This is a genomic window from Flavobacterium sinopsychrotolerans, assembly GCF_900110375.1.
In the GTDB taxonomy this organism is placed as follows: Bacteria; Bacteroidota; Bacteroidia; order Flavobacteriales; family Flavobacteriaceae; genus Flavobacterium; species Flavobacterium sinopsychrotolerans.
This window is the reverse complement of the sequence record NZ_FODN01000008.1, coordinates 115,344-173,014: the sequence shown is the minus strand read 5'-3', so window position 1 is coordinate 173,014 and position 57,671 is coordinate 115,344. Positions and strand designations below refer to the sequence as shown.

Sequence of the window (57,671 nt, the reverse complement as noted above, 5' to 3'; positions counted from 1 at the left end):
GCATTAAACGAAAAAGGAATTCCGACACCACTTGCGGCAACGATGATGCGTGCCCCGATGAGCAGAATGGATATTCTAACCGAGAGTGAAATTCAGGAAATTAATAACAAATCAAAACTGGTGAAAAAATACAGCGAACTGATTGATCGCGAAAGTGCTTATGAGATGTTAAACAAAAAAATTGCCGTTGTCGAAGAGGAAATTAACAAACAAGAGCAAAAACAGGAATCTCAAAAGCAGCAAAACCAAGGACCAAGTACAGCGAGCGTTGTAGGCAAATCCGTTTTGAAAGTGCTAACAAATGCTACATTTATTAGAGGCGCGTTTGGTGTATTAACAAAAATGTTTAAAAAATAAATTAAGATACCCAGTTTTAGAGGATAATTCTAAAAAAAGCAAATCCATCATGAAAAAATATTTTGTTCAAAACGCTCCGTTCATTGTTCCCACTACCGATGGAAAACTAATCGAAGAACATCACGGAAAAGCATCAACAGATAATAATGACATCTCCATAGCTCACATGGTTGCACCGCCTAACTGGAGCGAACCTTTTCAAACCCCTGATTTTGAAGAATACACCTATATTATTAAAGGTAAAAAGCAATTTATAATTGAAGATGAAATTATCATTCTAGTGGCTGGACAATCGATAAAAATAGAAAAGAATACTCGCGTGCAATATTCCAATCCTTTTGAAGAACCTTGTGAATATCTTGCGATTTGCAAACCCGCATTTTCTATAGGAAACGTTAATAGAGAGGACTAACCCCATCATAATTTGTATCTTTATACTTTCAAAAGAAATTAGATATGGGAATTCAAAAGAAAATTGTAATTATTGGAGCTGGTTTTGCCGGTTTGCGTTTGGCTCAAGATTTAGAAAATACGGATTTTGATGTTTTATTAATCGACAAAAATAATTACCATCAATTCCAACCATTAATGTATCAGGTAGCAACTGCAAGGCTAGAACCTGCCAGTATCTCATTCCCTTTACGAAAAGTCTTTCAACACTCAAAAAATGTCCGAATTCGAATAGCAGATGTCCTGAGTGTTGACACACAAAATAAAAAACTACGAACTTCTATTGCTGATTTTGACTATGATCATCTTATAGTCGCATTTGGATGTACAACGAATTATTTTGGAAATGCCGAAATAGAAAAATTTGCATTCCCTATGAAATCCGTTCCAGAGGCAATTCAACTTCGCAACCAAATTCTTCAAACTTTCGAAGATGCTTTAATTGCCCCACCGGAAGAACTACAGGCTATAATGAATTTTGTAATTGTGGGAGGTGGACCTACCGGCGTTGAACTTGCGGGTGCTTTGGCAGAAATGAAAAAAAACATTCTTCCAAAAGATTACCCGGATAAAGATTTTTCAAAATTGACAATCTACTTACTAGAAGGATCTCCAAACGTTTTGAACCCCATGAGTGTCGATTCGCAAAAAATGTCTCGTAAATACTTAGAAGAATTAGGCGTAATTGTAAAAACAAACACTCTTGTAAACCATTACGACGGTAAAACTGTCAGCTTGCAAAGTGGTGAAATTATCGAGTCAACTAATGTTATCTGGGCAGCAGGAATTATTGGAAATACTCTTGAAGGAATCCCCAAAGAAAGCGTCACCAGAGGAAATCGATTCCTCGTCAATCGGTTTAATAACATCGTAAATCTAGAAAATGTTTATGCACTTGGCGACATTGCTTTCATGGCTACCCCAAAATACCCTAACGGACATCCACAGGTTGCCAGTGTAGCTATTGAACAAGCAAAAGTATTGGCTAATAATTTCAAAATTAGCCTTAAAAACAAACCGAAAGTTGAATACGAATACCACGACAAAGGTTCAATGGCAACTGTAGGAAAGCGAAAAGCAGTAGTAGATTTGCCAAAATTTAGTTTTCAAGGAAGATTGGCATGGTTTACATGGATGTTCATTCACTTGATGTTAATTTTAAGCGTAAAGAACAAACTCTCCATTTTTATTAATTGGATGTTCAGCTATTTCAATAACGATAGTACATTACGAGTCTTATTAAAACCAGCATCAAAAAATAAATAACACTAAAAAGGACTCCTATGTAGAGTCCTTTTTTATTTTAACAGTTCCAAAATTTTATTTTCAACAGCTTCTGAATCCCATATTTCAGTAATGTTTTCCATTTTCAAGACTTCTTCCATAATTGCATTTTGATAATCTCCTATCGCTAAAGCTTCTGCATACGGACGGTCACTAAAAGTAACGCGACTGTATAATGGAATCCATTTTTCAGGATGTTTGTCTGAGAAAGACTTTTCAATTTTCTTTTGTAAAAGAAAATTTTCATCAGCTGTCTTGGAACTCATTTCTAAAAAATTACGATACGAAAGTTCCGCAATCGCATCCGCATTTGGTTTGCGTGATTTTTGATATTCCGAGAAAATCCATTTCCAGTTGTCACCGTATTTCTCCATCATTTCATAAAGTACAGAGATGTCTTCAAAGCCAGCATTCATTCCTTGACCATAAAAAGGAACAATTGCATGACTGGCATCACCAATAAGTGCAATTTTATCCTCATAAGTCCATGGATAACATTTCATCGTTACTAGCGTACTAGTAGGATTCTTGAAAAAATCTTCTGCTAATTTTGGAATTACATCAATAGTATCCGGTAAGTTCTTTTCGAAAAAAGCCTCCACTAATTTTATGTCATTTAATGATGCAAAAGAATTTTCTCCTTCAAACGGCATAAACAAAGTACAGGTAAAACTTCCGTCTAAATTAGGCAATGCAATCAACATATACTCGCCACGAGGCCAAATATGAAATGAATTCTTATCTAATTTATGAGTCCCATCAAGATTTGCAGGAATATTTAACTCCTTATAACCGATGGGCAAGAATTCTTGCGAATAATCAAACATACTTTGGCGTTGCATACGGTGACGGATTCTCGAAAAAGCACCGTCAGCACCAAAAACCATATCGTATTTCTTATCTTCCCAAGCGCCACGTTCTGTTTCACCAATATGAAGGGTTGCATGATCAAGTGAAACATCCCATATTTTTTGTTCAAAAAAGAATTCTGCTCCTGCGGCTTCCGCCAAATCAATCATTTTCCTATTCAAAAGTCCTCTCGAAATGGAATAAATCGATTCCCCTTCCTGACCGTAATTTTGAAAATTGAGTTTATCAACCAAATGGATCGCACGTTTTTCCATAGGAATGGCAATTTTACGAACCTCGTTTCCTATTCCTACTCCATCCAAAGCTTTCCATCCGCGATTAGACATCGCTAAATTAATGGAACGACCAGAAAATTGTATTTTTCGAATATCAGGACTTCTATCGTAAACATGAACCGTATGACCCGCTTTACGAAGATAAATAGCCAATAAAGATCCAACTAATCCTGAACCTACAACCGCTATTTTTATGGGAGTTTGCATTATTTTTTTATAAAAAGTTAAGCAAAATTACTGATTTATTATTTTAGGCTCTTTAAAAAGAATCATTTTTTACGGGGAATAAAAACCAATTTTGTTGAAGTTCTAACAATCTCCTCTTTATTAAGCATCATTCTTCTGAATTTACCGGCATTATATAACTCTGCCTGATCGCTATAATGTTCACTCAATGGATTCCCTGATTGTCCCGTAGGCAATATACTCCAGCTGTTTTCTATATCCGAAAAATCAATAATTCTTCTAGTTGATGGACCTCCTTTTACGATGTAATTCCCATCATCAGTAAAATCAAAAAACAGATTATTAATTACTTCCGTAGAACCAGAAACTTCAAAAGGCCCTACATTAAAGATACTTCTTAAAGCCGCTACTTTCCCCAATGGATGCTGGTGTTCTACCGTGTGTACTTTATTCCAAGTCCAATCCGAAACGGTTTTTCCAAGTTGGTTTTCTAAAGCTACAACAGATTCTTTGAATGATTTTGAGACTATCTGACTTCTCGTTTCTTTCTCATTTTTGGTATTGATGTTATCCCACCAAAGCGATTTTTCATTCGTGATTTGTCTTGCAATAATTTGCTTCATGATGTGCGTTCCTAAAAACATTTTGAAATTTTCAGCACCAAGTTCATCTTCAAAAGTATTTCTGAGATAGTTAAAAATCCATTTATTATAAATTGTAGGAGCCACATCGCTCAAATTATTAGAACCTTTCCAAACTTTTAAAACACTAAGAGCTTGTTTTTCGTTTTCAGAAAGAGAAGCTTGATCTACATTTGAGATTAAATCCTTCACGACTTTTGGAGCCACAGAAGAAGTATTATCAAAAATCATCTTCCCAACCGAAACCATATCCCAATCTGATTTTGGATTCAATAATTGCGTAATTCTTTTGGCTCGATCTTCTGGAAGATAATATCCCGGATACGAAAATCCGTCAATTGCTTCTGGTTGATTATTAGCAGAATAAACATAATTCCATCTAGGATTCACCGCCGAAGGATTTTTGGAGAAATCCAGATATTGTTCAATATCATCCTTCCCACTGGAACCATCGAGAATAAAATTCGGATTCACTCCTTCCTTATGCTTGTATAATTTTCCAGTTGCCCACCAAGCTACATTTCCCTTGGCATCGCCATACATCACATTCAATCCTGGTGCTGCAATTAGTGAAACTCCTTTCTGAAAATCTGCCTTGCTTTTAGCGTGTGAAAGTGCATAAACCGCATCAAGAATTTGAATGGGTTGTTGCGTATAAATCCAAGACATCGCAACAGGTTTGTCTTGCTGTAAACCATCTATCAAATCGTTCATTACAGGTCCATGTCGAGTAGTTTTCACTTTCAAAACCACGTTAGATGAGTCTTTTACTTTGATTGTTTTCTCCTGAATTTCATACGCACTGAAACCAGTTGGAGTCTTATATTCATTGGTATTAGCCGGATTATTCTGTTCTTGGTACAAATCAATATCATCGTTTTCAAACATGGTCAAACCATACGCATAATCTCTGTTGTGTCCCAATAAAGGATACGGAGTTCCCGCTAAATAACAGCCGTACAATTCGAAATCTGGAGTAACAATATGCGCTTCGTACCAAGTTCCCGGTTGCGAAAACCCAATATGAGGATCATTAGCAAAAATGACTTTTCCGTTTTTAGTTTTCTTTGGAGCAATAACCCAACTGTTACTTCCTATAAAAGGCGAAATTGGAGACTGATCCAAAAGCGACGCTACTGATTTTGAAATAGCAGCGTATTCTTGCGGCCTATCTTTGGCATTTTTAATTTTTGTAGTATTGAAAGAACCATCAATTCCAAAATCCTTCAAATATTCCATTCCATATTTGTTTCGAATATCGGTTAACAACGGATCTGATTTTTGAGCCATCGCAAAACTAAAAGACATGTATCCAAAAATATTATAAACGTCTTTAATGGTAAACTTCTCTTTTTTGACGCCAACTAAACTGAACTCTATTGGTGTAGTTCCTTCATCCATGTATTGATTGATTCCATCTAAGTAAGCCATAGTCAATTGATAACTTGGACTGTTTTTATCCAAACCTGCGATTGCTTTGGCGGAAGCTTCTTCGATTCCCAATCCAGCAAAGAACTTATCGTTTTTCAATGCCACTGAACCAAAAATTTCTGATAATCGCCCTGGAGCAATACGACGCATCAATTCCATTTGCCACAATCTATCTTGCGCATGAACATAACCCAAGGCTACCATAGCATCTTTTGAAGTAGTCGCATAAATATGAGGAACACCAAATTCATCGAAATAAACTGTAGTTTCTTTTTGAATGTTTTTCAAGCGCAACTTGCCTTCGTATTTTGGTTTTAAGTAATAACCATAAACAAGCATTGCTACCGCTAAAACGATTACTAACGAAAGTAAAACGAGAAGGACTTTTCTAAGTATTTTCATCATTGGATAAATTGAAAAACAAATATATAGGATTTGGAAGTTATTTAAAAACTATTTGTTCCAATGTGTTTATTTGAAATCCAATCTAATAAATGATTGATGAATTTAAAATATTTTGTTTAATTAATTTTATATTTAATTAAACAAAAGTATATTTGTTTCAAATATGACTAAATATGAAACAAATATCAAGAGACGATATTTCTCAAATGGAAAAAATTGAAAGATTAAATTTAATCAATTCCTGCACTGGTTATAAATCAGCTAATTTGCTTGCTACAAAATCCCTCGAGGGAAAGTCTAATGTTGCCATTTTTAGTAGCGTAACGCATCTGGGAAGTAATCCTGCCATGATTGGATTCATAATGCGCCCAACAACTGTTCCCAGAGACACGTATAAAAACATCAAAGACACTGGATATTTTACAGTAAATCACATTACTGTTGATATGATTGAAGATGCGCACCATACCTCTGCAAATTATGAACTGGGGATTTCCGAATTTAACAAAACCAATCTGGAAGAAGAGTATAAAAATGACATAGAAATTCCATTTGTAAAAGGAAGTCCGGTGCAGTTGTATTGCAAATACGTAAACGAATATTACATCAAGGAAAATGATACGATTCATGTAATTGCGTCAATCGAAAATTTATTTTTTGAGGAAGAATTAGAACATAAAGATGGCTGGTTACAAATTGACAGAGGCAATGTTGTGGCATTAAATGGTCTTGATGGGTATTGTTTACCCAAATTAGTGGATCGTTTTCAATATGCTCGAAAGCAAATTCCAACCACTTCCCTTTTTAAAAAATAATAAATGAAAAAACTGCGCTTAATCCTTGGTGATCAGCTCAATTCAAAGCACTCTTGGCTTCAGGAATGTGATGACAACACAATATATGTTTTGGCAGAAATGCGTCAGGAAACGGATTATGTCAAACATCACATCCAAAAAGTAGTAGCCTTTTTCGTGTCGATGAGGAATCTTTACACAGCAATAAAAGAAAATGGACATCAAGCAGTCTATTTTCAAATTACCGATATTGAGAATCCACAAGATTTAGAAAAAATCATTGCCATTTGTATCGAAAAATATAACATAGAAAAATTTGAATATCAATTACCCGACGAATACCGACTGGACCAACAACTAAAAATGATTTGTTCCAATCTAAAAATCGAATCTGAAGCTTTTGACTCCGAACATTTTTACACCACACGTCACGAGCTTTCTGATTTTTTTGAAGGAAAGAAGTTGTTGCTTATGGAGAATTTTTACAGGAACATGCGCAAAAAACATCATGTTTTGATGGATGGAAGCACTCCGTTGGGCAACCAATGGAATTTTGATGCTGATAATCGCAAAAAATATAAAGGTGAAGTTCCGGTTCCGTCAGAAAAGAATTTTCATACCAATGTTTCAGAAGTTGTTGCACAAATAGTAGAAGCAGGAATCGTGACTTTTGGGAACATCGATCCAGATAATTTCAGTTGGCCATCTTCGCGTGAGCAATCGTTGGAGGTTTTAGATTATTTCTGTAAAAATCTGTTGAACCATTTTGGAGATTATGAAGATGCAATGCATACCGATGAAAAATTTCTTTTTCATTCTCGTTTGTCTTTTGCCATGAATAGTAAAATGCTTTCGCCAAAAGAAGTAATCGAGACCGTTATTTCTTTTTATCATGCCAATGAAATGGATATAACTATCTCACAAGTCGAAGGATTCGTAAGACAGATTTTAGGTTGGCGCGAATACATTCGGGGAATATATTGGAAAGAGATGCCCACTTATGCCCAAATGAATGTCTTGGATAATACGAACAAATTACCAGATTTTTTCTGGACCGGTAAAACCAAAATGAATTGTATGAGCCACGCAATTAATCAAAGTTTAGACAAAGCTTACGCACATCATATTCAGCGGCTGATGGTAATTGGAAATTTTACACTACTGACACAAATTCATCCTGACGAAGTAGACGCTTGGTATTTGGGCGTGTACATAGATGCTATTGAATGGGTCGAAATGCCCAACACACGAGGCATGTCACAATATGCAGATGGCGGAATAATTGCCACCAAACCGTATGTTTCCTCTGGAAGCTACATCAATAAAATGAGTAATAATTGTGCCAAATGCCATTACAATGTAAAAGAAAAATTTGGAGAAAAAGCGTGTCCCTTCAATACGCTGTACTGGAATTTCCTCGATGAGAAAAAAGAATATTTCAAAGGAAAACAACGCATGGGAATAATGCTGAATTTACTAAAAAAAATAAATCCCGAAGAATTGTATAAAATCAAAGTAAAGGCGAACGAAATTATCTCGAATATGGATTCGTATTAAACAAAAAATCAACTAAAAAAAAGAGTGTTTAAATTCTATATGAACTTAAACACTCTTTACTATCTACAAAAAAATAAATTTATTCCTTTTTGCTTCCGTCTATAATAGCACCTGTTCCTGCACCAACTCCAGCACCTGCAATACCACCGATTATAGCTCCTTGCACTTTTTTCTTACTGATAATTGCTCCTGTGGCAGCTCCTACTCCGGCGCCAATTACAGCTCCTTTAGCCGTACTGCTCCATCCTTTCTTTTGAGTAGTTGTGCTTGTAGTCGTTGTAGTTGACCCAGGCGCTTGTTGATTAACAACAACAACTTCCTTTTGAGTTTCAATTTTGGCTTCCTCAATTTTAACCATTTCAACTTGCATAGAATCGATAACCCTTTGTTTCTCAATTTCAACTTTCATGGAATCTACTGTAGCTAGTTTCGCTTTTTCAATTTCCATTTTTCCTTGATTTTGACAAGAAACAACGATTGCAGCTACTAGTATAAAATATAATGCTTTCATAATTTGAATATTTTCAATTTCTAATGTTACAAAGAAACGCTTAAACTTGTAAATTGCACTTATGTAATTCAATTAATAATTTATATAATTTAAAGATTCGCTTTGTCCAAAATTCCTGCCTTCAGAATCTGACCAAACATGTACATATCCTCATAAGATGTATATAAAGGAACTGGCGCTAAACGGATAACATTGGGTTCACGCCAATCCGTTATAACGCCATTTTTCATCAAATAATCAAACAAACTGCGTCCTTCCCCATGAAGAAGCACTGATAATTGTGACGCTCTTTCCGATTGATTTGACGGCGTAATAATTTCGAAACTACTGTCAACTTCTTTATCTATTTCGTGCAGAATGAATTCTAAATAGGAAGTAATTGCATTTCTTTTTTGGATTAAAGCGTCCATCCCTATTTCATCAAACATGTCGACTGATGCCAAATAAGGTGCCAATGAAAGTACTGGCAGGTTACTGATTTGCCAACCATCGGCTCCATGAACGGGATCAAAGGTCTGTTCCATCTTGAAACGACGTTCTTTATTATGTCCCCACCAACCCGCGAATCTCGGCAACTCCGAATTATTGTGGTGTTTTTCGTGAATAAAACACCCTGAAGCATTTCCTGGTCCTGAATTCATGTATTTATAACTGCACCAAGCTGCAAAATCAATATCCCAATCGTGCAATTCCAGCTTCACATTTCCTGCAGCATGCGCTAAATCCCAACCAACATATGCACCCACTTTATGGCCTGCTGCGGTTATGGTTTTCATATCAAAAACTTGTCCGGTGTAATAATTGACACCGCCAATTAAAACTAAAGCCAACTCGTCACCAACTTCTTCAATTTTTGCCAAAACATCTTCTAAGCGAATGTTGTGTTCGCCTTCGCGACGCTTGATTTCGACAATCACATCTTCTGGTTTGTATCCATGAAAATGAACCTGACTTTGAAACATATATTGATCCGACGGAAATGCTTTTTCTTCGCAAATAATTTTATATCTGGTCTTTGTAGGTCGGTAAAAAGAAACCATCAATAAATGAAGATTCACTGTCAAGGTATTCATTACCGTGACTTCACTTGAAAGTGCACCAACAATTTTACTCAACGGATTTGCAAATCGTTCGTGATAATCCCACCAAGGTTTTTCACTGTAAAAATGTCCTTCAACGGCGAGATTTGCCCAATCATTCATCACCTCATCTACATATGCTTTAGTACGTTTAGGTTGTAATCCTAGTGAATTTCCTGTGAAATAAATCACCTTTTTTCCATTTACCTGCGGAAAAATAAATTCATCTTGGTATTTATGTAATTGATCTTGTGAATCCAATTTTTTTGCAAATTCAAGGGTATTTTCGAATATCATGATTTGTATTTTGTTTTGTAAAAGTAGTAAAAATGGACGAATGATAATATAGTTAACATTGATTGGAAAGCTATACAATAGTTAAATTTTCGAATACAAAAAAATAGTTCCCAATTCCTATACGGAATTAAGAAACTACTCGTTATTTACTTATATTTGATTGAATTTAAAATTCTTAGCTATGCTTAAAAACAGTTTAAACGTTATTATTATTGCCATCGCTGTGGTAATTTCCTCGTATTTATTTTCGAATGCTTTTCAGAATCGAAATAAAAGTAACGATACCATAAGTGTGACCGGTTCCGGAAAGAAGGATTTTGTATCGGATTTGATTGTTTGGAGCGGTTCGTTTTCTAAAAAAAGCATGACTTTGAAAGATGCTTATGCCGCATTAGATGCTGATAGAGAAAAAATAAAAAGCTATTTATCCGGCAAAGGAATTGCGCCGAATGAAATGGTTTTCTCAGCGGTGAATTTCAATAAAGATTTTGAAACTACCTTCAATGAAAACGGAACTACAAGGCAGCAAATTTTTACTGGATTTACTTTAACCCAAAGTGTAAGTATCCAATCTAAGGAAGTAAATAAAATTGAGGAATTATCCAGACAATCCAGTGAATTGATCAACTCAGGCGTAGAATTTTATTCGTCTCCACCGGAATACTATTACACCAAACTAGCTGAGTTAAAAATAAAAATGATTGCCGAAGCCACAAAAGACGCGAGTATCAGAGCGAAAAGTATTGCTGAAAATGCTGATGCGAGTTTAGGGAATTTAAAGAAATCAGATATGGGCGTTTTTCAAATTACAGGTCAAAACTCATCGGAAGATTTTTCTTATGGCGGTTCCTTTAATACGCAATCCAAAAACAAAACGGCTAATATCACGGTACGATTGGTGTATCAAGTGAATTAGGAATACAAACCACTTTTATACATACAACGTCGTGTGAGGGATGGAAGCGGCATCCTTTATTTTCTTTCTTTAAGAAAATAAAGATACAGCGTAGAGCCCGACCCGCTTTTCAGCGGGACACACACTATTATAAAACAAAAAATCTCGCCATTACTGACGAGATTTTTTTATTTAGAATCTAATTTTAGATTAGATAATCATCATTGCATCACCGTAAGAATAGAATTTATATTCTTTTTCGATAGCTTCTGCGTATGCTTTTTTCATTAAATCATGACCACAAAATGCAGATACCATCATTAATAAAGTTGATTTTGGCGTATGAAAATTAGTAATCATACACGTTGGAATCGTGAAATCATGAGGAGGAAAAACAAATTTGTTTGTCCATCCGTCAAACGGATTCAAGGTATTTTGCGAAGAAACTGAGCTTTCAACGGCACGCATAGAAGTAGTTCCTACGGTACAAATACGTTTCTTTTTAGCTTTGGCTTCATTCACAATATCACATGCTTCCTGAGTAATTTTTAATTCCTCAGAATCCATTTTGTGTTTTGATAAATCTTCAACCTCAACTGGATTGAAAGTCCCCAAACCTACGTGAAGCGTAACTTCGGCAAATTTAATTCCTTTGATTTCCAGTTTTTTCAATAAATGTTTCGAGAAGTGCAATCCTGCAGTTGGCGCTGCAACAGCTCCTTCTTCTTTAGCATAAATAGTTTGGTAACGTTCCGCATCTTCCGGAGTTACATCTCTAGAAATATATTTTGGGATTGGAGTTTCTCCAAGTTCTGTCAATTTATTTCTGAATTCTTCATACGAACCATCGTAAAGGAAACGCAATGTTCTTCCGCGAGAAGTTGTATTGTCGATAACCTCAGCCACTAATGAATCGTCATCTCCAAAATATAGTTTGTTACCAATTCTAATTTTACGTGCCGGATCAACTAAAACATCCCAAAGTCTTTGCTCAGAGTTTAATTCTCTAAGTAAAAAAACTTCGATTCTAGCTCCCGTTTTTTCTTTATTTCCGTACAAACGAGCTGGAAAAACTTTCGTGTTATTCAGAATTAAAACATCACCTTCGTCAAAATAATCGATAACATCTTTGAACATTTTGTGCTCTATAGTTCCTTTCTTGCGATCAATAACCATTAGACGAGATTCGTCTCTGTTTTCAGCTGGATATTCGGCAAGAAGTTCTTTTGGCAAATCGAATTGAAAATGTGATAATTTCATTTGATAAATTTATGAGTTATGAATTATAAGTTACGAGTTAAGCCTCAATAAATTATAATAGTTTGCAAATATACGATTGTGAGATAGGCGTTGTCAAGTGTTTTGCTGTTTATTTTCAAAAGTCCACTGCCACAAAGGCGCGAAGGCACTACATAAAATTTAATTTATAAAATTTCAGACACGTTAAATCCTAACTTCTTCATGTCTTCCCAAAAATCAGGGTATGATTTTGAAACGACTTCCGCGTTTTCGATGATAATTGGCACTTTTATAGCTAATGGTGCAAATGCCATCGCCATACGGTGATCATTATAAGTACCGATTTTAATATCAGGATTGATTTGGTTTGAAGCCAGAAGCGTCAAACTATCATTGGTCACCGATATATTCGCTCCCAATTTTGTTAACTCAATTCTAAGTGCTTCGAGTCGGTCCGTTTCTTTAATTTTCAAGGTATGCAAACCTGTCAGATGGCAACCAATTCCTAATCCAAGACAAGTAACAACTATGGTTTGGGCGATATCTGGTGTATTATTCAATTCTAAGGTTAAATTTTCAGGTTTAAAATCAGACTGTTTTACCAGAGTCATTTTGTTTCCTTCAAAATGCGTTTCAACACCCATTTGTTTGTAGATTTCAACCAAAGCTGAATCACCTTGCAAACTAGTTTTTTTATAACTGTTTAATGAAATCGTAGCATTTTCAGCCAAGGCAGCCAGACTAAAAAAGTACGATGCAGAACTCCAATCGGATTCAACGGTCATTACTTTCGACGCTACTTCTTGTTTTGGATATACCGTAATTACATTTCCTTCGAAACTGGTTTTGATGTCTAAATCATTCAACAAAGCCAATGTCATTTTGATGTAAGGAACAGAAGTGATTTCACCGACTAAAGTGATTTCGATTCCGTTTTCCAGTTTTGGCGCCACTAATAACAACGCCGATATGTATTGACTGCTTACATTGGCAGGAATATTCACTTTTGAAGCAGTAATTTTTTGTCCTTTGATTCGAATTGGCGGATATCCTACTTCTTTCTCGTAGGAGATTTTAGCCCCTAATTGCTCCAAGGCTTCCACCAAAACTTTTATGGGACGCTCCGTCATTCGTTGAGAGCCGGTCAACACAACTTCGCGACCTTCGTTTACAGCAAAATACGCCGTTAAGAAACGCATTGCCGTTCCCGCATGATGAATATCTACAATTTCCTCGTTTCCTTTCAACGCTTTTTGCATGACTTCGCTATCATCAGAATTGGAAGTATTGGCCAAAGTAATATTTGGAAATAAGGCTTGTAATAATAGTAGTCGGTTGGTTTCGCTTTTTGAACCAGTAATATTTAATTGTGAATTATCAATTGTGAATTGTGAATTCGTACTTAATTTTAAATTCATGTAGCTAATTATGAGTTGTGAATTATGAATTATCAGTGATATAATTCAAGTTCGCAATTTACCACTCCACATTTATAATTCATAATTTATACTTCACAAATTATTTGAGTTTTTCGTTGTTTTTGTGACGGTCTTTGTCTCTAAAGGATTTCAAATCCATTTTTTTATCGAAAGCGGCTTGTAAATCGATTCCGGTTTGGTTTGCCAAACACAATACCACAAAGACTACATCGGCTAATTCTTCGCCAAGGTCTTTATTTTTATCGCTTTCTTTTTCGGATTGCTCTCCATAACGTCGTGCAATGATTCGCGCCACTTCACCTACTTCTTCGGTAAGTTGCGCCATATTGGTTAGTTCGTTAAAATAACGAACGCCGTGTTCTTTAATCCAAGTATCTACGTCTAATTGGGAATTTTTTAGGTTCATTTTATTCTCTATTTTTACTGTTAATTACTATCGTTACCGGTCCATCATTTAATAAAAGTACTTTCATATCCGCACCAAAAACACCAGTTTGCACTTTTTTTCCTAAATCTATTTCTATTTTTTTTACAAAACTCTCATACAATGGAATGGAAACTTGTGGTTTTGAAGCCTTGATATAGGAAGGACGGTTGCCTTTTTTAGTAGAAGCATGCAATGTAAATTGACTTACTACAATGATATCACCGTCAATATCTTTGACGGATAAATTCATCACGTCATTTTCGTCGCCAAAAATGCGAATGTTAGTAATCTTATTAACCAACCAATCTATATCTTCCTGGGTATCGGCATCTTCAACACCAACTAAAACCAATAATCCTTTTTGGATATCGGCTACAATCTCAGTATCGATGGTTACGGAGGCGGAAGAAACTCTTTGGAGAACTACTTTCATTCAGATTTAGGAATTAGGGCTTTTTAATCAACATTCACAATTCAGAACTATTCCCTTGTTTTATCGCTTATTATCCGGTCTTCATTATGAATATCAGTACGGTAATTTTCATCATCTCCTTCCAGAATTTTCAGGTAACTTCTATAACGGGACCAAGCAATTTCATCTTTTTCTAAAGCAGCTTTGATGGCGCAATGCGGTTCGTCTTTGTGCAGACAATTATTGAATTTACATTGCTCTTTCAATTTGAAAAACTCTGGGAAATAACCACTGATTTCTTCTTTTTCCATGTCTACAATTCCAAAACCTTTGATACCAGGCGTATCAATAATTTTAGCATCAAAAGACAAATCGTACATTTCGGCAAAAGTAGTCGTATGTTGTCCTTGTTTACTTGCTTCTGAAATTGTTTTTGTTTTTAAATGCAAAGAAGGCTCCATTGCATTTACCAATGTTGATTTCCCCACACCGGAATGCCCGGAAAACATGCTCACTTTGCCAATCATCATTGCTTTCAACTCCTCGATCCCTTTCATTTCAGTCGAAGAAACGCGAAGACATTTGTACCCTATTTCTTGATACACATGCTGCATATACAATTGCTCGTCTAGCGTGGCATCATCAAAAGTATCTATTTTATTAAAAACCAGTATCGTTTCAATTCCGTATGCTTCGGCAGTAACCAGAAAACGGTCAATAAAATTAAAAGTCGTTGGAGGATTATTAATGGTGACTAACAAGAAAACCCTATCAATATTAGACGCAATAATATGCATTTGATGCGATAAATTGACAGATTTCCGAACAATATAATTCTTCCTGTCATGAATTTTATGAATGGTTCCAGTAACGGTATCAGATGATTCTTCTAGTTCATAATCAACAATGTCACCCACAGCAATAGGATTGGTACTTTTGATTCCTTTAATTCGGAATTTCCCTTTCATACGGCATTCTATAAAATCACCTTGTTCAGATTTTACGGTGTACCAACTTCCTGTAGATTTATATACGAGTCCTGTCATTTAGGATTATTTGATTGAATATTAACGATTTTAGATTGCTGATTTAAAATCTAAGACTTTGCAAAGATAATTCTTTGTTTTAGGTTTAAAGTTTAAAGTTTGAAGTTTTTATCAATCTGTAAAAACAAAAAATCCCGACGGCTTAAAAAAAGCTGTAGGGATTTTTTGTTGAAAAAAATACGGACTAAGCATTCAACACTTTGTCTTGATGACTGATACTTTCTTGGTGAATTGCTTTGAACATTCTTAGTACAAACTCTTCGGAAAGGCCTTTTTTCTCACCATCCAAAATCATTTTTCCTAAAATTTCGTTCCAACGATTGTTCTGCAATACAGCAACATTCGCTTCTTTTTTCACCTGTCCTATTTCATCGGCTACTTTCATTCTCTTCCCGAGCAACTCTAACAATGTCGCATCTAAAACATCTATATTTGCTCTTAATTTTTTCATTTTAAGCGTAAACTCATCCGAAACATCATCTAATTTTCTAACTTTTAAATCAATAAAAATTTGTTTCAAAGCATCAGGAGTTACTTGTTGCGCAGCATCACTCCAAGCATTATCAGGATCAGTATGTGTTTCGATAATCATACCATCATAATTTAAATCTAAAGCTTCCTGCGTTACTTCAAGAATCATTTTACGATCTCCAGTAATATGAGACGGGTCAATGATTAAAGGCAAATCAGGGAATTTATTTTGTAATTCAATAGCAATTTGCCATTCTGGAATGTTTCTGTATTTTGTTTTCTCGTAAGTAGAAAAACCTCTGTGAATAACACCCAATTTTTCAATTCCAGCATTATACAAACGCTCTACACCGCCTAACCACAAAGACAAATCTGGATTTACCGGGTTTTTAACCAATACAATTTTCTTAGTTCCTGCTAAAGCATCTGCAATTTCCTGCACTGCAAAAGGGTTTACGGTCGTTCTGGCTCCTATCCACAATACATCAATATCATATTCCAAAGCTAATTTTACGTGAGCCGCATTTGCCACTTCCGTTCCCATTAGCAATCCGGTTTGTTCTTTAGCTTTTTTTAACCATTTCAATCCAATTTCTCCAACACCTTCAAATCCTCCCGGACGCGTTCTTGGTTTCCAGATTCCTGCTCTAAAAATACTTACATCTGAATCTTTCAATTCATGTGCAATTTTTAATACTTGCTCTTCTGTTTCAGCACTACAAGGCCCTGCTATTACTAATGGATGAGTCAAATTGAATTCATTCAACCAATTTCTCATTTCTTTCTTGTTTTCCATCTTTTCTAATTTTATTTTTTTAGTTTTTGTGTTGTTCATTTTACTGTAAAATGTGACTAATCACTTTTTCACGTTCATTCCGTTTAATATTTCTTTTATTTTGTTGACACTTTGCATTTCATTGTAAATCGCATCGTAATCTTCTTTTTCTAATAATTCTCTAAATTTTGATAAATTCGAAATGTATTCATCCAATGTTTTTACAACCTGTTTCCTGTTTTGTTTAAAAATTGGCGTCCACATCGCTGGTGAACTTTTGGCCAAACGAACCGTACTTTCAAAACCGGAACCTGCCATATCAAAAATATCCTGCTCGTCTTTCTCTTTATTAATTACCGTTTTTCCCAGCATAAAGGCACTTATATGCGACAAATGCGACACGTAAGCAATATGTTTGTCATGTGATTTCGGATCCATATAACGAATTCTCATTCCCATTGCTTTAAACAAATCCAACGCTTTCTCCTGCAACTTGAATGTTGTTTTTTCGACCTCACAAATGATATTCGTTTTTCCCTGAAACAATCCTTTTATCGCTGCCGAAGGTCCAGAAAACTCCGTTCCTGCAATGGGGTGTGTTGCTATAAAATTTCTCCTTTTAGGATGGTTGGCAATCGCTTCACAAATAGGTATTTTGGTAGAACCCACTTCAAAAACGATACTATTATCGCCTATAACATCTAATACTTTTGGCAAAACAACCAGCGCTACATCAACAGGAACCGAAACGATTACAAAATCAGCATCGGCTAAATCTTCAAATGTTGCAGCTGCATTCACAACTCCTAAAGCTATGGCTTCCGCCAAATGACTTTCGTTGTTATCAATTCCATAAATTTTAGCTTCCGGATGCAACGTCTTAATGTCCAATGCCATCGAACCGCCTATCAATCCTATTCCTATTACGTATATTTTCATTTGTTAAAATCTATCAATTGCTTCTTGTACTTTTTCTTCTTTTACACAAAGTGCAAATCGGATATAACCTTCTCCATTAGAACCAAAAATTGTTCCCGGTGTAATAAAAATAGATTTGTCATATAAAATTTCATCAATGAATTTCTCTGCTGATGTAATTCCATCCGGCAATTTTGCCCAAACAAATAATCCAACACCTTCTTTATACACTTTACAGCCTAATTTTTCTGCCAGTTGTTCGGTAAGAATTCTGCGTTTTTTATAAATCGCATTCATCGATTCAAACCAAGTTTTATCACTTTTTAAAGCTTCAATTGCTCCTTTTTGAATCCCGTAAAACATTCCGCTATCCATGTTGCTTTTCACTTTTAGAACTGCATCTATACAAGCTGCATTTCCCAGAAGCATTCCAACTCTCCAGCCTGCCATATTGAAAGTTTTACTCAAAGAATTCAATTCTAAAACCACATCTTTTGCGCCTTCCACTTGCAATAAACTCATCGGATTGTCATTCAAAACAAAACTGTACGGATTATCATTAACCAACAAAATATTATGTTTCTTGGCGAAAGCCACTAATCTTGAAAACAACTCCAAACTTCCTCTTGCTCCTGTTGGCATGTGCGGATAACCAATCCACATTATCTTCACTTTCGATAAATCCAGTTTTTCCAAAGCTTCAAAATCCGGTTCCCAATTATTTACTTCTTTTAAGTCATAATAAACTGGAACTGCTCCTACTAAATTCGTCACCGAAGTGTATGTTGGATATCCTGGATTTGGAATCAGTACCTGATCGCCTTCATTCAAAAAAGCCAGCGAAATATGCATAATTCCCTCTTTGGAACCCATCAAAGGCAAGATTTCGTTAACCGGATTCAACGCAACTCCGTAATTATTTTTGTAAAAATCAGCCATGCCTTGACGCAATTCCGGTAATCCTTGATAACTTTGGTATTGATGCGCATTTTCATCTTGCATTGCCAAAACTACTGCGTCAATTACTGCTTGTGACGGCTGTAAATCCGGACTTCCAATTCCCATATTAATAATTGGTTTCCCTTCAGAAGCCAGTTGTCTTACTTCTCTCAATTTTGATGAGAAATAGTATTCTTCAATTATATCGAGACGTTTCGCTGTGGTAATCATGTTTAAATTTTAAAATTCTTTTTACTTTGTAACTTTCGGCTACTTATAATTTTGTGTTTTTATATTCGCCTAACACTTTGAAATACTCCGCCATGATGATCAATAGCGACTTTGCTTTAGCATAATCTTCGTATTTTTCGAAAGTAACATCCACAAAAAACGAATATTTCCAAGGTGTTTCTATTTTTGGTAACGACTGAATTTTGGTTAAATTCAATTTACAATCACTCATTACATTTAGTACTGCAGCCAAACTACCGCGTTTGTGATCCAATTCGAATTTAATGGACGCCCTGTTTATTTCGTTTTCCGGGACAAAAGAATTGTCCTTTTTGATAATCACAAAACGAGTCATATTGTTTTTAATCGTTTGAATTTCCGGAGCCAAAATTTCTAAATCATACATTTCCGAAGCGGTTTTACTGGCGATTGCAGCAATTCCTTTCAACTGTTTTTCCTGAATTCTACGTGCCGTTTCAGCAGTATCTTTGTCTTCGACTAATTTTATGTTTGGGTATTTTTTCAGGAATTCCATACATTGTAAAATAGCCATAGGATGCGAATGTACTTCTTGAATATCCTCCATTTTTTGGCCTTTTAAAGCCATTAAATTTTGATGAATTCTCAAATAATGTTCTCCTATTATGTGCAAATTATTTTTGTCAATCAAGGCGTAATTTGGAATAATAGGACCCGCAATAGAATTTTCTATCGCCATAACTGCCTGATCTGATTTCCCAGAAAGCAGGTTATCTACTAATTCTTCAAAGGACAAACATTCATCAACAATAACTGCCTGATTGAAATATTCCTGTGCCACCTGATGGTGAAAAGAACCCGTTATCCCTTGTATTCCAATTATTTCATTCATTTTACACATTTTTAAGCAAAAAAAAATCCCGATTTTCATCGAGATTGTATATTTATAGTATCAATTTAATTTTATAATCAAATAACCATACAACAATCCCTTTCTACTTTCCAGAAGAAATAATAAGAATTGCTAAAATAAAATCGGTTACTCAACATCTTGTTGCTTTTTTGTATTAATTACTTTGCGAATGTATACATAATTTCCAGCTAACCCAAAAAAAAAGCTGCTTTTATTGAACAAAAAAGAGATTCGCTAAAAAACTGGTTATTAATTATGTAATAATTAAAAAAAGGCTTTTAAAATATTTTTTAATCAGCGTGTCTTTATGATTTTCGGCAATTGAAATATTCTTTTTCCTGAATTTTACCTTTAAAAACAAACCTAAATTACGCCACTAATTTTTCAGTAAGCCATTTTTTCCCTTCCGAAATTCGAGTTACCATCATTGCCGATACTAAATCACCATTTGCATTCAGCAGCGTCGCCATTGGATCAACCAAGGTTCCCACAATCATTGCGGCTGGCAAAGCCTGCTCCATAGGAAATCCATAAACGGTTATCGCCAGAATTTCTCCTATATAACCTCCATTTGGAATTCCGCCTTCAACTACTGAAACAATTACTGTAATTCCCAAAGCCATTAATATAGTATTAGGATCCGTTAAATCTTTTCCAAACATGGCGAAAATTACTGCAATTTTTATAATTGACGACATACTAGAGCCGTCTTTATGCAAAGGCGCGCCAAGTGGAATAACTACGTTTCTAATATGACTCGGAATATTCATTTGTTCCGCACCTTCCAGATTGGCAGGAATTGTTGCAATGCTGCTACAAGTTCCCAACGCCGTTAATGAAGGTGTAATATTATTTTTCCAAAACACTTTAAATCCTAATTTTCCTCCGGCGATAAATGCGTACAAACTAAAAAACACGACAAAGTAAAAAGCACAAACTGCATAATAAAGTCCCAAAGGTTTTGCATAAGCGCCAAATAATTGCGGTCCAAATATCCCAACCTGATACGCAAAATAAGCACCCAAACCTATTGGAGCCGCTTTCATGATGATGTGTAACAATTGCTTTATCACTTCATTGCCTGAATTCAAAAACCTACTGAAATCTTTCCCTTTTTCACCCGATTGCAAACTGGCAAATCCTATTAAAAACGAAAATATGATGAGCGCTAACATGCTTTTTCGAGAAAGTAGCTCATAAAAATCCCCCGCTGTGAGCAATTGAGTAATTTGTGAACCTGTATTTGCACTTTGTACACTTTCCAAAGGTATTTTTGAAAGAATAATATCTTGCTGAATGGGAAATAACAAAACAGCAACGAGCATCAAAATAGCCGAAATCAATACTGTACTTAAAAATACGCCAATGACAATTACAAACAATTTACCGAGTTTCTCTGTTTTTTCTAAATTGGCAATCGAAGACGCAATCGTAAAAAACACTAATGGAATAATTGCTGTAAACAATAAATTCAGAAATATATCACCCAAAGGTTTAATCACTTCTACTCCTTTTCCAAAAACTAAACCCAATATACTTCCTGCCAAAATCCCGCCAAGAAGCAATAAAATACTTTTGTAGTTTTTCAAGAAACTACCCGATTGTGTATTTTTCAAATTCATATTTATATAGTTTATGGTAAATATATAAATCTAAAATAGAATATCATCTCGCTTTGTAAAACTTTGACAAAGGTCTTTTTAGCTATTGGGCTACAAAAAACAATAAATCAATACTTTTTCTGTTTACTTTTGCAACAAATAAAATTCCATGTCAATAGAAGTTACTAATATATCAAAAAGTTACGGTGCCCAAAAAGCATTGGATAACATTTCATTTTCCATTAAAAAAGGAGAAATCGTTGGTTTTTTAGGTCCAAATGGAGCCGGAAAATCAACTTTAATGAAAATATTGACCACGTATATCAATGCCGATGAAGGGACAGCAATCGTAAATGGAAACGATGTGAACACCCAACAAAAAGCAGTTCAGCTTTCTATTGGTTATCTTCCAGAACACAATCCGTTGTATTTGGATTTGTATGTGAGAGAATATTTGGCTTTTAACGCAGATGTTTACAAAGTAGCCAAATCCCGAATCGAAGAAGTAATTCAACTGACCGGTTTAAGTACCGAAAGTCATAAAAAAATAGGACAATTATCCAAAGGATATCGCCAACGTGTAGGTCTTGCCAATGCTTTATTACACAATCCTGATGTTTTGATTCTTGATGAACCAACAACCGGTTTAGACCCAAATCAATTGATGGAAATTCGTAATGTGATTAAAAATGTAGGGAAAGACAAAACCGTTTTCCTTTCCACGCACATTATGCAGGAAGTCGAAGCGATTTGTGACCGCGTGATTATCATCAATAACGGCAAAATTGTTACCGATAAAAAACTGGACCACTTAATTTCCGAAGATAAAGAACAAGTTATTGAAGTAGAATTTGATTATAAAGTGGAAGAACAACTGATTGCCAAAATCGAAAATCTTGTTTCTTATAAAAATACGCACGATATGATTTGGGAATTGACTTTCAAAGCGGATAAAGATATGCGTCCGGCAGTTTTTGATTTTGCTAATGCTAATGGATTGAAAACACTTCAACTGAATCAGAAAAATAAAAACTTGGAGGCAGTATTTAGGGAAATTACGAAGTAGTTTACAACTAAAAAAAGCTCGTTTAAATCCAATTTTAAACAAGCTTTTTTTATGAAATACGATTGAAAATTAAAAAACCTTACTCGCAATTTGTCTAATATTTTCTGATTTTCCCATAGAATAATAGTGCAAAACGGGAACGCCGGCTGCTTTCAATTCTAAAGATTGTTGAATCGCCCATTCTATTCCTACTTGTCTGATATCCGTATTATTTTTACATTGATCCACAGCATGAATTAAATCTTCCGGCAAATCAATTCGAAAAATTTGAGGCAATACCTGTAAGTGTCTTTGCACTGCGATTGGTTTAATTCCTGGAATAATTGGAACGGTAATTCCCATTTCTCTGGCTTTGGCAACAAACTCAAAGTATTTCGCATTGTCAAAAAACATTTGTGTCACCACATAATCAGCTCCTGCATCCACTTTTTCTTTCAGTCTTTTCAAATCTGAAATTAAAGACGGAGATTCTAAATGTTTCTCCGGATATCCCGCAACTCCAATACAAAAATTAGCTTTGTTATCAACATCCATCACGTCATGCAAGTATTTTCCGCAATTCAATTGGTTAATTTGTTTGACCAAATCAACTGCGAAATCATTTCCTCCCTGTTTAGGAACAAAAGACTGTTCGTCTTTCATCGCATCGCCACGCAAAGCCATCACATTATCAATTCCCAGATAATGACAATCGACCAATAAATATTCGGTTTCTTCTTTGGTAAAACCACCACAAAGCACATGAGGAACGGTGTCTACATTATATTTATGCTTGATCGAAGCACAAATTCCAAGCGTTCCAGGACGCATTCTGGTTAGTTTTTTCTCCAATAAACCATTGCCCTTATCGACATAAATAAATTCCTCGCGAGATGTGGTTACGTCTATAAATGGCGGTTTGAACTCCATCAACGGATCAATATTATCGTATAATTCCTGAATGCTTTTTCCTTTTTGAGGCGGAATAATTTCGAAGGAGAACAACGTTTCTCCTTTTGCAGCTTCTAAATGTTGTGTTACTTTCATTTTAAGTCTTAAAGTTTGAATGTCAAAAGTCGAAAGTCACGTCCTTTGGACTTTATGACTTTTGACTTTACGACTATGTTTTAATCCGCAATATTTGGGTTCAGCCATTTCATAGCTACTTCAGTCGAAACGCTTCTACGTTTGGCGTAATCAATAACTTGGTCTTCTTTTATTTTTCCAAGTCCAAAATACCTACTTTCCAGATTTCCAAAATAATATCCAGAAACCGATGAAGCTGGCCACATCGCCATACTTTCCGTTAAAGTCACTCCAATTTCTTGTTCTACATTCAATAATTTCCAAATGGTTGGTTTTTCTAAATGGTCGGGACAAGCCGGATAACCCGGTGCTGGACGAATTCCTTTATAAACCTCATCAATCATAGCTTCGGTTGTTAAATTTTCATCAGCAGCGTAACCCCAAATTTCTTTACGGATTTTTTCGTGCAAATATTCTGCGAAAGCTTCCGCAAAACGGTCTGCCAATGCTTTGACCATAATCGAATTGTAATCATCTAAATCTCTTTCGAATTCAGCTGCCCATTCATCCACACCAAAACCAGTCGTTACACAAAACGCTCCCATATAATCCGTTTTACCGCTGTCTTTCGGTGCAATAAAATCTGACAATGCGATATTTGGAGCACCTTTTGTTTTTTGTGATTGTTGGCGAAGTGTCAAGAACGTTTGTAATGGTTTTCCGTTTTCGTCCGTTAATTCAATATCATCATCATTGACTTGATTCGCAGGAAAAATTCCGTAGATTCCTTTGGCGGTCAATTTCTTTTCTTTCAAAATAACGTCTAACATTTCCTGTGCATCGGCAAAAACAGAAGTCGCTTGCTCTCCAACCACTTCGTCAGTCAATATCGCAGGATATTTTCCGAACAATTCCCATGTTCTAAAAAATGGTGTCCAGTCAATGTACGGAACCAAAACATCCAAATCAACTTCGATAATTTGTTCTCCAATTACATTTGGTTTTACTGGAGTAAAATTATCCCAATCCAACTGCAATTTATTTTTACGAGCTTGCTCAATTGTCAAGAAATTTTTATCACGCGAACGATTCAAAAATGTCTCTCTAAAAGCATCATACTCTGCCCTGATGTCACTTGCATATATTTTCTTCTCACTGTTCAATAAATTTCCGGCAACCGTTACGGCTCTCGAAGCATCATTTACATGAATAACAGTTGATTTGTATTGTGGTGCAATTTTCACGGCAGTATGCGCTCGTGAAGTCGTTGCTCCACCAATCATCACCGGAATTTTTATATTTCTTTTATCTAATTCTTTAGCCAAATACACCATTTCATCCAATGATGGCGTTATTAATCCGCTCAAACCAATAATATCAACGTTGTGCTCTATTGCGGCAGCGATGATTTTCTCGGGAGCGACCATGACACCTAAATCGATGATTTCATAATTGTTACAAGCCAAAACAACTGAAACAATATTTTTTCCAATATCGTGTACGTCGCCTTTTACCGTTGCCATTAAGATACGACCTGCAAAACTCGAAACACCATCTTTTTCGGCTTCAATGAACGGCAATAAATAAGCAACTGCTTTCTTCATTACACGAGCAGATTTTACCACTTGTGGCAAAAACATTTTACCCGAACCAAATAAATCCCCAACAACATTCATTCCCGCCATTAGGTTGATTTCGATTACTTCGATAGGTTTTGTTGCTGCAAGTCTGGCTTCTTCAACATCTATTTCTATAAATTCATCGACTCCTTTTACAAGTGAATGCGTTAATCGTTCCTGAATGGTTCCTGAACGCCATTCTTGGACCGCTTTTTCATTGTTTTTGACATCTCCTTTTACATTTTCGGCAAAGTCCAACAACCTTTCGGTAGCATCGTCTCTTCTATTTAGAATTACATCCTCAACACGTTCTAATAAATCTTTTGGAATTTCGTCGTAGATAGAAAGCATTTCCGGATTCACGATTCCCATTGTCATGCCATGCTGAATCGCATGGTACAAAAACACAGAGTGCATCGCTTCCCGAACTGTGTCATTTCCTCTAAACGAAAACGAAACATTACTTACTCCACCGCTAATGTGCGCATGAGGAAGATTTTCTCTAACCCATTTAGTTCCTCTAAAGAAATCCAATGCGTTCAATCGGTGTTCTTCCATTCCTGTCGCAACAGGAAAAATATTCAAATCGAAAATAATATCCTGTGGAGGGAAACCAACTTTGTTTACCAAAATATCATACGAACGTTGGCAAATTTCAATTCTGCGGTCGTAATTATCAGCTTGTCCAGTTTCATCAAAAGCCATAATAATTGCCGCAGCTCCGTAGCGCTTAATCAATTTAGCATGATGAATAAATTGCTCTTCTCCTTCTTTTAAAGAAATAGAATTTACGACACTCTTTCCTTGTACTACTTTTAATCCCGCTTCAATAATATCCCATTTAGAGCTATCAATCATGATTGGCACTCTTGAAATATCTGGTTCGGCTGCAATTAAATTCAGGAATTTTGTCATGGCATATTCACCATCAAGCATTCCTTCATCCATATTAATATCGATAATTTGTGCGCCACCTTCCACTTGCTCTTTAGCAATACTGAGTGCTTCTTCGTATTTTTCTTCCTTGATTAATCGAAGGAATTTTCTAGAACCTGTTACATTCGTACGTTCCCCAATATTCACAAATACGCTTTCCGGCGTAATGATTAAAGGCTCTAATCCCGATAAAACAAGGTTTCTTCTAGTTTCTGCTTGTGCCATTTTTATTTTGTTTGATCCTTCACGATTTCAGCAAACGTTCAGGTTTCGTATATCTTATTATTATTTTGGGCGTGACCCAAAAAGGGTCGGGCTATTCGTTGCAAGTCCTCGCTCTTCCTTCGTCAGGCTGTGGGCTTTTCACTGCTATCCCTCACGCGGGCTTCTTGGTTACATCGTCGCTGTCGAAACTCTCGGCTTGTAATCTTTTGCGATATCAGCAATCAACTTAATATGTTCCGGGGTTGTTCCGCAACAACCGCCTATAATATTCACTAAATTATCGTCCAAATATTCTTTGATGAAAGCTTGCATTTGCTCTGGTGTTTCATCATACTCTCCAAAAGCGTTTGGCAATCCTGCATTAGGATGCGCCGATACATTGAATGAAGTATTTTGCGACAAAGTTTGCAAATAGGGTTTCAATAAATCAGCTCCCAAAGCACAATTGAAACCTACGCTCAATAATGGAATGTGCGAAACCGAAACCAAAAAAGCTTCCACGGTTTGACCTGAAAGTGTTCTTCCTGATGCATCCGTAATGGTTCCAGAAACCATGATTGGAATATCGATATTGCGTTCATCTTTAACTTCTTCAATGGCAAAAAGTGCCGCTTTGGCATTTAGAGTATCAAAAATAGTTTCTACTAAAAGCAAATCACTTCCTCCGTCAATTAAGGCTTCGACTTGTTGTTTATAAGCAATACGTAAATCATCGAAAGTTACAGCTCTGTAACCCGGATCATTTACATCTGGTGACATACTGGCTGTACGGTTTGTTGGTCCTATGGAACCGGCTACAAAACGAGGTTTATCTGGATTCTTGGCTGTGAATTCATCGGCTACTTCACGGGCAATACGTGCCGATTCGTAGTTGAGTTCATACACCAAATCTTCGAGATGGTAATCGGCCATTCCGATGGTGGTTCCAGAAAAAGTATTGGTTTCAACGATATCCGCTCCTGCTTCAAAATAAGCGGCATGAACAGCACGAATCGCTTGGGGTTGTGTCAGTGACAATAAATCGTTGTTCCCTTTTAAGGAATGTGGAAAATCTTTGAAACGTTCCCCGCGAAAGTCTTCTTCGGAAAAATTGTAGCGTTGCAACATGGTTCCCATAGCTCCATCGAGTACGAGTATGTTTTTTTTAATGGCTTCTTGAATTGTTGACATAACTTTTTATTTCTTGTAAATCTCGATAGGTATCGGGATTCTCACTTTTGATTAATAATTACAAAAGTTCACTATTTTAGCTCTTTAGCCCCGATTGCAGTGAAAATCCTTTCTCGTCCTGAACTTGTTCAAGGATCCTGAAACAAGTTCAGGACGAGAAAGATTGCAACGGAAAGTGGGAACAGTATTGGCAAAAAAACGCCAATTATTCGCTCCTGATACTGAAATTAATTCAGCAGGCTAAAAATATATGTTGTCAAGAAAAGGTTTGAGAAATACTAAGTGAGTATTCGTATGTTATCTATCTTAGATACTGAAATAAATTCAGCATAAAGTAGAATGTAGCACCTTCTTTAAAGATAAAGGGTTGCTAAGGTTTCATTGGGTCTTTCCCTCCGCCTTTCGTGATAACTTTCAATAAATATAGGAACAGTACAAAGTAAAGACAAAGCGCTAATACTTGCAAGTATTAGCGCTTAATTTTTTAACTAGTTTGGACTAAGTTGTTAAACTATTGCTTTCACCACGGCTTTTGGAGCTTCTTTACGAGTTCCGTCAAATCCATCAACACCGGAAACTGTAGTGTATTTCAATACATATCTCTTACCCGGATTGATGATTTGGTAAGCTGCCTGACACATTAATGTTGCTTCGTGGAATCCACAAAGAATTAATTTCAGTTTCCCAGGATAAGTATTTACGTCACCAATGGCAAAAATTCCCGGAATGTTCGTTTGATAATCCAAAGCATTGTTTACTTTGATAGCATTTTTTTCAATGTCTAATCCCCAGTCTCCGATAGGACCTAATTTTGGTGTTAATCCAAAAAGCGGAATAAAATAATCCGTTTCAATTGTTCGGTGTGCGCCATTTTCCTCGATTACAACTCCTTCTAAATGTTCAGCACCTTTCAAGCCAACAACTTCTCCAGGCGTAATCATTTTTATTTTACCGGAATTTTTCAATTCCTGTACTTTTTCTACAGAATCTAAAGCACCTCTAAATTCGTTTCTACGGTGAATCAAAGTCACTTCAGAAGCTACATTCGACAAGAAAATACTCCAGTCCAAAGCTGAATCTCCTCCTCCAGCGATTACAACTTTTTTATCTCTAAATTTCTCTGGATTTTTGATAAAGTATTTAATTCCTTTATCCTCGTAAAATTCGATGTCTTCAATCAATGGTTTTCTTGGTTCAAAACTTCCTAATCCACCTGCGATTGCTACAACAGGAGCATGGAATTTTTTTCCTTTATTAGAAGTTACAATAAAAGTTCCGTCTTCTTGTTTTTCAATGGTTTCAGCACGTTCACCAAGGGTAAAACCTGGTTCGAACTGCTTGATTTGTTCCATTAGATTATCAACCAAATCTCCTGCTAATACTTCAGGGAATCCTGGAATATCATAAATAGGTTTTTTAGGATATAATTCAGATAATTGTCCGCCCGCTTGTGGCAAAGCATCCAGAATATGACATTTTAATTTTAACAATCCTGCTTCAAAAACTGCAAATAAACCCGTAGGTCCGGCTCCTATTATAAGTATGTCTGTTTTAATCATTTTTTTATTCTTTTATTCCTCCCCCAACCCCCTCCAAAGGAGGGGGAGACTGGGTAGAGTTTCTTTTGTTATACTTGTTCTTACTTATTATTATTTTCACAAATGAACGAATGATTCTTTCAAAAATAAATGATAAATATCATTCGTTATTTTGTGATTCTTTTATTCTTTATTTTTTAATGCTTCGGTAATTTCGTTCATCTTTTGTACTTTTTCTTCGAAATTCCCTTTTAGTGTTTTGCGATATTCATTTAAATTTTCGACCATTTTATTAATATCGTCCGGAATGATTTCTTCAAAAAACTCCCGTAATCTTTTGGCAGTTGTTGGTGATTTTCCGTTGGTTGAAATGGCGATTTTTACATTTCCTTTGGTTACAATTCCGCCCAAATAATAATCACATAATGGCGGTGTATCCGCAATATTGCAAATCAAATATCTTTTTCGGGACAAATCATAAATCCTTTTATTGACTTTCAAATCATCCGTACAAGCAATAACCATGTGGCGTTTGCGAAGCATCCATCGATTGAATTTTCTATACGTCAATTGTACCGAAGGATGTTTTGCAGCCAGGCTTTCCAGTTCTGGTAAAAACTTTGGTGCCACCACCTCAACATTGGCGTTTGGACTTGATTTCAACATAAAAGATAACTTTTCTAAACCCACATTTCCGCCGCCCACAATAAGTACGTTGAGGTTGTGTAATTTTAAAAATATTGGATATAATTCGTTCCTTTCCAATGCTACTTTATTTCTTTTGATATGAATTCTTCGTAAAATCCTTTCAATTTATTACTTTCTTTTACTACTTCTCCAATGACAATTATGGCAGGCGAACTTAATTTATTCTCGGTTACAACCTGTTGAATTGTATTAATTGTTCCAACACCAATTTTCTCCTGAGCAGTAGTTCCGTTTTGAATAATCGCAACGGGAGTTTCGCCTTTAGATTCTTTTTGGAACAAATCAATAATCTGAGACAGTTTGCTCATCCCCATCAAAATCACAACAGTTGCCGATGATTGCGCTGCTAAAGCCACATCATTTGATAATTTTCTATCAGACGTTGTACCCGTAATTACCCAAAAACTTTCCGAAACACCTCTTTTGGTCAATGAAATCCCTTGATAAGCAGGAACGGCAATCGACGATGAAATTCCAGGCACTACAAATGTAGGTATCCCAAAACTTTCTACAAAGTCTATTTCCTCACCGCCACGACCAAAGATAAATGGATCACCGCCTTTTAACCGAACCACATGTCCGTAGGTAAGCGCGTTATCTACAATTAATTGGTTGATTTGGTCTTGCGTATAGGCATGACATCCTTTTCTTTTTCCAACGAATATTTTAATTGCTTTTTTAGGAGCATAACTTAAAATTTCTTCGTTTGCCAAAGCGTCATACAAAACGACATTGGCCTCAGCCAGTGCCTTTGCACCTTTGATTGTCAGTAAATCCGGATCACCTGGACCCGCACCCACTAGCGTTACTATTGGTTGTATCTTTTTAAGCATCGGCTAAGTCTTTTTCTCTGTATGATTCAATTGCTTCAAAAAAGACACTTGCATCTTGAATGTAATTTTGTGCAAATTCAGCAGAAGGTTCATTCTGATTGATTTGGTATACTAAATCTCTTAATGTTGACTTCAATTGAATGATATTCGTTGCTACGAAAACCGTATCAAACAAATCGATAATTCCAGCTTGGTGATTTGTTTTTTGGTTTTCAGCCAATAATAATGCTTTGGCTCCATTTACAAATCCTGCGTATGCCAAATAAATTGCATCAGCCCATTTTGCATCATCAAATGCTTCTTGTGCGAAAGTTAGTTTGTCTTTGGCTTCCAATATTAAAGTAGCTACTAAATCAATTACTACACCAGCGCATTCTCCAACTCCAACTGCTTTCACGTAATTATCAGCATTTCCCCAATCTACAAAATCAGCTTCGGTAAGATTTGTTATGTCAGCTAATGGTTTTAAAAATTCGTAGAAGTATTTCTCACCTTTGGCATCATAATAATTCAAAAATGATTGTCCGTTTCCGTTTGCTTCAAAATCATTTAAGATGAAACGCAACGCATCAGGTCCTCTTCGGCTTGGAATTTTGATCACTTTATCAGAAAATCTTCCGTTTCCGTTTCCTAAATTTCCTCCGCCTAGCAACACTTGTAATGCTGGTGCCACTAATTTCCCTGAATTAATAGACATTCCTTGAAAACCAATTTCGGCCATATTGTGTTGTCCACAAGCATTCATACAACCACTGATTTTAATCGTGATTTCCTGATTGTTGCTGTATTGTGGATATTCAGTTTCTAAAACCCTTTCCAATTCTACTGCGATTCCGGTACTGCTTGCAATTCCTAAATTACACGTATCTGTTCCCGGACAAGCCGTAATATCTGAAATGGTATTATAACCCAAAGCCACAAAATCTAATTTGGCTAATTCTTGGTAGAAAAACGGCAAATTTTCTTCTTTTACGTTTCGAATTAAAATGTCTTGTCTCAATGTAAAACGCAATTCATTAGCCGCATAATTTTTAACTAATTCTGCTAATGCTCTTGCTTTATCCGTATAAAAATCTCCTAATAAAACTTTGATTCCAATCGCTACATAACCCACTTGTTTTTGTGCAATTACATTTGATTTTTTCCAAGCTTCGAAAGCAGCTGTATCTTCAACAACTACTTTTGGAACTTCCAATAAAGAAGCAGGTATTTCACCATCAAAAGCAGTCGTGTCGATTTCAACTGTTTGATGAGACAACGCTTTTTTCTCTTCTTCCACCAATCTTAAAAACTCGTCTCTTCCCAAATCTTTGATTAAGAATTTCATACGTGCTTTCAAACGTTTCGCTCTTTCGCCATAGCGATCAAAAATTCTCAAAACGCCTTCGGTTGTTGGTATAATTTGGTTTACCGGAATAAACTCAGACAATAATTCCGCATGACTTGGTTGAGAACCTAATCCTCCGCCTAGCATTACTTTAAATCCTCTTTCGCCATTTACAATTCTTGGAATAAATCCTAAATCGTGTAAATAACTCAATGCCGTATCTTTATCAGAAGAAGAAAATGAAATTTTGAATTTACGTCCCATTTCCTGACAAACCGGATTTCTCAAGAAAAACTGAAACATAGCATGCGCGTAAGGCGACACGTCAAAAGGTTCTTCTGAATCAATTCCTGCTGTTTCGCTGGCCGTAATATTTCTTACGGTGTTTCCACAAGCTTCACGAAGTGTAACATCATCTTTTTCTAATTCAGCCCAAAGTTGTGGTGTTCTGTCCAAACTTACATAGTGAATTTGGATATCCTGACGCGTTGTAATGTGCAAACGTCCGGTAGAATATTCATCAGAAACTTTAGTTATACGCAACAATTGTTCGCTGGTCACTTTACCAAAAGGCAATTTGATACGAATCATTTGTACGCCTTCCTGACGCTGACCATAAACTCCTCTCGCCAAACGAAGGCTGCGGAAACGTTCATCATCTATTTTTCCGTCACGGAATAAAGCAATTTTTCTTTCTAAATCGATAATGTCTTTTTGGACAATCGGGTTTTCTATTTCGGTTCTAAAACTTTCCATCTGTGTGTTGTTTTTGGCAAAAGTTAGATTTAGTTTATAAATCCAACTCCAGCAGTTGTGTTGGTTGCAGCATCAATTAATATAAAAGCGCCGTTTGATTTGTTGTCATTATAGGCATCAAAATACAAAGCTTTGCTTAATTTAATATTTACTTCGCCTATTTCATTTATAGCCAATTGAGTCGCTGGTGTAACTCCAGAATAATCTGTAGCAATAACGTTTTTCACGCTTTCTATTTTTGCCAAAACTCTGTTTGTATTGTGTTGTACCAAATATTTAGCACCTGGAACTAACTTTTTGCTGTCCATCCAGCAAATCGTTGTATTGATATCTTTTTCGATTTTAGGCAACTCATCCGATTTTACAATCATGTCGCCTCTTGTTACATTGATATCATTTTCCAGTTCCAAAGTAATCGAAGAACCTGCAGTCGCTTCATCAAATTGCTGATCAAAAAAGTGAATATTAGTCACTTTAGATTCCGTCAAAGAAGGAAGAACCGTTACCGCATCACCCACTTTGATATTGTTCCCGTATAATTTTCCGGCATATCCTCTGAAATCATGATACTCTTCCGTTTTTGGTCGGATAACTGTTTGAACCGGGAAACGTGCTTTTCCTGTTTCAAAAACATCTTCTGGCTCTAACGCTTCTAAATGTTCCAAAACTGTTTGTCCAGTGTACCAAGGCATATTTTCCGATTTATCAGCAACGTTTCCTCCGTTAATCGCACTCAACGGAATGTAACTTACGTTTTGCTCTTTGAATGAACTTTTGCTGTTCAATGCCTGAAAATCAGCTTTGATTTTGTTGTATACTTCTTCGGAATAATCAACCAAATCCATTTTATTTACCGCAACAATCACTTCTTTTACTCTCAATAAATTATTAATAAAAAAGTGTCTGTACGTTTGCTCAATAACTCCTTTACGAGCATCAATCAAAATGATAGAAACCTGCGAAGTTGAAGCTCCCGTAACCATGTTTCGTGTATATTCTACGTGACCCGGAGTATCGGCAATGATATAACTTTTCTTGGCTGTCGAAAAATAAATATGCGCCACATCAATCGTGATTCCTTGTTCTCTCTCAGCAACCAATCCATCGGTAGCCAAAGAAAAATCTAAATAATCGTATCCTTTTTGCTTGCTGCTTTTTTCTATTGCTTCAATCTTATCTGTAGTCAACGATTTTGTATCGTATAATAATCTCCCGATTAAGGTACTCTTTCCGTCATCTACACTTCCTGCTGTTGCTATTTTTAAAACTTCCATTCCTTGTTTTTTGTTTGACGTTTAAAAGTTTAAGGTTTTCAAAACACCTCATATAAACTTCTAAATTTGATTTTTTTATTTTAAATGTTGAATTTTAAATTTTAAATGTTTTTGGAACAATTCATAATTTACAATTCATAACTTATAATTATTTTCTAAAAGTACCCTTGTTGTTTTCTTTTCTCCATGGCGGCTTCAGAACGTTTGTCATCAATTCTGGCTCCTCTTTCAGAAATAGTGGAAGATCTGATTTCGCCTACAACTTCCTGAATGGTTGCTGCGTAAGAATCAACAGCTGCAGTACAACTCATATCGCCAACGGTTCTAAAACGAACAATTCTTTCTTCAATTTCTTCATCTTCTTCTTGGTACACAAATGGAGAATGAGACCAAATCATACCGTCTCTCAAGAATACTTTACGTTTGTGTGAAAAGTAAATCGATGGAATTTCGATGTGCTCTTGCTCAATATAACTCCACACATCCAGTTCTGTCCAGTTCGAAATTGGGAAAACACGAACGTTTTGACCATTTTCAATTTTTCCGTTCAAAATATCAAACAATTCCGGACGTTGGTTTTTTTCATCCCATTGACCAAAATCATCACGAACAGAAAAAATACGTTCTTTAGCTCTTGCTTTTTCTTCATCACGACGGGCACCACCAATACAAGCATCAAATTTAAATTCTTCGATTGCATCCAAAAGTGTGGTCGTTTGCAGACTATTTCTGCTGGAATATTTCCCTGATTCTTCTACGACTTTCCCTTCGTCAATAGCATCCTGAACATTACGAACGATTAATTCTAATCCTAATTCAGCAACCAATTTATCTCTGAAAGCAATGGTTTCCGGAAAGTTATGTCCCGTGTCTACATGCAACAATGGAAAAGGAATTTTTGCAGGGAAAAATGCTTTTTGTGCTAAACGCACCAATGTAATCGAATCTTTTCCACCAGAGAAAAGTAAAACCGGCTTGTCAAATTGAGAAATTACTTCTCTAAAAATGTATATCGCTTCGCTTTCTAAAGCATTTGTTTTTAATATGGTACTCATTATTATTGTTTTAAAAGTTTAAAGTTTAAGACTGTTGAACCTCATCTAAAATCTCTTAACTATTATTATTTTTTCTTTTCTCTTTATTCTAACCTCTGTTTTCTATTTCTGGTGCAAACCACATTCTTTATGACTGGATTCCCACCACCATCTTCCCGCTCGGATATCTTCATCCGCAGTAATGGCTCTGGTACATGGCGCACAACCGATACTCACGAAACCTTGTTTGTGCAAGGCATTTTGTGGCACATTGTTATCGTCTATATATTTCTGAACCTCTTCTAAAGTCCATTTTAACAATGGATTGAATTTTATAATATCGAATTTTTCATCATATTCAAAAAGATCTAAATCATTTCTGTTTTCGGATTGCTCTGCTCTCAAACCCGTAATCCAAATTTCATTTCCTTTCAAAGCTTTAGTCAAAGGCGCCACTTTTCGGATAAAACAACATTCTTTTCTATTCTCCACTGATTCATAAAAGCTATTTGGGCCTTTTTGATTTAATAACTCTTCAACCGCACTTGTTTCCGGAAAATAAGTTTTAATATCTATTTGATACTTTTTTAAAGTTTTATGAAAAACATCATAAGTCTCTTGAAATAATCTTCCCGTATCTAAAGTAAAAATGGTAATAGGTAAATTATTTTTTCCAATTAAAGCCGTAATCACTTGGTCTTCCTGTCCAAAAGAAGTAGAAAAAACTACTTTGCCTTTAAATTCATTAGCCAAAAAAGCCAAAGTTTCATCAATTGAAAAATCCTTTGTTTTATCTAATAAAGTATTGGTTATTGCTATGCTCATAATTTCGTTTCTCTTTATAATAATTTAGACAGTGTTTTTAAACTCAAAATAATAATTAAAATCCCTACCAAAATCATCATAGGCTTTCTCTTTATTTTATTGACTAAAATAGCGGCAATTGGAGCGGCAATCACACCACCTAAAATTAACCCTATAATCACCTGCCATCCTTGTATTCCTCCAAAAAGCATGAAAGTTACGCCACTTGCAAAAGCTACTGCAAACTCCGCTGCATTGACAGAACCAATAGTATATCTTGGATTTCTACCGCGCCCTAATAAGGTAGAAGTTACAATTGGCCCCCAGCCACCACCGCCAACAGCATCCATAAAACCTCCAAAAGAAGCTAAAATATTCAATCGCTTGGTTTTCTTTTTAATGATGTTTTTCTGCATTGCTTTTCTAATGATTATAATTGCCAACCCTATCATATACACAGCAATAAAAGGCTTTATCGCATCCCCATCAATAACATCCGACAATAAATACGCACCTGCAATTGAACCTAAAACACCCGGAATTAATAGATGTCTGACTAATTTTTTATTGATATTCCCAAAGCGATGATGAGAAATAGCCGAAGCTCCTGTTGTAAACATTTCAGCAACATGAACACCTGTACTGCTTATCGCTGGTGGAATTCCATACGCCAATAAAAAAGAAGTAGAAGTTGCTCCATACCCCATTCCTAATGTCCCGTCGACTAATTGTGCAAAAACACCAATACAGAAAAAGATTAAAAATTCTTGATTAAAACCAGCTATTAGGCCATTCCAAGAAAATTCAGCATGATGATTGTATACCAATGTAGAAATTAATCCTACCAATAAAACAACAGGGATAACAACCCATAAGCGTTCTTTAAAAGTCGTTTCCGATTTTTCATTGATAGTAATGGTTTTCAATTCTTTGCTCATGCTTTTTTAATTCAACTGTTTTTAATATTTAAATCCATTACCCTATCGGAATAGTAGATTATTGTGCAAAAGTAAAACTTTTAAGTTAACTACAAAATTTATTTTGTGATTTATTCTTTAAAAGGCAATGTCAGCCAAGGTGTTACTCTCTAAAATTTTCAGGGTATTATCGCGCACCTCAATCATCAGTTTCCGAACCGCGCAAGTAGCTTCATTTGAACAGTCCAAACAAGGCTCATAAAAATTATGGCTGGCACAAGGAAGTAATGCAATTGGCCCTTCAAGAATGCGATACACATGAGCCATATTGATGTCTTTGGGATCTTTTATCAAATAATAGCCACCGCCTTTTCCTTTTTTGGCACCCAAAAAACCGGAATGGCGCAGTAATAATAAAATACTTTCTAAAAACTTGATCGAAATAGTCTCACTCTTGGCTATCTCGGCTATTTGCACCGGAGAATTATCTTTTTGGCGCGCCAAAAAAGTAAGAGCTTTTATTCCGTATTTTGTTTTTTTAGACAGCATTTAAAAAGATATAAGATTGAAGATTAACGATTTTTGATTTCAGATTTTACAAAATCAGAAATCTATTTGTCTTTTATTGTAGCAACAAAAATATACTTTTTGAATGAAAAATGGTGAAAGGAGATTAACGATTGTTGTTAGATTGGAAATCTGCTCCCCAAACTTCGGGGCAAAATCGTTAATCCCAAATCAAAAATCATTAAGACAAAGCCTGCTCTAAATCAGCAATTACATCTTTTACAGTTTCCAATCCAACTGAAACACGTACCAAACCATCCGTAATACTCACTGCCAAACGTTCTTCAACAGATAGTTTACTGTGTGTTGTTGATGCCGGATGCGTTACGATAGTTCTGGTGTCGCCCAAATTTGGTGACAAGGAACATAATCTTATTTTATCCAAAAAATTTCTTCCGGCTTCAATACCTCCTTTGATTTCAAAAGCTACAATGTTTCCTCCCAACTTCATTTGCTTTTGTGCAATTTCATATTGCGGATGCGATTTCAAGAATGGATATTTCACTTTATTCACCTGCGGATGATTTTCTAAAAATTCCGCTACTTTCAAGGCATTTTCACAATGTCTGTCTAAACGAATCGCCAACGTTTCTAAACTTTTTGATAATACCCACGCATTAAATGGGGATAACGAAGGTCCTGTAAGTCGGGAAAATAAATAGATTTTCTGAATCAATTCAGCATCACCAACTGTTATTCCGCCTAAAACTCTCCCTTGACCATCCATTAATTTTGTCGCAGAATGTACTACTAAATGTGCACCCCATTTTATAGGTTGTTGCAAGTATGGCGTTGCAAAGCAGTTGTCAATAATCAAAATTAAATTGTGTTTTTTGGCAATTGTTCCTAAAAGTTCCAAATCGATAATATCAACTGCCGGATTGGTAGGTGATTCTGCAAAAAGAATCTTAGTATCGGGCGTAATCAAACCTTCAATAGTTTCAGGCTTGTTAATATCAAAATAGGAAGTTTCAATATTCCATTTTGGAAAATAATTAATGAACAACGAATGTGTGGCTCCAAAAACACTACTGGAAGAAACGATATGATCTCCAGATTTCAATAAAGCCGCCAAGGTTGAATACACCGCAGCCATTCCGGATGCAAAGGCAAAACCAGCTGCAGCACCTTCCATAGCACAAACTTTATCAACAAATTCGTTGGTGTTTGGGTTGCTATAACGGCTGTAAATATTCCTGTCTTTTTCTTCGGCAAAAGAAGCACGCATGTCTTCGGCATCTTCAAATACAAAACTTGACGTTAAGTACAAAGGCACTGAGTGCTCTAAATATTGTGTTCTTTCTAATTGGTTGCGTATGGCTTGGGTTTCAAAACCAAATTCTTGATCGTTCATTTTATTTTTTCGTTTAAAGTTTAAGGCTTAAAGTTTTTGGAACATTAAATCCAAACACTTTGCTTAAACTACAATGGTTTATTATTCAAAACTACTTTGTAATGTATAGTTGCTGTTGGCTCTAATGTTTTAGAAACCGAACAGTACTTTTCGAAAGAAAGTTGTGCGGCTCTGGCTGCTTTTTCTTCGTTTATTGGCCCTTCCAAATAAAACACAATGTGAATATCCTTGAATGGTTTCGCTTCTCCAACTTGTACACGTTCTCCTTCTACCTCAGCTTTGAAAGAGGTAATTTCCTGACGTTGTTTTTTCAAAATTGAAATCATATCAATGGCGCTGCAACCCGCAACACCCATCAATACCAATTCCATTGGACTTGCACCCATATCATTTCCTCCAAATTCTGGTCGGCTATCAACGTTAACTATATGTCCTCTTTCATTTTTTAATTCGAAATGGAAATTGTCGTTTACTCTGTTTAATGTTATTTTCATTACTATTTGCTTTAATTCTTTTATTCAATCTGAAATCTAAATTCAAAAATCCCCAATCTTAAATCATTAACCTTTATCCGACAACCTTAAAATATCTCCAAAGACACCTCTTGCCGTTACTGCTGATCCTGCGCCTGCGCCTTGAATTACGATTGGTCGGTCTCCATACGATTCTGTGTAAATTTCGAAGAAAGAATCAGAACCTTTCAATCCGCCCAGCGCCGTATCAGATGGTACAGAAACTAATTTCACTTCCAGATTTCCTTTATCATTTTGCAAATCACCTGACAATTCGCCTATGTACCTTAAAACGTGATTTGGTTTTTGCTCTGCTTTTATTTTAGCATAAATTGGATCAAACTCTGTCAATTTATTAAAAAAATCAGAAACATCACCTTCACGCAAATGTTCTGGAATTAAATTTTGAATATCAATTTCTTCAAATTCATTTTGCAAGTCCAATTCCCTGGCCAAAATCAATAATTTTCTACCTACATCATTCCCGCACAAGTCCTCTCTTGGATCGGGCTCCGTATATCCGTTATCAATTGCTTCTTTCAATATTTCGCTGAACGGAGCGTCTTTTGCAGAAAAATTATTGAACAAATAACTCAATGTTCCTGAGAAAACACCTTTAATCTTCGTAATATTTTCACCTGAAAGGTGCAATAATTTAATTGTATCAATCAACGGTAATCCCGCTCCCACATTCGTTTCATAAAGATAACTCTTTTGATTATCTGCCAATACTTTTCGTAATTTTTTATAAAAACTATAACTCAACGTATTGGCTACTTTATTGGATGAAATCAAATCAAAGCTACTTTCTGCTAAAGGAATATAATTTTCAACAAATGTGGCACTTGCCGTGTTATCAATCGCAATCAAATTCTCTAAGTGATGCTCATTTGCGTACGCAATTACATCATCAATAGTATAAGAGAATCCATTATTTTGAATTTCATTTTTCCAATTTGGAGTAACCCCATTTTTATTTAAAAGTACATTACTAGAATTGGCAATAGCAAAAACATTTAGTTTAATGTCTTTTCTTTTTTCGATGGTTGCAGCTGATTCCAATATTTGGTTAATTAACGTTCCGCCCACTAATCCATGTCCGAAAATAGCGATATTGATTTTCTTTGAAACTCCAAAAATCTCTCCGTGAATAACGTTTAAGGCTTTGTTCAGTTGCGATTTTTTCACCACTAAACTCACGTTCTTACCCGTAACAGTATTATTGAAAAGAATCGGGACAATTTTATTTTTTATCAACGCCGTATAAGGCTTGTGAAACGTACTCAAATCCTGGCCAATGATTGAAATTACCGAAACATCATCGGTTACCGTGATTTTATTCACATCTTTCGAATAGAAATCATTCTCGAATTCTTTTTCCAATTCAATCATGGCTTTTGTAGCTTTATCAGCAGCAACTACCAAACCAATTCCTCTTTCTGAAGAACCTTGAGAAATAATACTCACACTAATATCATTGTCACCCATCACTCTGAAAATACGGGCATCAACGCCAGTTTTCCCTAATAATCCTCTTCCTTCCAGATTCACTAACGAAACATTTTCAAGTACCGAAAGTGTTTTAATGCCTTCTTTGTTCGAATTGGAAGTGATTAAGGTTCCTTTATTTTCGTGGTTGAAAGTATTTAAAATACGAAGTGGAATATTTTTTTCCAATAAAGGAATTATCGTTTTGGCATGAAGAATCGTCGCACCAAAATTGGCTATTTCATTGGCTTCGTTAAACGACAAATGATCAATTTTCTTCGCATCAAGCACTAAATCCGGATTTGCGGTATAAATTCCATCTACGTGTGTGTAGTTTTGAAGCTCTTCAGCATTCAAGTAATTCGCAATCAACGAAGCAGTATAATTACTGCCATTTCTTCCTAAAGTAGTGGTGTCATTATTGTTATTAGAACCTATGAAACCCGTAATAACATTTACCGTTGTCCCATTATTCTCCTTAAAATAATTGATGACGTTTTTCTTTGAAATTTGTTCCAAAGGTTGCGCATCACCAAATTTTGAATCTGTTTTTAATAATTCTCTAGTATCTGCAAAGCGAGCATTTATTCCATTTTCAACGAGAATAGCTGTCAGTAATTTGGCAGAAAGCAATTCCCCCTTGGATAAAATCTGGTCTTTTATTTTGTTGCTGTAATCGCCAATTAGACTAACACCTTCGAATAATTTTTCAAGAACATTGAATTCCTCAGACAAATCCACGTTCTCATATTCATCTTGTTGGTATTTTTTAAAATCCTCAAAAAGCAGTTTATAATCCTTATTAGTAGCCGCAACCTTTAAAATTTCTTCTAGTTCATCTGTGGCATTCCCTCTTGCTGAAACTACAATGGCAATTTCCTCTCCTTGATTTACTTTATCGGTTATAATCGCAACAACCTTATTTATTCCGTCGCCATTCGATAAAGATTTACCTCCAAATTTTAATATTTTCATTGTGTTGTGTTTTTTGGCTTAGAATATATCCTGAAGCAAATTGTGTAATTGTTTGTATTCTATCAAAAAAGCATCGTGTCCGTGAATGGAAACAATTTCTTGATAGCTGACCTTATTTTTATATTTTTTTAATTCCTCGTAGGTTGCTTTATTTTCATTTGCCGTAAAAAACAAGTCTGAATTGATTCCAATAATATGAATCTCAGCTTCAATTCGAGATGTTATTTCTTCAAACGAAGCACTATTTCTGGTAACATCTATCGTCTTCAATAATTGATTCATCATTTTGTACGATGAAATTTGAAAACGTTTCTGTAATTTTTCACCGTGATGTAACAACCAGCTTTCTACATTAAAAATAGCCAATTCTTCATTGGTAGTTCTCTGAAATTTTGCAGCAAAAGATTCTGGAGTTCTATAGCACAACATAGCATGAGTTCGAGCATCTTCAATAGGTTTCGAAGAATTTTTCAAAATTTGTTCCTGTAAAAAGCAATTGGCAATCAGCCAATCCGTCGATTTCCAATCGGTTGCAATAGGAATTAAATGTTGTGTGATTTTTGGTTCCAATGCGACCATTTCCCAAGCAATTCCTCCACCTACAGAACCACCAATAATGGCGTATATTTTTTTAATTTCTAGAAACCGAATCCCTTCTATAAAAATTCTGGCAATATCTCTGGCATTAAAGTCCGAATAATTTTCGATGCTAAAACCATCAAATCCATTTCCGGGAACATTAAACGCGAGAATTGTATATTTTGTAGTATCTATAGTTTTGTTGGCGCCAATTAAATCATTCCACCAACCATTTTCGCCCACAACATGCGAATTTCCGGTTAAAGCATGATTGACCAAAACGATTGGTGCGGTATGCAATTCTAATCCAAAAACTTGAAAACTTAAGTTTAAGACAGCATAAAAAGCGCCACTTTCGGTGGTGAAATTTTGTAATGTAATGGATGTAGGTTTATTTTCCAATTGCAAATCTTTTATGATTTTTGACCTGTGTTTGGAAATATTAGAAAGAAAGCTAGGAGTTATCTAGACAAATTCTTAGTGTTATCTTTCCACGTTTGGCGTGGTAGAATGCAGCACCTTCTTCGATAAATCGAAGGGTTGCTAAGGCTTCATCGGGTCTAATCCCTCTGCCTTTCTTTATAACATTTCAATACGTTTGTGAACTTAATGAGGCAAATTAACCACTATTTTTTGTAACCACCAAATTTTTATGCGCAATCGATTTTTTTGTTTGGTTCAAATAAAAACCTGAAAACAATAAAAATAGGAATGTTATTTTGACGAAGTATCATAAACTAATTACAGTTCTTACCTCGTCAAAACAACAATTTTAAATACCTTTTTGAAGATCTCAAAACCGAAAATAAATTCGGATTTCTTAAATAAAAAGCGCTTCATTCTCTTGTGAATACATTAAAAAAAGTAATGAATTTGGCACTATTTTTTGTGCCAAAGCATCGTTTTTTGAAATTTCGAATCTAGGATGAATCAGTTCATTTTTAGAATTGTTTTCCTTTTCTTTTTTATTCCTAAAGTCAATACTTTTCAATACTTGAAAAGTCTTTGGAAAATACTTAGTTGTGCTCATAATTTTTAGGTGTTAGGTTTTTAAACTCATTTTTGATTTCATTGCAATTATTATTTTAAAATTTAAAAAATTCAGAAAAACAAAAAACCCTTTTAGATATATATCCAAAAGGGTTTTAAGTTGTTTGTAAACTTATACTTTTGGAATCAACAGACGCAAATACACATAGTGGCATTTGCAGCAATCATCTTATTGACAGTTGAATTATTTGTAAACTGGAATTTTAGGTTATTCATTTATATTTTATATTTCTGTACTATTATCTCTGTTGTGTTCAAAAAAAAAGCTTCCCGTTATCTGGGAAGCTTTTGCTATATAATTTAATTTAAAATTATGCAATAAGCGACCCTCAGGAATTATCCTGCGCGACTTTAAACATGTTACAAATATTAAATTTCATTTTTACTTTTTTAGAGAATCAAATTTGCAAATTATTTTTTTAATATCCAAATAAGTTTCAAAAAAATAATAACAGTAATGTTCAAAAAATTATTTTTTACTTTAATTAAACCAAAAAAAGATTTATCAGCAAAAAAAAGTTAAGATTAATTTGCAATTCAAAATGGTTTCATACATTTGCACCCGAATACAAGAGGAAAAATTTGAACTGATTGCAACCTCTTCATAATGAAATCAATTCATTATGGATACTGAAAATTTTTCAGTAGAAAAAATGCTAAAGCAGAAACTCTTCTTTAGTCCTTTTCAGCAATTATTTTTTCTCGCTTAATTTTAAAATAATAATTATTATGGCCTATTTATTTACGTCAGAATCTGTAAGCGAAGGACATCCAGACAAAATTGCAGATCAAATTTCGGATGCATTAATTGATAATTTTTTGGCATTTGATGCTGACTCAAAAGTAGCTTGCGAAACTTTAGTAACTACTGGCCAGGTAATTTTGGCTGGTGAAGTAAAATCAAATACTTATTTAGACGTACAACAAATCGCTCGTGACGTAATCAGAAAAATTGGTTACACGAAAAGCGAATACATGTTTGAAGCTAATTCTTGTGGAATTCTTTCTGCTATTCACGAACAATCTGCTGACATTAACCAAGGTGTTGACAGAAAAAATCCTGAAGAGCAAGGCGCTGGTGACCAAGGAATGATGTTTGGTTACGCTACTAATGAAACTGAAAATTACATGCCATTGGCACTTGATTTATCTCATAAATTATTGCAGGAATTAGCTATTTTAAGACGTGAAAATAACGAAATTACGTATTTGCGTCCTGATGCTAAATCACAAGTAACTTTGGAATATAGCGATGACAACAAGCCAACTCGTATTGATGCTATTGTAATCTCGACACAACATGATGATTTTGACGAAGAAGCAAAGATGCTTGCAAAAATCAAAAAAGATCTTGTTGAAATATTGATTCCAAGGATTATTGCAAAAAATCCAACGCATGCTCATTTATTCAACGATGCAATCCAATACCACATTAACCCAACCGGGAAATTCGTAATTGGAGGACCACACGGAGATACTGGATTGACAGGAAGAAAAATCATTGTGGATACTTACGGTGGAAAAGGTGCTCACGGTGGTGGTGCATTCTCTGGAAAAGATCCAAGTAAAGTAGATAGAAGTGCGGCTTATGCTACACGTCACATTGCTAAAAATCTAGTTGCAGCGGGTGTTGCTGACGAGATTTTAGTACAGGTTTCCTATGCGATTGGTGTGGCAAAACCAATGGGTATTTTTATCGATACCTACGGAACTTCAAAAGTGAATTTGACTAATGGTGAAATTGCCAAAAAAGTAGAAGCTATTTTTGATATGCGCCCTTACTTTATTGAGCAACGTTTGAAATTAAGAAACCCAATCTATAGTGAAACTGCTGCTTACGGGCACATGGGACGTACTCCAGAAACGGTTACTAAAACTTTTTCTGCTCCGGGTGGAAACGAAAAAACAGTTACTGTTGAATTGTTTACTTGGGAAAAATTAGATTTTGTTGATCAAGTTAAAACTGCTTTTGGATTGTAATAATCTGAAAATATTTATATCTAGAACCCGCAATTCAATTGGATTGCGGGTTTTTTTAGCCCTAATAGAAATGAAAATATTTTGCTGAAAAAAGATTGAAATGTATAGCAGGATTAGCTCTTACAAATTATACTTTAAAGAGAAAATTACATAACGCGGTTGCACTGTATATTGTGAAGTTCTGGTGGCAAACTGACTGAAATTATCATCATTCAATGAGGTTGTATTCAACAAATTCGTTCCACTTACTTTATATTCTAACTTGCTGCCTTTCTTTTGATAAATCAAACTGGCACTCAAGAAATCATATTCATTATTAACCGTTTTAGTGTTGTTATAATAATGATAAAACTCATATTCAGCAACGAAAGAGAAACTCTTTAAAAAGAAATAATCCAGTCTCGCAAAAGGTTTTTCTGTGTAAAAAGTAGTATTATTATAATCGTTGGTTACAATATTATATCCCAACTCTAAATTAGGCATGTTCTTATAATTTGTTGACGCTTTCAAGGTATAGTTTTGGGTAAAACTCTCGTTTGTTGACAACACATTATTCTGGATGTTATTGAATTTAGACCAATTAAGAGAAACTCCTAAAGAGGCTTTGTAATTCTTCAAGAAAGAACGTCCATACGAACCATTTCCTGACAAGGTTTCATCGGCAAAATCAGAATTGAAAGGAGATGATGTTTGATTTACACCGTTGAATACGGCTCTGGTTTTTATCGCATCGACTCTTCTGGAATAATTAATATAAGCGGTAATATTTTCAAAATTAAACATGTTGTATTTAAAGTAACGCAAGGAATGCACTTGTGCGGTAGCGTTTTCCAAAAGTCGGTTTCCTTTAGTCAAACTGTTGTAATTAGAGAAAACAAATCCTTCAGCAAGTTGATTGACATCAGTAAAATTATTGGTATACGAAAAATTATAGGTTAATGTTTCCGCTTTCTTGATTTGATAAATCGCTAAAAAATCAGGTAATGCTCTGAAGAAATTTTGACTGTTACTGGTTCCTAATTGCTCATTTGTCATATTGTAACTATGCAAACTCACTCCTGGTGTAAAAGTAAATTTGCCACTCAAAATCTTATAATGCAATCCCAAAAATGTATCGTTGAAATTGTAATTCACATCATTTGTATTCGCAACATCATCTAAATTATTGACTGTTTCGTTATCCAAAATCTGAAAAATACTGGAGTTGAAATTTTGATGGGAATACGTATTTCCTAACGTAACATTAATGTTGCTTTTTGGGGTAATCATGTAATAATAATCCAATTTAGCATCAATCTTATTTGTTTTTACAAAACGACTTTGATTAATGTCATTTCTGTTTTGTCCAACCACATATCCAGCCAAACTAAAAGGTTGCGATTGTAAATTAGCATTATAAAAAGGATCTTCCTCTTGGTACAAATGTTGCATTTCAAAAGCAAAAATATTTTTATCGCTTTGCGTATAATACAAACTCAAGTTTTGATTCACTGAAATCGGGTCTTGATTTTTTATCGTATTGATGTTTTCAAGTGCTACATTATTACCTACAATTGATTCTCTTAACAATGAATTATTCTCGTCTTGCTTGGATAATTTAGTCAAAACATCGTAATCAAATTGAAACCTCGCATTGGGTTTATAACTGGAACTCAATTTGAATAATCCCAAATTACTTTTTTGATTCGCCGTTTCCTGACGATTCTCTGTAGAAAGAATTTCAGAAGAATTAGGCTGTAAAATATTCGTTTGTGATTTTGTTTCTAAATCTGTTAATGAGGAAGACAAAATCCCAAAACCGCTTAAAGTCCACGCTTTATTTACATTGTAGGAAAAATTTGTAGCTCCAAATTTAGTCTCAATCTCCTTGGCTCGGTTATTTCTTAAAAGTGAAATTCCCAAATCATTGGAAGACACATTAAAACTGGAACCACCATTTTGCATCATGCCTCTAAAACCGCCCGTGAATTTAAAATAATCCTGAACTGTTAATGGCAATTCCCCAATATTATTAAAATTCGTGATTAAATTGATGCTGTATTTTGGACTGTAATAAAACAATTTTGGGTTGATCAAATAGCGACTTTCCTCGTGTGCTACTCCAATTCCTGCTGTCATATCTCCAAACCAGAAATTTTTCTTTCCTGATTTTAGTTTGATATTCATCGCAACATTATCCTGATTGTTCTCCACTCCTTTTAGTGCGCCAATTTCGCTGTAGTTGCGCAACACTTGGATTTTATCAATGGCATCTGCTGGAATATTTTTGACGCCCAATTTGGTATCGCCATCAAAGAAATCTTTACCTTCCACCATTAATTTAGAAACTTTTTTTCCTTCGACTTCAATTTCTCCATCAGCGTTTACCTCAACTCCGGGCAGTTTTTTCAGTAAGTCTTCCAGTTTTCGTTCTGTTCCAGATTTGAAAGAATCTGCATTATAAACAATGGTATCTCCTTTTATCGAGACCGGCATTTCACGAACAATTTCGACACCATCCAATTCGATTCCGCCTTCTTCAAGGGCTATGTTTTTAATGCTGTTTTCTGAGGTGGTAGTTATCTCCAGCTCTTTATTTTGCATTCCCAAATAACTGATTTTTAAGCTATACGCAGTATTTGGTTTTAGATTAAGAAGAAACTTTCCTTTATCATTTGTTATGGCGTAAGAATCCATTGCTTTTGTGGCTTTATTTACTGCCATTACGTTGGCCATTTCAAGTCCAACTGTTTTTGAATCGGTTATGAGACCTTCTAATTTAACGGATTGAGCAAAGGAAAATGAGGTAATAAGAAACAGGGTAATTAGTATTGTATTTTTCATTTAGGAATTATGGATGAAATCTATAGTATTGATTTTAAACTCTGATCTGGCTTATTTTTATCCTCCAATTCTCATTCGCATTCCGCCATTTCCGCCACGTCCTTGGTTCATCTCTCTAAACTCTTCCATTTTTTTCAATACGATTTCGTCAAATTCTTTTTGAGTCGTTACTTTTCCTTTAGTTGCCGCTTTTATTTCAGTTTTAACTTTAGGATTCAGAACCACTTTTGAACATAAAATAACCGTTTTACCGTCATTCACTTCCAATATTAAACCGGGTAATCCCCAATAGTTTTCAGGCCCTTGATTGACTGGAATTTCCGGAGTATACCAAGCCGTAATTATAGTTTCTTTAGGCATATCCAATTCATCTAGAATACTGGTTTTTTTAGTGGCATCCGCTGGTTTTGCAGTTGCGGCATCTTCTTTTTTTGGTCTGAAATTTCTAAAATCGGTTTTGCTAGCAGGTCGTACCGCAGTTGCTTTGAAACAATTGTAACCACCAATAACACGGGTTTCACCTTCCATTTTCCATTGCAAATTAGGCAACGAATCTTTTACAAGAAACTCTTTCCCCATGAACTCTTTATCAACAGTATAGGATTTCTCTTTTACGTTTTTATAATACGTTCCGCCACCGCCAGTCATAGACATCATCATTCGCATTCCGCCACCACTTTGACCTGGAGTATCTAATTTTTCTTCTTCTTTATATATCGATGCCGATTTATCAAAATTAAGGATGAATGTCTTTTCGAACATCTTCTTCATTCTTTCTTCGATCATTTTTTGCATGTCCGGAGTCATCTCCTTATTGCCTTCCATTCGCGTTTTAAAATCGGAGGTGCTGGTTTTCGATTCATAAACTGCCATTCCTTGAAATTCCTGAGCGTGAAGTCCCATGAATGATGCGACTACTAATACTAATGTGAAAACTACTTTATACATACTATTGGATTTTGATAAATAAGACTGAAAAATACTATTTTTGTTACAAGTATTCTGTTAAAATAACAGTAAGACAATCATAATTGTATAAGGTTTAATCGTAATTTCGCTTTCATGAAGAAATTAGTGCTATTACTGTTTATTGCCTCGTTCTCAGTTGTATCAAGTCAGAACCAAAAACTGACTCCCCTTAAAATTGACTCCATTCGTTTTGATGGAGATGCGTTTTTAGGATACGATTCATTTGGTTTTTATTACACCCTAAAAAACAATGTTTTTTCTAAAATTGGAACACAGGAAACTTTAGAATACAAGAATATTTCTTTGGGCAGAATCACCAAAGTTGACCTACAAAACCCACTTAAAATAGTATTATTCTACGAAAATTTCAATACCGTTATCCTTTTGGACAATCAACTGAATGAAACCCAAAAAATCAATTTTTCAGAAAGTACAATTCCTATTGTGGCTACTGCAATTGGAATCGCTTCTCAAAATCAGTTGTGGGTTTATAACAGTATGAATCAGCAGTTAGGATTTTTTGATTATTTAAACAAAGAATACAAAACCGTTTCAGTTCCGTTTACAGAAAGCATTAAAAACTATTCTTCAGATTTCAATGTCTTTCATTGGGTTGATAATAAAAACAACTGGTATGTATGTGACATTTTTGGAAAAATAAAAAGTAAAGGGATAATTCCTGATTTTGATTCCATTGTAATTATTAATGACAACCAGTTTATTTATTCTAAGGACGCTGTTTTGATTTTTGAGGATTTAGAAAAAGGTAAAAAAACTGAAATTGAAATTTCAGAAAAAACGTTTAAAAAATTCTATTACAAGGACCAAATTTTATCTATTTTTACATTAGCAGGAATTACAAATTATAAAATCACAATACCGTAATGCACATAGCAATAGCAGGAAATATAGGTTCCGGAAAAACAACTTTAACTCGATTATTAGCGAAACATTTTAAGTGGGAACCGCATTTTGAAGATGTAGTTGACAATCCATACTTGGATGATTTTTACCACCAAATGGAACGTTGGTCATTTAATTTACAAATTTATTTCTTGAACAGCCGTTTTCGTCAGGTGATGCAAATTCGTGAAAGCGGTAAAAAAATCATTCAGGACCGAACCATTTATGAAGATGCACATATTTTTGCTCCAAACTTGTATGCAATGGGTTTGATGACCAATCGCGATTTCCAGAATTATTCTTCTCTTTTTGAATTAATGGAATCTACGGTTAAAGCACCTGATTTATTGATCTATTTGAGAAGTTCTATCCCTAATTTAGTCGGGCAAATACACAAACGAGGTCGTGAATACGAAAACTCAATATCTATTGATTATTTGAGTCGCTTGAACGAAAGATATGAAGGTTGGATTCAAACCTACGACAAAGGAAAACTAATGATTATTGACGTTGACAACATAAATTTTGTTGACAATCCAGAAGATTTAGGAAATATTTTTAACCGTATCGATGCGGAATTGAACGGGTTATTTTAGAATTCTCTCCCCAACCCTCTCCTTCAGAGAGGGAGTAGAAACTGGATATAAAAACACATATAAACATAAATGCCTCGCAATTGCGAGGCATTTATTATTTACAAGACTTTTAATCATTTCAAAGAATCAATCTTAGTTTGAACTTCTTCGTCAGTTCCTTCGAAATTCTGAACAGTAACTTTTCCGTTAATATTTGTTTTAATGGTCGCTTTTACTTTTCCATCAACATTCGTTTTTTCGATAGAAACTTCTTTAGACATCATATGATTTGGTATTGCTGCTGCATTCATATGTTCACAACTTTTATTTGTACAGCCTTTTGCTTTGCATTCTTCCGCTGACATTGAGGTACATTTTCCTGAAGCAACACAACACGTAGCTGTATCAGAAATTGTATGACTTCCGTTTCCTAAAATTGGGGCAATTACCAAACCTATCAAACACGTCAATTTAATCAAAATATTCATTGATGGTCCAGAAGTATCTTTGAACGGATCACCAACAGTATCTCCGGTAACGGCCGCTTTATGCGCATCAGAACCTTTATATGTCATTTCACCATTGATTAAAACTCCTGCTTCAAAAGATTTTTTGGCATTGTCCCAAGCACCGCCGGCATTATTTTGAAAAACAGCCCAAAGTACACCTGAAACGGTAACTCCGGCCATGTAACCTCCTAGCATTTCAGCAATCAATTGGTTGTTATCGGCATAAACTAATTTCCCAAGTAGTACAATCGCAATTGGAAAACCAATAGTCAAAATTCCCGGCAACATCATTTCGCGCAAAGCGGCTTTGGTAGAAATATCAACACATTTTGCATATTCAGGTTTTCCTGTTCCTTCCATAATTCCTGGAATTTCTCTAAACTGGCGACGTACTTCATAAACCATGTCCATCGCGGCTTTTCCAACTGAATTCATGGCCAAAGCTGAGAAAACTACTGGTATCATCCCGCCCACAAATAACATTGCCAAAACAGGAGCTTTGAAAATATTAATTCCGTCAATTCCTGTAAAAGTTACATACGCAGCAAATAAAGCCAGTGATGTTAATGCCGCTGAAGCGATTGCAAAACCTTTTCCTGTTGCTGCAGTTGTATTTCCCACAGAATCTAAAATATCGGTTCTGGTACGTACTTCTTTAGGTAATTCGCTCATCTCAGCAATTCCACCGGCATTGTCAGATATAGGTCCGAAGGCATCGATTGCTAATTGCATCGCCGTTGTTGCCATCATCGCCGAGGCGGCCAAAGCCACACCGTAAAATCCTGCAAAAGCGTAAGATGTCCAAATCGCCGCTGCAAATAATAATACCGTTGGAAACGTGGAAATCATTCCGGTTGCTAATCCTGCAATTACGTTTGTTCCTGCTCCGGTACTTGATTTTTGTACAATTGCCATAACGGGTTTTGTACCCAGTCCTGTGTAATATTCTGTAACGGATGAGATAACAGCCCCAACCACTAATCCGACGATTGTAGCATAGAAAACGCGCATGGATGAAATCTCTTTAGTGCCTTCGCCAAAGAAATCCATTTTCATTGTTTCCGGCAACATGTATTGCACTAAAAAATAACAGGCAATAAGGGTTAATCCTATTGATACCCAGTTTCCTATATTCAATGCTTTTTGAACTTGTGCTTCTTTAGCATTATCATCTGTAATTTTTACTAACATCGTACCGATAATCGAAAATAAAATTCCAAAACCAGCAATTGCCATTGGTAATAAAATAGGTCCAATTCCGCCAAAAGCATCTTGAATATTTCCGCCCATATCTTTGATAACATAATTACCAAGAACCATCGCTGCTAAAACGGTTGCAACATAAGAACCAAATAAATCGGCTCCCATTCCGGCAACATCACCCACATTATCACCCACATTATCCGCAATTGTAGCTGGATTACGAGGATCATCCTCAGGAATTCCTGCTTCTATTTTCCCAACTAAATCAGCACCTACATCGGCAGCTTTCGTGTAAATTCCACCACCAACTCTGGCAAACAAAGCAATAGATTCTGCTCCAAGAGAAAATCCGGCTAATGTTTCCAATACAATGGTCATGTCTTCTGTTGAAGTCCAAACTCCATTCATAAAAAAGTGAAAGAAAAATATAAAGAAAGTGGTCAATCCTAAAACGGCTAAACCCGCAACTCCTAACCCCATTACGGTTCCACCGCCAAAAGAAACTTTTAAAGCTTGCGGCAAACTCGTACGTGCAGCCTGCGTGGTTCTAACATTTGTTTTTGTTGCAATTTTCATTCCCATATTCCCCGCTAAAGCGGAGAAAAAAGCACCGAAAATAAAAGCAACCACTATTAATATGTGTGTTGTAGGAACAATAAATGAAATTCCGGCTAAAACAACACTTGCTCCAATGACAAAGAAAGTCAATAACCTATATTCTGCTTTTAAGAAAGCCAAGGCTCCTTCATAAATGTAATCTGAAATCTCTTTCATCTTACCGTCACCCGGATCTTGTTTTAAAACCCATGCTCGTTTTGTAAACATAAATGCCAGTCCAATAAATGCCATGGCTATTGGCAAATAAATCATTATTGTATTCATAATTTTGGTTTGGTTTTTGGTTAATATTAATAGTGTAACAAAACGAATTTAAACAAAAAAGCAATACTCTTAACAGAATATTGCTTTTTTTATAAAAAATAGGATTGTTATTTATTTAATACTAAATAATCCTTCTGGTTTGTTTTCGATTTGATTAAAACGCTCCGTACATTTTCTAATTATCTCATACGCTTCGTTTACATCTCCCCAACCTCCTACATCAACTTTCTTATTTTCAAGATCTTTGTACACTTGGAAAAAGTGCTCAATTTCTTTTAATAAGTGTGGATTCATGTCTGACAAATCATTTAATGAGTTCCAGATTGGATCTGAAACCGGCACACAAATTACTTTTTCATCCGGTCCTTTATCATCCGCCATGTGAAAAACACCGATTGGTTTTACTTCCATTACACATCCAGGAAAAGTTGGTTCGTTTACCAAAACCAATACATCTAATGGATCTCCGTCTAGGGCTAATGTTTCCGGAATAAATCCGTAATCCGCAGGATACATCATTGACGAAAATAACATTCTGTCAAAACGCATTCTTTTTATTTCGAAATCATATTCGTATTTATTTCTACTTCCTCTTGGTATTTCGATTAAGACATCGAAAGTTGTTAATTTGTCTGCAGTCATTTTAGTTTTTTCTTTTCTATATTTAATGGTTGCAAAAATAAGTAAAGTATCCCTTTTTACAATAAAAAATTCATGTTATCTCTTGATTAAATTTTAACAGTGAGTACTTTAATAAACCACTGTCCTATTTCTTTTGTTTAAATAATGGTGCCACAAAAGATAGGTTGCGTAAGAACGATACGGACTCCATTGTTCAGCATGAATTTCCATGGTGTCTTTATCGTGAATATCAAGCAATTCCTTTATGGTATTTACGACCGCAATATCTCCTAACGGCAATAAATCCGGGGCTTGCAGACAAAACATCAAGTAAATATCGATGGTCCAGTTTCCTATTCCTTTTATTTTAATGAGTTCTTCGCGCACTTGTTGAGCGGTTTTGTTTGGCAAACTTTCTAAATCTAGCTCTTTGTTCAATATGGCTGTCGCCAAAGCTTTGATATAAGACGTTTTCTGACGGCTTACGCCAAGATTCCTAAATTCCTCGTCCAATATGCGAAGAAGAATTTCCGGTGCTATAGCTTTTTGACTGGCTTTTATTTTTAAGAAAGTGGCTTTAGCCGAATCTATGGATACTTGTTGTTCTAAAATCAACAATACTAAAGTTTCAAAACCTTGCGGTCTTTTGGGAATGCTTGGCATTCCGTATTGTTCAATGATTGACTTGAAAATGGCATCTTTTTCTAAAAGGTAGTCGATGGCTTCTTGCATAATTAAGATGTTTTTTAGCCCGGATTACTTCACTTAATATCTATTTTAATAGGAGTTCAGTGAACTTCGTTTGAAGTGAAAATCCTTTTATCTCGTTTTTTAACGAGATAAAAGATTGTAACGAATAGCCGGAATAGCTCCTAGAAATTAAACCCGAACGATCCTTTTACAGTAAAACGATTCGTATCCGGCGTGTTGAGATAATTGCCTCGCCAAGCGAAATCGATGCGGAATACTTTGAAGATATTCCCAATTCCGGCGCTGTATTCCCAATAACCTTTTTCGGGTGCATTGTAAATTAAACCCGAAGCATTAATGGCTCTGTTTTCATCAGAAATGGTTCCATAAACCCCTTTTACGGATACAATTTCTCTCCAATTGAGTTTGCGCATGAACGGAATTCTGGAAAAAATTCGGCCATTGAAATTGTGATTCCATTGCAAAGTGGCGTATTGATCTGACACAAATTCATAGAAATTAAGGTTGCTGAACGTGTTTTCGATGGTGAAAAAAGTTTGATTCCCAGGAATCACACTCATCAATCCCAAAGGAACGATTCCAAAAGTTTTTCCCACTTCCATAATAATATTGGTTCTTCCTAAAGGTCCAATAATTATAGGCTGTTTGTAATACAATTGTACTTTGTCATACTTGAAATCACTATCCAAAAGCCCTTTGAATCCGTGACTGTAATTAATGAAGAAACGGCTAAACGGACTGTCAACATTGCTCCTTTCAACACCAAAACCAATCGTTTTTCGCTTTGGAGAATACTCGATCTGAAAATTCGCTTCAGATTGTTTCACATCACTTTTAGTAACTGAATTAGCTATATCCGTATAATAATCCAAACTAAAAGTCGGCGATGCGGACTCCAGCGTACGGTACGAAATACCAGCCTGGAAAATCAAATTTTTAACAGGCTCCATTTCTATCGCCATATTGGTCAAATTGATATTGGTCAATTTCCCATTGCTGCCAGATGAAAATACGGAGGACGAAGCAAAACTTCTGCCCAAAACATCATTTGTGGTAGTTAAACTGGCGCCAATTTGTTCTATGTCGCGCCTATTTCCTCCGGACAAAATAACGCGGTTTTTCTTATCGACCATCCATTTTCCTGAAAGTCCATATTTAAATTTATCGTCATTAAACCCATACGCTGTGTAGACTTGAATACGCCAAGGATCGTTGGGTCCAAAATAGGTTCTTCCTCCCACTCGCAAGCGCACACCTTCGACTTCATTGTATCCAAATGTGGAAAAAACAGGTCCATAATCGAAGTTATTAAACTCTACATAACCGCTTCCTAGTATGGAAACCAAGCTGTATAATTGTTTGAATTTATTTACGGTTTGTAGCGTATCCAGCATTTTATAAACGCCCAATTCATCCTTGCTTAAGTTTTCAAAACGGTTTTCATTCCAATATTCATCGGATTTATTGTAGACTTCATCATCCATATAATTGACTTCATCTTTATAAAAAGCAACAGGCAATTCTTTATTGAATTGATGGTTTCTATAAAAACTGGTTCGTTTTCCATAAACACCTTTGGAATTTTCTTTTTTGTTCAAAGCAAAATCGGACATTAAATAATCCTTAGTCAATAAGAAAACAGAGTCACTTACTACTTCAAATTCCTGCTCTAAGTAAATATCTTTTACCCAGTTAATATTGGCACTTTTGGTAACTGCCATATTGATTTTCTTGATGGCAAATGTGGAATCATTTACCCAGAAATCCCCTTTGAAAGTCAATTCGTTTTTACGTCTTGGATAAAAAACAATATTATAACACCATTTATTGTCAATATACGCACTGTCTTTCAAGACATAATTATAAACATCAATCCCTGTTTTAGACAATGGACTGGTAAAACTTTTGTCAAAAAAAGTCAAGTAATTATTGTAGATATTATAATCTGAATACAAGTCTTTTACAAAAGATAAAATTTGTTGATTCCCATTGAAACCAGATGTTTTATTGGCTTTTATTTTCTCTTTTACTTTCTTTAATTTGTTGTCTCCATAAACATCATTGAGTGATTCATTTATAAAAATAGGCAAATAGGTTTTCCCGGTTACTCTGGAAGTATCCATTTGATCGAATATAAATTCCATCCCTTTGAAAATCTTACTTTTCATAAAAGTACTATCAATAGAGTTCATGTCAAATTCTATTTTTTCATACTTTTCCATCTGGTATTGATCAAACTGATACAACCCGTTTTTACGCTTTCTTTCCCAAATTTTTCTTAGAATGTCTAGTGCCGGATTGTTCTTTTTGGAAGTTTTTCCGGCAAAAACCACTACCTCATTTAAGCTTTCGGCTTCATTCAGCTGGATTTTGAAATTATAATTTACCGGTTTATCCAAGATAATTTCTTTCTCAGAAAAACCTACCGAAGAGATTACTAAAGTAGTATATGTTTTTTGAGATTCCAGATAAAACTTACCGTCTTCATTAGTCACAATTCCTTCACTGGAACCTTTGAAAACCACATTTGCAAATGGAATAGGTTGATTTTGTTTATCAACCACAACACCACTCACTTTTGTTTGCGCAAAAACAGTAGTTGCTGAAACCAACAACAAAAGCACGAAAAACAAGAGATTCTTTTTCATAATCATTCAAAAAAAAACTTCATCAAATTAAAGAATTGATGAAGTTATTAAGTTTAGACTTCTTAGATTACTAGAATTTTTAGATTAAAATTTTACAATCTAAAAAGTATAATAATCTAATTGATCTATTTTTTATACAGTACTTTTTTAACCGCTTTTACTACATCACCTGCATTTGGCAACCATTCTTTCAATAAAACTGGAGAGTAAGGTGCTGGAGTATCCGCCGTTGTGATACGTTGAATAGGTGCATCCAAGAAATCAAAAGCGCGTTCTTGAACAATATAAGTAATTTCAGAAGCAACACTTGCAAAAGGCCAAGCTTCCTCAAGAACCACCAATCGGTTTGTTTTTTTAACCGATGTTAAAATCGTCTCATAATCCATAGGACGTACGGTTCTCAAATCGATAATTTCACAAGAAATTCCTTCTTTGGCCAATTCGTCTGCAGCAATATGCGCTTCTTTGATAATTTTTCCAAAAGAAACGATCGTTACATCCGTACCTTCACGTTTAATATCAGCAACCCCAAGTGGAATCGTATATTCCCCTTCAGGCACTTCTCCTTTATCACCATACATTTGTTCCGATTCCATGAAAATCACAGGATCATTATCACGAATAGCCGCTTTCAACAAACCTTTAGCATCATAAACCGTAGAGGGAACTACAACTTTAAGACCCGGAG

The 57,671-nt window shown here is 35.3% G+C and carries 48 protein-coding genes and 2 riboswitches (2 of these 50 cut by a window edge); of the genes, 10 read left to right on the top strand and 38 right to left on the bottom strand.

Annotated elements, in window-relative coordinates:
* The 3 genes in view from BMX64_RS13845 to BMX64_RS13835 are tightly spaced (at most 49 nt apart) and all read left to right on the top strand, a layout consistent with a single transcriptional unit that may run on beyond the window.
* Positions 1-357, top strand: the 3' end of a protein-coding gene (locus BMX64_RS13845) for a helicase HerA-like domain-containing protein (protein ID WP_091173353.1). 1,164 nt of this gene lie to the left of the window's left edge; only the last 357 of its 1,521 coding nucleotides appear in the window; the start codon falls outside the window, past its left edge; its stop codon occupies positions 355-357.
* A gap of 49 nt (positions 358-406) precedes the next feature.
* Entirely contained in the window at positions 407-769 is a 363-nt protein-coding gene (locus tag BMX64_RS13840) for a cupin domain-containing protein (protein ID WP_091173350.1), read from the top strand.
* A gap of 44 nt (positions 770-813) precedes the next feature.
* Complete coding sequence (locus tag BMX64_RS13835) at positions 814-2,073, top strand: NAD(P)/FAD-dependent oxidoreductase (protein ID WP_091173346.1); 1,260 nt, start codon at positions 814-816, stop codon at positions 2,071-2,073.
* Positions 2,074-2,105: 32 nt separating this feature from the next.
* Here BMX64_RS13835 and BMX64_RS13830 read toward each other — a convergent pair whose 3' ends face one another.
* Together BMX64_RS13830 and BMX64_RS13825 are read right to left on the bottom strand one after the other, a co-directional pair.
* Complete coding sequence (locus BMX64_RS13830) at positions 2,106-3,443, bottom strand: FAD-dependent oxidoreductase (protein ID WP_091173342.1); 1,338 nt, start codon at positions 3,441-3,443, stop codon at positions 2,106-2,108.
* Between the two features lie 62 nt (positions 3,444-3,505).
* Positions 3,506-5,896, bottom strand: coding sequence for a penicillin acylase family protein (locus BMX64_RS13825; protein ID WP_091173339.1), 2,391 nt, complete (start codon positions 5,894-5,896; stop codon positions 3,506-3,508).
* 176 nt (positions 5,897-6,072) lie between these two features.
* Here BMX64_RS13825 and BMX64_RS13820 point away from each other — a divergent pair, with 176 nt between their 5' ends.
* Positions 6,073-6,714, top strand: a complete 642-nt coding sequence (locus BMX64_RS13820) for a flavin reductase family protein (protein WP_091173336.1) — start codon at positions 6,073-6,075, stop codon at positions 6,712-6,714.
* A 3-nt stretch (positions 6,715-6,717) separates the two neighbouring features.
* A complete protein-coding gene (locus BMX64_RS13815; protein ID WP_091173332.1) occupies positions 6,718-8,250 on the top strand; it encodes a cryptochrome/photolyase family protein in 1,533 nt (510 codons plus the stop codon).
* 79 nt (positions 8,251-8,329) lie between these two features.
* Here the strand turns inward: BMX64_RS13815 and BMX64_RS13810 are convergent, their stop codons facing one another.
* Positions 8,330-8,761, bottom strand: coding sequence for a YMGG-like glycine zipper-containing protein (locus BMX64_RS13810; protein ID WP_091173328.1), 432 nt, complete (start codon positions 8,759-8,761; stop codon positions 8,330-8,332).
* A gap of 89 nt (positions 8,762-8,850) precedes the next feature.
* The gene (gene kynU / locus BMX64_RS13805; RefSeq protein ID WP_091173326.1) at positions 8,851-10,137 is read right to left on the bottom strand and encodes a kynureninase; all 1,287 of its coding nucleotides are present in this window, start codon (positions 10,135-10,137) and stop codon (positions 8,851-8,853) included.
* A gap of 181 nt (positions 10,138-10,318) precedes the next feature.
* Between kynU and BMX64_RS13800 the strand changes: the two genes are divergently transcribed.
* On the top strand, positions 10,319-11,053 hold the full coding sequence (locus BMX64_RS13800; RefSeq protein WP_091173323.1) for an SIMPL domain-containing protein: 735 nt from the start codon (positions 10,319-10,321) through the stop codon (positions 11,051-11,053).
* Between the two features lie 189 nt (positions 11,054-11,242).
* Here BMX64_RS13800 and queA read toward each other — a convergent pair whose 3' ends face one another.
* The 10 genes from queA to BMX64_RS13750 all read right to left on the bottom strand — a co-directional run bounded on the left by queA (position 11,243) and on the right by BMX64_RS13750 (position 21,443).
* Positions 11,243-12,292, bottom strand: a complete 1,050-nt coding sequence (gene queA / locus BMX64_RS13795; protein ID WP_091173319.1) for a tRNA preQ1(34) S-adenosylmethionine ribosyltransferase-isomerase QueA — start codon at positions 12,290-12,292, stop codon at positions 11,243-11,245.
* Positions 12,293-12,456: 164 nt separating this feature from the next.
* Positions 12,457-13,689, bottom strand: coding sequence for a 3-phosphoshikimate 1-carboxyvinyltransferase (gene aroA, locus BMX64_RS13790; RefSeq protein ID WP_091173315.1), 1,233 nt, complete (start codon positions 13,687-13,689; stop codon positions 12,457-12,459).
* Between the two features lie 100 nt (positions 13,690-13,789).
* Positions 13,790-14,116 (bottom strand): nucleotide pyrophosphohydrolase, encoded by a 327-nt coding sequence (locus BMX64_RS13785; protein WP_091173312.1) that lies wholly within the window; start codon positions 14,114-14,116, stop codon positions 13,790-13,792.
* 1 nt (position 14,117) lies between these two features.
* On the bottom strand, positions 14,118-14,570 hold the full coding sequence (gene dtd / locus BMX64_RS13780) for a D-aminoacyl-tRNA deacylase (protein WP_091173308.1): 453 nt from the start codon (positions 14,568-14,570) through the stop codon (positions 14,118-14,120).
* A 47-nt stretch (positions 14,571-14,617) separates the two neighbouring features.
* Positions 14,618-15,595: a ribosome small subunit-dependent GTPase A gene (gene rsgA / locus BMX64_RS13775; protein ID WP_091173304.1), complete on the bottom strand. Its 978-nt coding sequence runs from the start codon at positions 15,593-15,595 to the stop codon at positions 14,618-14,620.
* A 184-nt stretch (positions 15,596-15,779) separates the two neighbouring features.
* Positions 15,780-16,862 carry a bifunctional 3-deoxy-7-phosphoheptulonate synthase/chorismate mutase type II gene (locus BMX64_RS13770; RefSeq protein ID WP_091173436.1) on the bottom strand — a complete coding sequence of 361 codons (1,083 nt, stop codon included), beginning with the start codon at positions 16,860-16,862 and terminating at the stop codon, positions 15,780-15,782.
* Positions 16,863-16,922: 60 nt separating this feature from the next.
* A complete protein-coding gene (locus BMX64_RS13765; RefSeq protein WP_091173300.1) occupies positions 16,923-17,780 on the bottom strand; it encodes a prephenate dehydrogenase in 858 nt (285 codons plus the stop codon).
* Positions 17,781-17,783: 3 nt separating this feature from the next.
* Positions 17,784-18,929, bottom strand: coding sequence for a pyridoxal phosphate-dependent aminotransferase (locus tag BMX64_RS13760; RefSeq protein ID WP_091173296.1), 1,146 nt, complete (start codon positions 18,927-18,929; stop codon positions 17,784-17,786).
* A 43-nt stretch (positions 18,930-18,972) separates the two neighbouring features.
* The gene (locus tag BMX64_RS13755) at positions 18,973-19,800 is read right to left on the bottom strand and encodes a prephenate dehydratase (RefSeq protein WP_091173292.1); all 828 of its coding nucleotides are present in this window, start codon (positions 19,798-19,800) and stop codon (positions 18,973-18,975) included.
* A gap of 389 nt (positions 19,801-20,189) precedes the next feature.
* Positions 20,190-21,443, bottom strand: coding sequence for a dicarboxylate/amino acid:cation symporter (locus tag BMX64_RS13750; protein ID WP_091173287.1), 1,254 nt, complete (start codon positions 21,441-21,443; stop codon positions 20,190-20,192).
* Positions 21,444-21,591: 148 nt separating this feature from the next.
* Here BMX64_RS13750 and gldA point away from each other — a divergent pair, with 148 nt between their 5' ends.
* Positions 21,592-22,488: a gliding motility-associated ABC transporter ATP-binding subunit GldA gene (gene gldA / locus BMX64_RS13745; RefSeq protein WP_091173283.1), complete on the top strand. Its 897-nt coding sequence runs from the start codon at positions 21,592-21,594 to the stop codon at positions 22,486-22,488.
* Positions 22,489-22,557: 69 nt separating this feature from the next.
* Here the strand turns inward: gldA and metF are convergent, their stop codons facing one another.
* From metF to BMX64_RS13660, 17 genes are all read right to left on the bottom strand, one after another.
* A complete protein-coding gene (gene metF / locus BMX64_RS13740; RefSeq protein ID WP_091173278.1) occupies positions 22,558-23,514 on the bottom strand; it encodes a methylenetetrahydrofolate reductase [NAD(P)H] in 957 nt (318 codons plus the stop codon).
* Positions 23,515-23,594: 80 nt separating this feature from the next.
* Positions 23,595-26,273: a methionine synthase gene (gene metH, locus BMX64_RS13735; RefSeq protein WP_091173275.1), complete on the bottom strand. Its 2,679-nt coding sequence runs from the start codon at positions 26,271-26,273 to the stop codon at positions 23,595-23,597.
* Positions 26,274-26,441: 168 nt separating this feature from the next.
* Positions 26,442-27,443, bottom strand: coding sequence for a homocysteine S-methyltransferase family protein (locus tag BMX64_RS13730; RefSeq protein ID WP_091173271.1), 1,002 nt, complete (start codon positions 27,441-27,443; stop codon positions 26,442-26,444).
* A 294-nt stretch (positions 27,444-27,737) separates the two neighbouring features.
* Positions 27,738-27,857, bottom strand: a riboswitch (SAM riboswitch).
* A gap of 92 nt (positions 27,858-27,949) precedes the next feature.
* Positions 27,950-29,002: an NAD(P)/FAD-dependent oxidoreductase gene (locus tag BMX64_RS13725; protein ID WP_091173268.1), complete on the bottom strand. Its 1,053-nt coding sequence runs from the start codon at positions 29,000-29,002 to the stop codon at positions 27,950-27,952.
* Between the two features lie 162 nt (positions 29,003-29,164).
* The gene (locus BMX64_RS13720) at positions 29,165-29,746 is read right to left on the bottom strand and encodes a precorrin-2 dehydrogenase/sirohydrochlorin ferrochelatase family protein (RefSeq protein ID WP_091173264.1); all 582 of its coding nucleotides are present in this window, start codon (positions 29,744-29,746) and stop codon (positions 29,165-29,167) included.
* A gap of 2 nt (positions 29,747-29,748) precedes the next feature.
* On the bottom strand, positions 29,749-30,522 hold the full coding sequence (gene cobA / locus BMX64_RS13715) for a uroporphyrinogen-III C-methyltransferase (RefSeq protein WP_091173260.1): 774 nt from the start codon (positions 30,520-30,522) through the stop codon (positions 29,749-29,751).
* A complete protein-coding gene (locus tag BMX64_RS13710) occupies positions 30,515-32,605 on the bottom strand; it encodes a nitrite/sulfite reductase (protein ID WP_091173255.1) in 2,091 nt (696 codons plus the stop codon). Before BMX64_RS13710 ends, cobA begins: the two co-directional genes overlap by 8 nt.
* A gap of 29 nt (positions 32,606-32,634) precedes the next feature.
* Positions 32,635-33,879, bottom strand: coding sequence for a sulfate adenylyltransferase subunit 1 (locus tag BMX64_RS13705; protein WP_091173250.1), 1,245 nt, complete (start codon positions 33,877-33,879; stop codon positions 32,635-32,637).
* 155 nt (positions 33,880-34,034) lie between these two features.
* Complete coding sequence (gene cysD / locus BMX64_RS13700) at positions 34,035-34,934, bottom strand: sulfate adenylyltransferase subunit CysD (protein WP_091173246.1); 900 nt, start codon at positions 34,932-34,934, stop codon at positions 34,035-34,037.
* 102 nt (positions 34,935-35,036) lie between these two features.
* Entirely contained in the window at positions 35,037-35,738 is a 702-nt protein-coding gene (locus BMX64_RS13695) for a phosphoadenylyl-sulfate reductase (protein WP_091173242.1), read from the bottom strand.
* A 14-nt stretch (positions 35,739-35,752) separates the two neighbouring features.
* On the bottom strand, positions 35,753-36,655 hold the full coding sequence (locus BMX64_RS13690) for a sulfite exporter TauE/SafE family protein (RefSeq protein WP_091173238.1): 903 nt from the start codon (positions 36,653-36,655) through the stop codon (positions 35,753-35,755).
* A gap of 117 nt (positions 36,656-36,772) precedes the next feature.
* Entirely contained in the window at positions 36,773-37,183 is a 411-nt protein-coding gene (locus BMX64_RS13685) for an RrF2 family transcriptional regulator (protein ID WP_091173234.1), read from the bottom strand.
* Positions 37,184-37,382: 199 nt separating this feature from the next.
* Positions 37,383-38,555 carry a trans-sulfuration enzyme family protein gene (locus BMX64_RS13680; RefSeq protein WP_091173231.1) on the bottom strand — a complete coding sequence of 391 codons (1,173 nt, stop codon included), beginning with the start codon at positions 38,553-38,555 and terminating at the stop codon, positions 37,383-37,385.
* 68 nt (positions 38,556-38,623) lie between these two features.
* A complete protein-coding gene (locus BMX64_RS13675; protein WP_091173227.1) occupies positions 38,624-39,049 on the bottom strand; it encodes an OsmC family protein in 426 nt (141 codons plus the stop codon).
* 66 nt (positions 39,050-39,115) lie between these two features.
* Complete coding sequence (gene thrA / locus BMX64_RS13670) at positions 39,116-41,530, bottom strand: bifunctional aspartate kinase/homoserine dehydrogenase I (protein ID WP_091173224.1); 2,415 nt, start codon at positions 41,528-41,530, stop codon at positions 39,116-39,118.
* Positions 41,531-41,548: 18 nt separating this feature from the next.
* Positions 41,549-42,511, bottom strand: coding sequence for an alpha/beta fold hydrolase (locus BMX64_RS13665; RefSeq protein WP_244273305.1), 963 nt, complete (start codon positions 42,509-42,511; stop codon positions 41,549-41,551).
* Between the two features lie 78 nt (positions 42,512-42,589).
* Positions 42,590-42,697: riboswitch (SAM riboswitch) on the bottom strand.
* A 232-nt stretch (positions 42,698-42,929) separates the two neighbouring features.
* Entirely contained in the window at positions 42,930-43,139 is a 210-nt protein-coding gene (locus BMX64_RS13660; RefSeq protein ID WP_091173216.1) for a hypothetical protein, read from the bottom strand.
* Positions 43,140-43,888: 749 nt separating this feature from the next.
* On the opposite strand from BMX64_RS13660, the gene metK reads away from it, so the two are divergent.
* A complete protein-coding gene (gene metK / locus BMX64_RS13655; protein ID WP_091173213.1) occupies positions 43,889-45,139 on the top strand; it encodes a methionine adenosyltransferase in 1,251 nt (416 codons plus the stop codon).
* A 120-nt stretch (positions 45,140-45,259) separates the two neighbouring features.
* Here the strand turns inward: metK and BMX64_RS13650 are convergent, their stop codons facing one another.
* Both BMX64_RS13650 and BMX64_RS13645 read right to left on the bottom strand, forming a co-directional pair.
* Positions 45,260-47,962 carry a carboxypeptidase-like regulatory domain-containing protein gene (locus tag BMX64_RS13650; protein WP_091173209.1) on the bottom strand — a complete coding sequence of 901 codons (2,703 nt, stop codon included), beginning with the start codon at positions 47,960-47,962 and terminating at the stop codon, positions 45,260-45,262.
* A gap of 57 nt (positions 47,963-48,019) precedes the next feature.
* Entirely contained in the window at positions 48,020-48,910 is an 891-nt protein-coding gene (locus BMX64_RS13645) for a GLPGLI family protein (protein WP_091173205.1), read from the bottom strand.
* 114 nt (positions 48,911-49,024) lie between these two features.
* Between BMX64_RS13645 and BMX64_RS13640 the strand changes: the two genes are divergently transcribed.
* Positions 49,025-49,816, top strand: a complete 792-nt coding sequence (locus tag BMX64_RS13640; RefSeq protein WP_091173201.1) for a hypothetical protein — start codon at positions 49,025-49,027, stop codon at positions 49,814-49,816.
* Positions 49,816-50,430, top strand: coding sequence for a deoxynucleoside kinase (locus BMX64_RS13635; protein WP_091173198.1), 615 nt, complete (start codon positions 49,816-49,818; stop codon positions 50,428-50,430). Before BMX64_RS13640 ends, BMX64_RS13635 begins: the two co-directional genes overlap by 1 nt.
* A gap of 113 nt (positions 50,431-50,543) precedes the next feature.
* Here BMX64_RS13635 and BMX64_RS13630 read toward each other — a convergent pair whose 3' ends face one another.
* From BMX64_RS13630 to BMX64_RS13610, 5 genes are all read right to left on the bottom strand, one after another.
* Positions 50,544-53,003, bottom strand: coding sequence for a sodium-translocating pyrophosphatase (locus tag BMX64_RS13630; RefSeq protein WP_091173195.1), 2,460 nt, complete (start codon positions 53,001-53,003; stop codon positions 50,544-50,546).
* A 111-nt stretch (positions 53,004-53,114) separates the two neighbouring features.
* The gene (locus BMX64_RS13625) at positions 53,115-53,645 is read right to left on the bottom strand and encodes an inorganic diphosphatase (RefSeq protein ID WP_091173192.1); all 531 of its coding nucleotides are present in this window, start codon (positions 53,643-53,645) and stop codon (positions 53,115-53,117) included.
* Between the two features lie 108 nt (positions 53,646-53,753).
* Complete coding sequence (locus BMX64_RS13620) at positions 53,754-54,356, bottom strand: DNA-3-methyladenine glycosylase family protein (RefSeq protein ID WP_091173188.1); 603 nt, start codon at positions 54,354-54,356, stop codon at positions 53,754-53,756.
* A gap of 140 nt (positions 54,357-54,496) precedes the next feature.
* On the bottom strand, positions 54,497-56,983 hold the full coding sequence (locus BMX64_RS13615; RefSeq protein WP_091173433.1) for a DUF5686 and carboxypeptidase-like regulatory domain-containing protein: 2,487 nt from the start codon (positions 56,981-56,983) through the stop codon (positions 54,497-54,499).
* A gap of 125 nt (positions 56,984-57,108) precedes the next feature.
* Positions 57,109-57,671, bottom strand: partial view of a pyruvate dehydrogenase complex E1 component subunit beta gene (locus BMX64_RS13610; protein ID WP_091173186.1) — the 3' portion only. It continues 418 nt past the right edge of the window; only the last 563 of its 981 coding nucleotides appear in the window; its start codon lies off the right edge, out of view — the gene reads right to left on this strand; its stop codon occupies positions 57,109-57,111.

Coding starts and splice junctions, on each gene's coding strand:
- BMX64_RS13840 (WP_091173350.1), top strand. CDS start 407: ATGAAAAAATATTTTGTTCAAAACGCTCCGTTCATTGTTCCCACTACC.
- BMX64_RS13835 (WP_091173346.1), top strand. CDS start 814: ATGGGAATTCAAAAGAAAATTGTAATTATTGGAGCTGGTTTTGCCGGT.
- BMX64_RS13830 (WP_091173342.1), bottom strand. CDS start 3,443: ATGCAAACTCCCATAAAAATAGCGGTTGTAGGTTCAGGATTAGTTGGA.
- BMX64_RS13825 (WP_091173339.1), bottom strand. CDS start 5,896: ATGAAAATACTTAGAAAAGTCCTTCTCGTTTTACTTTCGTTAGTAATC.
- BMX64_RS13820 (WP_091173336.1), top strand. CDS start 6,073: ATGAAACAAATATCAAGAGACGATATTTCTCAAATGGAAAAAATTGAA.
- BMX64_RS13815 (WP_091173332.1), top strand. CDS start 6,718: ATGAAAAAACTGCGCTTAATCCTTGGTGATCAGCTCAATTCAAAGCAC.
- BMX64_RS13810 (WP_091173328.1), bottom strand. CDS start 8,761: ATGAAAGCATTATATTTTATACTAGTAGCTGCAATCGTTGTTTCTTGT.
- kynU (WP_091173326.1), bottom strand. CDS start 10,137: ATGATATTCGAAAATACCCTTGAATTTGCAAAAAAATTGGATTCACAA.
- BMX64_RS13800 (WP_091173323.1), top strand. CDS start 10,319: ATGCTTAAAAACAGTTTAAACGTTATTATTATTGCCATCGCTGTGGTA.
- queA (WP_091173319.1), bottom strand. CDS start 12,292: ATGAAATTATCACATTTTCAATTCGATTTGCCAAAAGAACTTCTTGCC.
- aroA (WP_091173315.1), bottom strand. CDS start 13,689: ATGAATTTAAAATTAAGTACGAATTCACAATTCACAATTGATAATTCA.
- BMX64_RS13785 (WP_091173312.1), bottom strand. CDS start 14,116: ATGAACCTAAAAAATTCCCAATTAGACGTAGATACTTGGATTAAAGAA.
- dtd (WP_091173308.1), bottom strand. CDS start 14,570: ATGAAAGTAGTTCTCCAAAGAGTTTCTTCCGCCTCCGTAACCATCGAT.
- rsgA (WP_091173304.1), bottom strand. CDS start 15,595: ATGACAGGACTCGTATATAAATCTACAGGAAGTTGGTACACCGTAAAA.
- BMX64_RS13770 (WP_091173436.1), bottom strand. CDS start 16,862: ATGGAAAACAAGAAAGAAATGAGAAATTGGTTGAATGAATTCAATTTG.
- BMX64_RS13765 (WP_091173300.1), bottom strand. CDS start 17,780: ATGAAAATATACGTAATAGGAATAGGATTGATAGGCGGTTCGATGGCA.
- BMX64_RS13760 (WP_091173296.1), bottom strand. CDS start 18,929: ATGATTACCACAGCGAAACGTCTCGATATAATTGAAGAATACTATTTC.
- BMX64_RS13755 (WP_091173292.1), bottom strand. CDS start 19,800: ATGAATGAAATAATTGGAATACAAGGGATAACGGGTTCTTTTCACCAT.
- BMX64_RS13750 (WP_091173287.1), bottom strand. CDS start 21,443: ATGAATTTGAAAAATACACAATCGGGTAGTTTCTTGAAAAACTACAAA.
- gldA (WP_091173283.1), top strand. CDS start 21,592: ATGTCAATAGAAGTTACTAATATATCAAAAAGTTACGGTGCCCAAAAA.
- metF (WP_091173278.1), bottom strand. CDS start 23,514: ATGAAAGTAACACAACATTTAGAAGCTGCAAAAGGAGAAACGTTGTTC.
- metH (WP_091173275.1), bottom strand. CDS start 26,273: ATGGCACAAGCAGAAACTAGAAGAAACCTTGTTTTATCGGGATTAGAG.
- BMX64_RS13730 (WP_091173271.1), bottom strand. CDS start 27,443: ATGTCAACAATTCAAGAAGCCATTAAAAAAAACATACTCGTACTCGAT.
- BMX64_RS13725 (WP_091173268.1), bottom strand. CDS start 29,002: ATGATTAAAACAGACATACTTATAATAGGAGCCGGACCTACGGGTTTA.
- cobA (WP_091173260.1), bottom strand. CDS start 30,522: ATGCTTAAAAAGATACAACCAATAGTAACGCTAGTGGGTGCGGGTCCA.
- BMX64_RS13710 (WP_091173255.1), bottom strand. CDS start 32,605: ATGGAAAGTTTTAGAACCGAAATAGAAAACCCGATTGTCCAAAAAGAC.
- BMX64_RS13705 (WP_091173250.1), bottom strand. CDS start 33,879: ATGGAAGTTTTAAAAATAGCAACAGCAGGAAGTGTAGATGACGGAAAG.
- cysD (WP_091173246.1), bottom strand. CDS start 34,934: ATGAGTACCATATTAAAAACAAATGCTTTAGAAAGCGAAGCGATATAC.
- BMX64_RS13695 (WP_091173242.1), bottom strand. CDS start 35,738: ATGAGCATAGCAATAACCAATACTTTATTAGATAAAACAAAGGATTTT.
- BMX64_RS13690 (WP_091173238.1), bottom strand. CDS start 36,655: ATGAGCAAAGAATTGAAAACCATTACTATCAATGAAAAATCGGAAACG.
- BMX64_RS13685 (WP_091173234.1), bottom strand. CDS start 37,183: ATGCTGTCTAAAAAAACAAAATACGGAATAAAAGCTCTTACTTTTTTG.
- BMX64_RS13680 (WP_091173231.1), bottom strand. CDS start 38,555: ATGAACGATCAAGAATTTGGTTTTGAAACCCAAGCCATACGCAACCAA.
- BMX64_RS13675 (WP_091173227.1), bottom strand. CDS start 39,049: ATGAAAATAACATTAAACAGAGTAAACGACAATTTCCATTTCGAATTA.
- thrA (WP_091173224.1), bottom strand. CDS start 41,530: ATGAAAATATTAAAATTTGGAGGTAAATCTTTATCGAATGGCGACGGA.
- BMX64_RS13660 (WP_091173216.1), bottom strand. CDS start 43,139: ATGAGCACAACTAAGTATTTTCCAAAGACTTTTCAAGTATTGAAAAGT.
- metK (WP_091173213.1), top strand. CDS start 43,889: ATGGCCTATTTATTTACGTCAGAATCTGTAAGCGAAGGACATCCAGAC.
- BMX64_RS13650 (WP_091173209.1), bottom strand. CDS start 47,962: ATGAAAAATACAATACTAATTACCCTGTTTCTTATTACCTCATTTTCC.
- BMX64_RS13645 (WP_091173205.1), bottom strand. CDS start 48,910: ATGTATAAAGTAGTTTTCACATTAGTATTAGTAGTCGCATCATTCATG.
- BMX64_RS13640 (WP_091173201.1), top strand. CDS start 49,025: ATGAAGAAATTAGTGCTATTACTGTTTATTGCCTCGTTCTCAGTTGTA.
- BMX64_RS13635 (WP_091173198.1), top strand. CDS start 49,816: ATGCACATAGCAATAGCAGGAAATATAGGTTCCGGAAAAACAACTTTA.
- BMX64_RS13630 (WP_091173195.1), bottom strand. CDS start 53,003: ATGAATACAATAATGATTTATTTGCCAATAGCCATGGCATTTATTGGA.
- BMX64_RS13625 (WP_091173192.1), bottom strand. CDS start 53,645: ATGACTGCAGACAAATTAACAACTTTCGATGTCTTAATCGAAATACCA.
- BMX64_RS13620 (WP_091173188.1), bottom strand. CDS start 54,356: ATGCAAGAAGCCATCGACTACCTTTTAGAAAAAGATGCCATTTTCAAG.
- BMX64_RS13615 (WP_091173433.1), bottom strand. CDS start 56,983: ATGAAAAAGAATCTCTTGTTTTTCGTGCTTTTGTTGTTGGTTTCAGCA.